This window comes from Arthrobacter sp. 9MFCol3.1 (genome assembly GCF_000620385.1).
Taxonomy (GTDB): Bacteria; Actinomycetota; Actinomycetes; order Actinomycetales; family Micrococcaceae; genus Arthrobacter.
Genome location: NZ_KK211131.1, coordinates 72,967 through 130,118, shown reverse-complemented (window position 1 = coordinate 130,118; position 57,152 = coordinate 72,967). Strand labels below are relative to the sequence as shown.

At 68.2% G+C, this 57,152-nt stretch carries 52 protein-coding genes, 2 tRNA genes and 1 riboswitch (1 of these 55 running past the window's edge); of the genes, 30 read left to right on the top strand and 24 right to left on the bottom strand.

What is annotated here, in order from left to right; genetic code table 11:
* Both C560_RS22360 and C560_RS0118010 read right to left on the bottom strand, forming a co-directional pair.
* On the bottom strand, nt 1-371 hold the 5' portion of the coding sequence (locus tag C560_RS22360; RefSeq protein ID WP_043423399.1) for an SRPBCC family protein. 229 nt of this gene lie to the left of the window's left edge; only the first 371 of its 600 coding nucleotides appear in the window; its start codon is at nt 369-371; its stop codon lies off the left edge, out of view.
* 25 nt (nt 372-396) lie between these two features.
* Nucleotides 397-1,407: a LacI family DNA-binding transcriptional regulator gene (locus C560_RS0118010; RefSeq protein ID WP_026539238.1), complete on the bottom strand. Its 1,011-nt coding sequence runs from the start codon at nt 1,405-1,407 to the stop codon at nt 397-399.
* 256 nt (nt 1,408-1,663) lie between these two features.
* On the opposite strand from C560_RS0118010, the gene C560_RS0118005 reads away from it, so the two are divergent.
* The 13 genes from C560_RS0118005 to C560_RS0117945 all read left to right on the top strand — a co-directional run bounded on the left by C560_RS0118005 (nt 1,664) and on the right by C560_RS0117945 (nt 16,636).
* Nucleotides 1,664-3,208: a sugar ABC transporter ATP-binding protein gene (locus C560_RS0118005; protein ID WP_026539237.1), complete on the top strand. Its 1,545-nt coding sequence runs from the start codon at nt 1,664-1,666 to the stop codon at nt 3,206-3,208.
* A complete protein-coding gene (locus tag C560_RS0118000) occupies nt 3,205-4,251 on the top strand; it encodes an ABC transporter permease (RefSeq protein WP_018774295.1) in 1,047 nt (348 codons plus the stop codon). The genes C560_RS0118005 and C560_RS0118000 overlap by 4 nt, the downstream gene beginning before the upstream one ends.
* On the top strand, nt 4,244-5,326 hold the full coding sequence (locus tag C560_RS0117995) for an ABC transporter permease (protein ID WP_026539236.1): 1,083 nt from the start codon (nt 4,244-4,246) through the stop codon (nt 5,324-5,326). Before C560_RS0118000 ends, C560_RS0117995 begins: the two co-directional genes overlap by 8 nt.
* Nucleotides 5,327-5,406: 80 nt before the next feature.
* Nucleotides 5,407-6,474: a rhamnose ABC transporter substrate-binding protein gene (rhaS, locus tag C560_RS0117990; RefSeq protein ID WP_081801757.1), complete on the top strand. Its 1,068-nt coding sequence runs from the start codon at nt 5,407-5,409 to the stop codon at nt 6,472-6,474.
* A gap of 189 nt (nt 6,475-6,663) precedes the next feature.
* Complete coding sequence (locus tag C560_RS0117985; RefSeq protein WP_026539234.1) at nt 6,664-8,112, top strand: L-fucose/L-arabinose isomerase family protein; 1,449 nt, start codon at nt 6,664-6,666, stop codon at nt 8,110-8,112.
* Complete coding sequence (locus C560_RS0117980; RefSeq protein ID WP_026539233.1) at nt 8,109-8,492, top strand: L-rhamnose mutarotase; 384 nt, start codon at nt 8,109-8,111, stop codon at nt 8,490-8,492. Before C560_RS0117985 ends, C560_RS0117980 begins: the two co-directional genes overlap by 4 nt.
* Complete coding sequence (gene rhaI, locus C560_RS0117975) at nt 8,489-9,655, top strand: L-rhamnose isomerase (protein WP_026539232.1); 1,167 nt, start codon at nt 8,489-8,491, stop codon at nt 9,653-9,655. The genes C560_RS0117980 and rhaI overlap by 4 nt, the downstream gene beginning before the upstream one ends.
* A gap of 8 nt (nt 9,656-9,663) precedes the next feature.
* Entirely contained in the window at nt 9,664-11,709 is a 2,046-nt protein-coding gene (locus tag C560_RS0117970) for a bifunctional aldolase/short-chain dehydrogenase (protein WP_231494389.1), read from the top strand.
* Nucleotides 11,706-13,256 carry a rhamnulokinase gene (locus tag C560_RS0117965; protein WP_026539230.1) on the top strand — a complete coding sequence of 517 codons (1,551 nt, stop codon included), beginning with the start codon at nt 11,706-11,708 and terminating at the stop codon, nt 13,254-13,256. The genes C560_RS0117970 and C560_RS0117965 overlap by 4 nt, the downstream gene beginning before the upstream one ends.
* Nucleotides 13,253-14,056, top strand: coding sequence for a (Fe-S)-binding protein (locus tag C560_RS0117960; RefSeq protein ID WP_026539229.1), 804 nt, complete (start codon nt 13,253-13,255; stop codon nt 14,054-14,056). Before C560_RS0117965 ends, C560_RS0117960 begins: the two co-directional genes overlap by 4 nt.
* On the top strand, nt 14,053-15,594 hold the full coding sequence (locus C560_RS0117955) for a LutB/LldF family L-lactate oxidation iron-sulfur protein (protein WP_026539228.1): 1,542 nt from the start codon (nt 14,053-14,055) through the stop codon (nt 15,592-15,594). The genes C560_RS0117960 and C560_RS0117955 overlap by 4 nt, the downstream gene beginning before the upstream one ends.
* Entirely contained in the window at nt 15,591-16,232 is a 642-nt protein-coding gene (locus C560_RS0117950) for a LutC/YkgG family protein (protein WP_026539227.1), read from the top strand. Before C560_RS0117955 ends, C560_RS0117950 begins: the two co-directional genes overlap by 4 nt.
* A 176-nt stretch (nt 16,233-16,408) precedes the next feature.
* Nucleotides 16,409-16,636, top strand: coding sequence for a hypothetical protein (locus C560_RS0117945; RefSeq protein WP_155855827.1), 228 nt, complete (start codon nt 16,409-16,411; stop codon nt 16,634-16,636).
* 151 nt (nt 16,637-16,787) lie between these two features.
* Here the strand turns inward: C560_RS0117945 and C560_RS0117940 are convergent, their stop codons facing one another.
* The 5 genes from C560_RS0117940 to C560_RS0117920 form a co-directional block, all read right to left on the bottom strand.
* Nucleotides 16,788-17,372, bottom strand: a complete 585-nt coding sequence (locus tag C560_RS0117940) for a dihydrofolate reductase family protein (RefSeq protein ID WP_197026187.1) — start codon at nt 17,370-17,372, stop codon at nt 16,788-16,790.
* A gap of 755 nt (nt 17,373-18,127) precedes the next feature.
* Nucleotides 18,128-18,361: a hypothetical protein gene (locus tag C560_RS0117930; RefSeq protein WP_026539224.1), complete on the bottom strand. Its 234-nt coding sequence runs from the start codon at nt 18,359-18,361 to the stop codon at nt 18,128-18,130.
* 913 nt (nt 18,362-19,274) lie between these two features.
* A complete protein-coding gene (locus C560_RS23485) occupies nt 19,275-19,529 on the bottom strand; it encodes a hypothetical protein (protein WP_155855826.1) in 255 nt (84 codons plus the stop codon).
* Between the two features lie 750 nt (nt 19,530-20,279).
* Entirely contained in the window at nt 20,280-20,465 is a 186-nt protein-coding gene (locus C560_RS23480) for a hypothetical protein (RefSeq protein ID WP_155855825.1), read from the bottom strand.
* A gap of 13 nt (nt 20,466-20,478) precedes the next feature.
* Nucleotides 20,479-21,030: a hypothetical protein gene (locus tag C560_RS0117920; RefSeq protein ID WP_026539223.1), complete on the bottom strand. Its 552-nt coding sequence runs from the start codon at nt 21,028-21,030 to the stop codon at nt 20,479-20,481.
* A 128-nt stretch (nt 21,031-21,158) separates the two neighbouring features.
* Here C560_RS0117920 and C560_RS23475 point away from each other — a divergent pair, with 128 nt between their 5' ends.
* Nucleotides 21,159-21,377, top strand: coding sequence for a hypothetical protein (locus C560_RS23475; RefSeq protein WP_155855824.1), 219 nt, complete (start codon nt 21,159-21,161; stop codon nt 21,375-21,377).
* A 28-nt stretch (nt 21,378-21,405) separates the two neighbouring features.
* Here the strand turns inward: C560_RS23475 and C560_RS23470 are convergent, their stop codons facing one another.
* Nucleotides 21,406-21,681: a hypothetical protein gene (locus C560_RS23470; protein ID WP_155855823.1), complete on the bottom strand. Its 276-nt coding sequence runs from the start codon at nt 21,679-21,681 to the stop codon at nt 21,406-21,408.
* A 724-nt stretch (nt 21,682-22,405) separates the two neighbouring features.
* Nucleotides 22,406-22,495: transfer RNA gene (locus tag C560_RS0117905), tRNA-Ser, on the bottom strand.
* Between the two features lie 127 nt (nt 22,496-22,622).
* Here C560_RS0117905 and C560_RS0117900 point away from each other — a divergent pair.
* From C560_RS0117900 to C560_RS0117885, 4 genes are read left to right on the top strand one after another with little or no spacing between them, the layout of a single operon-like run.
* Nucleotides 22,623-23,699 carry a dehydrogenase gene (locus C560_RS0117900; protein WP_026539221.1) on the top strand — a complete coding sequence of 359 codons (1,077 nt, stop codon included), beginning with the start codon at nt 22,623-22,625 and terminating at the stop codon, nt 23,697-23,699.
* A 3-nt stretch (nt 23,700-23,702) separates the two neighbouring features.
* Complete coding sequence (locus C560_RS0117895) at nt 23,703-24,101, top strand: 6-pyruvoyl trahydropterin synthase family protein (RefSeq protein WP_018774279.1); 399 nt, start codon at nt 23,703-23,705, stop codon at nt 24,099-24,101.
* 9 nt (nt 24,102-24,110) lie between these two features.
* Nucleotides 24,111-25,361 carry a glycosyltransferase gene (locus C560_RS22355; RefSeq protein ID WP_026539220.1) on the top strand — a complete coding sequence of 417 codons (1,251 nt, stop codon included), beginning with the start codon at nt 24,111-24,113 and terminating at the stop codon, nt 25,359-25,361.
* A 35-nt stretch (nt 25,362-25,396) separates the two neighbouring features.
* On the top strand, nt 25,397-26,710 hold the full coding sequence (locus C560_RS0117885) for a DNA glycosylase AlkZ-like family protein (RefSeq protein ID WP_026539219.1): 1,314 nt from the start codon (nt 25,397-25,399) through the stop codon (nt 26,708-26,710).
* 10 nt (nt 26,711-26,720) lie between these two features.
* Here the strand turns inward: C560_RS0117885 and C560_RS0117880 are convergent, their stop codons facing one another.
* On the bottom strand, nt 26,721-27,221 hold the full coding sequence (locus tag C560_RS0117880) for a nucleoside deaminase (protein ID WP_026539218.1): 501 nt from the start codon (nt 27,219-27,221) through the stop codon (nt 26,721-26,723).
* Between the two features lie 122 nt (nt 27,222-27,343).
* On the opposite strand from C560_RS0117880, the gene C560_RS0117875 reads away from it, so the two are divergent.
* The 4 genes from C560_RS0117875 to C560_RS0117860 all read left to right on the top strand — a co-directional run bounded on the left by C560_RS0117875 (nt 27,344) and on the right by C560_RS0117860 (nt 30,057).
* Nucleotides 27,344-28,210 carry a phosphatase PAP2 family protein gene (locus C560_RS0117875; protein ID WP_026539217.1) on the top strand — a complete coding sequence of 289 codons (867 nt, stop codon included), beginning with the start codon at nt 27,344-27,346 and terminating at the stop codon, nt 28,208-28,210.
* Nucleotides 28,211-28,222: 12 nt separating this feature from the next.
* Nucleotides 28,223-28,858 carry a uracil phosphoribosyltransferase gene (gene upp, locus C560_RS0117870; RefSeq protein WP_018774274.1) on the top strand — a complete coding sequence of 212 codons (636 nt, stop codon included), beginning with the start codon at nt 28,223-28,225 and terminating at the stop codon, nt 28,856-28,858.
* 71 nt (nt 28,859-28,929) lie between these two features.
* Nucleotides 28,930-29,307, top strand: a complete 378-nt coding sequence (locus C560_RS0117865; RefSeq protein WP_026266579.1) for a glyoxalase superfamily protein — start codon at nt 28,930-28,932, stop codon at nt 29,305-29,307.
* A 69-nt stretch (nt 29,308-29,376) separates the two neighbouring features.
* Nucleotides 29,377-30,057, top strand: coding sequence for an HAD-IA family hydrolase (locus C560_RS0117860; RefSeq protein WP_026539216.1), 681 nt, complete (start codon nt 29,377-29,379; stop codon nt 30,055-30,057).
* A 63-nt stretch (nt 30,058-30,120) separates the two neighbouring features.
* On the opposite strand, the gene C560_RS0117855 is transcribed toward C560_RS0117860, so the two are convergent.
* The 6 genes from C560_RS0117855 to C560_RS0117830 all read right to left on the bottom strand — a co-directional run bounded on the left by C560_RS0117855 (nt 30,121) and on the right by C560_RS0117830 (nt 39,408).
* Complete coding sequence (locus C560_RS0117855; RefSeq protein ID WP_026539215.1) at nt 30,121-32,208, bottom strand: ArnT family glycosyltransferase; 2,088 nt, start codon at nt 32,206-32,208, stop codon at nt 30,121-30,123.
* A gap of 6 nt (nt 32,209-32,214) precedes the next feature.
* On the bottom strand, nt 32,215-34,266 hold the full coding sequence (locus tag C560_RS0117850; protein ID WP_026539214.1) for a glycosyltransferase family 39 protein: 2,052 nt from the start codon (nt 34,264-34,266) through the stop codon (nt 32,215-32,217).
* A complete protein-coding gene (locus C560_RS0117845) occupies nt 34,267-35,700 on the bottom strand; it encodes a bifunctional glycosyltransferase family 2/GtrA family protein (protein ID WP_026539213.1) in 1,434 nt (477 codons plus the stop codon).
* 149 nt (nt 35,701-35,849) lie between these two features.
* On the bottom strand, nt 35,850-36,695 hold the full coding sequence (locus C560_RS0117840; protein ID WP_026539212.1) for a hypothetical protein: 846 nt from the start codon (nt 36,693-36,695) through the stop codon (nt 35,850-35,852).
* A riboswitch (cyclic di-AMP (ydaO/yuaA leader) is annotated at nt 36,695-36,854 on the bottom strand. It overlaps the preceding gene by 1 nt.
* A 181-nt stretch (nt 36,855-37,035) precedes the next feature.
* Nucleotides 37,036-38,646: a sensor histidine kinase gene (locus C560_RS0117835; RefSeq protein ID WP_026539211.1), complete on the bottom strand. Its 1,611-nt coding sequence runs from the start codon at nt 38,644-38,646 to the stop codon at nt 37,036-37,038.
* A 21-nt stretch (nt 38,647-38,667) separates the two neighbouring features.
* The gene (locus tag C560_RS0117830; protein ID WP_026539210.1) at nt 38,668-39,408 is read right to left on the bottom strand and encodes a response regulator transcription factor; all 741 of its coding nucleotides are present in this window, start codon (nt 39,406-39,408) and stop codon (nt 38,668-38,670) included.
* 242 nt (nt 39,409-39,650) lie between these two features.
* Here C560_RS0117830 and C560_RS23465 point away from each other — a divergent pair, with 242 nt between their 5' ends.
* From C560_RS23465 to C560_RS22790, 5 genes are all read left to right on the top strand, one after another.
* Nucleotides 39,651-40,640: a hypothetical protein gene (locus C560_RS23465; RefSeq protein WP_231494388.1), complete on the top strand. Its 990-nt coding sequence runs from the start codon at nt 39,651-39,653 to the stop codon at nt 40,638-40,640.
* Between the two features lie 546 nt (nt 40,641-41,186).
* Nucleotides 41,187-42,050, top strand: coding sequence for a winged helix-turn-helix domain-containing protein (locus tag C560_RS0117815; RefSeq protein ID WP_018774264.1), 864 nt, complete (start codon nt 41,187-41,189; stop codon nt 42,048-42,050).
* Between the two features lie 445 nt (nt 42,051-42,495).
* Nucleotides 42,496-42,699 (top strand): dodecin family protein, encoded by a 204-nt coding sequence (locus C560_RS0117810; RefSeq protein ID WP_018774263.1) that lies wholly within the window; start codon nt 42,496-42,498, stop codon nt 42,697-42,699.
* Nucleotides 42,700-42,754: 55 nt separating this feature from the next.
* Nucleotides 42,755-43,282 (top strand): SixA phosphatase family protein, encoded by a 528-nt coding sequence (locus C560_RS0117805; RefSeq protein ID WP_018774262.1) that lies wholly within the window; start codon nt 42,755-42,757, stop codon nt 43,280-43,282.
* 137 nt (nt 43,283-43,419) lie between these two features.
* A complete protein-coding gene (locus C560_RS22790; protein ID WP_155855822.1) occupies nt 43,420-43,986 on the top strand; it encodes a hypothetical protein in 567 nt (188 codons plus the stop codon).
* 91 nt (nt 43,987-44,077) lie between these two features.
* Here the strand turns inward: C560_RS22790 and C560_RS22345 are convergent, their stop codons facing one another.
* The 5 genes from C560_RS22345 to C560_RS0117775 form a co-directional block, all read right to left on the bottom strand.
* Nucleotides 44,078-44,731, bottom strand: a complete 654-nt coding sequence (locus C560_RS22345) for a hypothetical protein (RefSeq protein ID WP_051533265.1) — start codon at nt 44,729-44,731, stop codon at nt 44,078-44,080.
* Between the two features lie 17 nt (nt 44,732-44,748).
* Nucleotides 44,749-45,411, bottom strand: coding sequence for a TetR/AcrR family transcriptional regulator (locus tag C560_RS0117790; RefSeq protein ID WP_026539208.1), 663 nt, complete (start codon nt 45,409-45,411; stop codon nt 44,749-44,751).
* Complete coding sequence (locus tag C560_RS0117785) at nt 45,408-47,501, bottom strand: YhgE/Pip family protein (protein WP_026539207.1); 2,094 nt, start codon at nt 47,499-47,501, stop codon at nt 45,408-45,410. Before C560_RS0117785 ends, C560_RS0117790 begins: the two co-directional genes overlap by 4 nt.
* Entirely contained in the window at nt 47,498-48,205 is a 708-nt protein-coding gene (locus C560_RS0117780) for an ABC transporter ATP-binding protein (RefSeq protein ID WP_026539206.1), read from the bottom strand. The genes C560_RS0117785 and C560_RS0117780 overlap by 4 nt, the downstream gene beginning before the upstream one ends.
* Nucleotides 48,206-48,368: 163 nt before the next feature.
* Nucleotides 48,369-49,880, bottom strand: a complete 1,512-nt coding sequence (locus tag C560_RS0117775; RefSeq protein ID WP_026539205.1) for a dihydrolipoyl dehydrogenase family protein — start codon at nt 49,878-49,880, stop codon at nt 48,369-48,371.
* Between the two features lie 165 nt (nt 49,881-50,045).
* Between C560_RS0117775 and C560_RS0117770 the strand changes: the two genes are divergently transcribed.
* Nucleotides 50,046-50,774, top strand: a complete 729-nt coding sequence (locus C560_RS0117770; RefSeq protein ID WP_026266578.1) for a FadR/GntR family transcriptional regulator — start codon at nt 50,046-50,048, stop codon at nt 50,772-50,774.
* 124 nt (nt 50,775-50,898) lie between these two features.
* Here the strand turns inward: C560_RS0117770 and C560_RS0117765 are convergent.
* A tRNA-Arg gene (locus C560_RS0117765) sits at nt 50,899-50,972 on the bottom strand.
* Nucleotides 50,973-51,249: 277 nt separating this feature from the next.
* Here C560_RS0117765 and C560_RS0117760 point away from each other — a divergent pair.
* On the top strand, nt 51,250-53,085 hold the full coding sequence (locus C560_RS0117760; RefSeq protein ID WP_026539204.1) for a phosphoenolpyruvate carboxykinase (GTP): 1,836 nt from the start codon (nt 51,250-51,252) through the stop codon (nt 53,083-53,085).
* A gap of 248 nt (nt 53,086-53,333) precedes the next feature.
* Complete coding sequence (locus C560_RS0117755; protein WP_026539203.1) at nt 53,334-54,731, top strand: FAD-binding oxidoreductase; 1,398 nt, start codon at nt 53,334-53,336, stop codon at nt 54,729-54,731.
* Between the two features lie 100 nt (nt 54,732-54,831).
* Here the strand turns inward: C560_RS0117755 and C560_RS0117750 are convergent, their stop codons facing one another.
* Entirely contained in the window at nt 54,832-55,992 is a 1,161-nt protein-coding gene (locus C560_RS0117750; RefSeq protein ID WP_026539202.1) for a globin domain-containing protein, read from the bottom strand.
* A 156-nt stretch (nt 55,993-56,148) separates the two neighbouring features.
* Nucleotides 56,149-57,152 (bottom strand): metallophosphoesterase family protein (locus C560_RS22340; protein ID WP_051533264.1); only part of this gene is annotated, 1,004 nt, incomplete at its 5' end.

Below are 57,152 nucleotides of genomic sequence, written 5' to 3'. Positions count from 1 at the left end.
AGCAGGGGCTTCGCGGCACGGACGTGCCAGTCGTAGGTGATGACCGTTTCCGGTCCGTCCGCTTCAAAGGTCCAGCGGCCGGTGCCGTGGAGGTCGCCGGCCGCGGTGAGGGCGAAGCCGCGGGGCGTGATTGGCTCCGTGACCGTCAGGGTCCAGCGGAGCGTATAGGGCAGCCAGCCTTTCGTGTGCAGACGCGTGGGGCGCGGAATGCCGGGCAGGGGTTCGGGGCCGCCGGCCACCGGCTCGGCGCTGAGGTAGACGGACGGCCACCACCGGGGCAGGGTGGTGGCGTCGCCCAGGGCGGCCGCGACCACTTCCGGCGTTCCCGCCACCCGCCAGACGGTCCGGAACTCGTAATCTGTGCTGCCCATCGGGGCCTCCTTTCAGCCCTGCTTGTCAACCCTGCGTGGAGGCCCTCACTATCAATTCGGGCGGGAAGACCACCTGGCTGGGTGCAAAGCCATCCTCGGACTCCGCTTCCCGGAGCAGCAGTTCCAGGGCGGTGGAGCCGATGAGGGCGCTGGGCTGCCGGATCGAGGACAGCGGTACGACGGCGGCGGCGGCGAACTCGATGTCGTCGTAGCCGATCAGCGCAATCTCCTGCGGCACTTTGACGCCGCCCATGAGCATCAGCCCCTGCAGGGCACCCACGGCAAGGAGGTCGTTGGCCGCAAATATCGCATCCGGGCGTTCGGCTTCCGGGCGGGACCGGATGGACTCGCCGGCCGCCCGGCCCGAAAGCACGGTCAGGGATTCGGTGGCGATGACCTCGAGGGTTGCACCCGCAACGGCATCGATGGCCTTCCGCGCCCCTGCCAAACGGTCCGCGACCTGACGGATGCTGGCCGGGCCGCCGACGAACGCGATCCGCCGCCGGCCCAGCGACAACAGGTGGGTCGCAGCCATCTCCCCGCCCGCCAGGTCATCCACGGCCACGGAGGAGAAGCTCTTGTTCTCGGTCTGCCGGTCTACGAGCACCGTCGGGATGCCCCGGCGCCGGAGCTGCTCCAGCCGGGGAATCACATTGCCTACCGGGGACAGCAGCACGCCCCGCACGCGCTGCTGCTCGAAGAGATCCAGATAGGCCGATTCCCGGCCCTCGTCCTCGTTGCTGTTGCCGACGAGGACGGTGAAGTTCTCCGCGGCGGCGCGGTCCTCCGCGCCCCTGGCCAGATCCGAGAAGAAGGGGTTGGCGGCGTCCAGGACCACCAGGCCGATGCTGTGGCTCATGCCCGCGCGCAACTGGCGCGCGGCGTCGTTCCTGACGAAGCCGAGCTTGTCGATGGCGGACTGGACCCTGAGGGTGACTTCCGCGGAAACTTTCTGCGGCCGGTTCAGCACGTTGGAGACCGTCCCCACCGAGACGCCGGCCAGTGCCGCGACGTCTTTGACGCTCGCTGAAACCATTTTCCTGTGCTCCTGAAGTGGGCGCCGCAGCCTGTGGGGCAGGCGCCCGTTGGCGAACTACTGTCCTCAGGATACCCGTTCGGGCCTGATTTGAACCCTTTCATTGAAACGAATCAAAAACCGCGCCGGAAACGCCTGACGCCAGTTGACGTGTTGATTTGAAGACCCTATGATTCAAATCACAACTCGTTATGAAACGATTCATTTCGTGTTCACTAGGCACAGTTCACTAAGCCCCAAAGGTGCGGTTAATTTTATGCAGCAGACACACAGTTCCCGGTCCGGCCCCTCCGAGGGGGAGCAGGTTCCGGTTCTCTCGCTCTCCCACGCAGCCAAGACCTTTGGCCCGGTGGTCGCCTTGGCCGACGGCACCATCCACATCGAGGCGGGCGAGATCCACGCACTGGTCGGGGAGAACGGCGCCGGCAAGTCCACGCTCGTGAAAATCCTCGCCGGCCTGCACCACCCCGATTCCGGCGATTTCCAGGTGGCTGGCCACACCGTCCAGTTCCGCAACGTTGCCGAGAGCAAGGACGCCGGAATCTCCGTCATCTACCAGGAGCCGACGCTCTTCCCGGACCTGAGCGTCGCGGAGAACATTTTCATCGGCCGCCAGCCCAAGGGCCGCTTCGGGCTCATCAGCAAGGCGACCATGGTCAGGGAGGCGCACAGGCTGTTCGAGCGGCTTGGGGTGCCGATCGACCCGACCCGCATCGCCGAGGGCCTGTCCATCGCGGACCAGCAGATCATTGAAATCGCCAAAGCCATTTCGCTGGACGCCAAAGTCCTGGTGATGGACGAGCCCACGGCAGCCCTTAGCGGCGTCGAGGTGGACCGGCTCTTTGCCGTGGCCCGGAGCCTCCGGGACCGCGGGACCGGCATCCTCTTTATTTCGCACCGTTTCGACGAGGTCTTTGATCTGTGCGACCGCATTACCGTCATGCGGGACGGCCGGTACATCTCCACCCACCGCACGGCCGACGTCACCGTCGAGCAGATCGTCCGCGAGATGGTGGGCCGCGACATTGGCGCCCTGTTCCCCAAGACCCCGGCCGAGATCGGCGGCGTCGTCCTGAAAGTGGACGGCCTCAGCCGCGCCGGAGTGTTCCGCGATATCAGCTTCGAGGTCCGCGCCGGGGAGATCGTTGCCCTGGCCGGCCTCGTCGGCGCCGGCCGCACCGAGGTGGCCCGCGCCGTGTTCGGAATCGACCCCTACGACGCAGGCGCCATCACCTTCGACGGACGCACGCTCAAGCCGCGCAATCCCCAGATGGCCATCACCGCCGGCATGGGCTTCGTCCCGGAGGACCGCCGCAAGCAGGGCCTGGTGATGGACCTGTCCGTGGCCCGGAACGTCACGCTCACGCTGCGCAACAAATACACGACGGCGGGGCTGATCAACGGGGCGGCCGAGCGGCGCGCCGCCCAGGAGTGGAGCAAACGGCTCCAGGTGAAGACCGGCTCGCAGGAATACGCCGTCTCCACGCTCTCCGGCGGCAACCAGCAAAAAGTGGTGCTCGCGAAATGGCTGGCCACGGACCCCCGGCTGCTGATCATCGACGAGCCCACCCGCGGCATCGACGTCGGCACCAAGAGCGAGGTCCACCGGCTCATTTCGGACCTCGCCGGGCGTGGGATCGCGATCCTGATGATCTCCTCCGAACTGCCCGAGGTCCTGGGCATGGCGGACCGCGTCCTGGTCATGCGCGAAGGCCGGATCACCGCCGAACTCGACCGCGCCGACGCGAACCCCGAATCGGTCATGCACGCCGCCACGTCTTCCGCAGGAGGAACCCTGTGAGCTCAGCTCTGGACCACAAGAACGCACCGGCGCCGGCACCCGCCGCCGGCGCCCGGAGCGCCGTCGCCTCGGTTCTGCGGATGCGCGAACTCCCTGTGCTGATCGCACTGGCGCTTCTGGTGCTCGTCACATACCTGATCAACCCGCTGTTCCTCACCGCGCAGGGCGTGAAGGACCTGCTGCTCAACGCCACCATCATCATGATTCTGGCGGTGGGGCAGACCCTGCTGATCATCACCAGGAACATCGACCTCTCCGTCGGCTCCATGCTGGGGCTGGTCGCCTTCGGCACCGGCTCCATCTTCGCGGCCGTGCCCGACGTGCCGATCATCGCCGTCTTTGCGATCGGCATGGCCTTCGGGGCGTTGCTGGGCGCCATCAACGGCGCCCTGGTCACCCTGGCCAAAGTGCCCGCCCTGGTCATCACCCTCGGGACGCTCTACGTGTACCGCGGCCTGAACAACGCCTGGGCCGGCGGCAAACAGTTCTTCGCCGGCGACCGCCCGGAGGAGTTCGGCGCCCTCTCGGTGAACACCTTCCTGGGGTTCCCCGTCATCACCCTGCTGGCCATCGTCGTCGTGATCGCCGTCGCCATCTACATGTCCGGCACCCGCCCGGGCCGTGACCTGTACGCCATCGGCTCGGACCCGGACGCGGCCACCGCCTTCGGCATCAAGGTCTCCAAGCGCGTGTTCCTGGCCTTCCTGGCCAACGGCGCGCTCGCAGGCCTGGCCGGCGTGCTCTACGCCAGCCGCTTCAACTCCGTGGGCGCCACCACCGGCACCGGCATGGAACTGACCGTCGTGGCGGCCGCCGTCGTCGGTGGCGTGGCCATCTTCGGCGGCAGCGGATCGGTGACCGGGGCCGCCCTCGGCGCCGTCCTCCTGACCACCATCACCAGCTCCCTGACCGCCCTGCGGGTGGACAAATTCTGGCAGCAGGCGATCGTGGGCGTGCTGATCCTCACCGCCATCATCATCGACCGCGTGGCCAGCCTGCGCACAGCCAAGAAACTGCGGATTAGCGAGGCTCGCAATGTCTGAAACCACGTCCACCACCAGCACGGCGCCGGCTCCCGTGGCCGACAGCACCAAGCCGCTGGCCAGCGAGCCGAAGGGCCGGACCGGCGCCGCACGGATCCTGACCGGCCGGGACGCGATCACCATCTACGCCCTGGTTGCATTCCTGATCTACGCGGCCATCGCCATCCCGCGCTTCGCCTCGCCGGTCACCACCGGCTTCCTGCTCCTGGACGTCATCCCTGTCCTGCTGATTGCCATGCCGATGACGCTGATCATCATCACGGGCGAAATCGACCTGTCCGTGGCCAGCACCGCCGGCCTGACCAGCGCCCTGATGGGCGTCCTCTGGGCCGGAGGGATGGACATCTGGCTGGTCCTGGCAATCAGCCTGCTGGCCGGAATTACCGCCGGCATGTTCAACGGCTTCCTGATCGCCGTCTTGGGCCTGCCCTCCCTGGCCGTGACCATCGGCACCCTGGCGCTGTTCCGCGGCCTGGCCCTGGTCATCATCGGCGACAACGCCGTGGCCAACTTCCCGAAGGCGCTGACCGCATTCTTCACCTCCAAACTCGGCGGCACCGGCATCCCCACGGTGATGATCGGCGTCGTCGTGGTGATGGTCTTCTTCGGCGTGCTGCTGCACCTCACGCCGTTCGGACGCGGCCTCTACGCGATGGGCTACAGCAAGGAAGCCGCCAGCTTCGTCGGGATCAACGTGGCCCGCAGCAAGTTCTGGCTCTACGTCGGATCCGGCGCCGTCTCGGCCCTGGCCGGCATCTACTGGACGCTGCGCTACACGAGCGCCCGCAGCGACAACGCCTCCGGCCTGGAACTGGCCGTCATCGCAGCCGTCCTGCTCGGCGGCGTGTCGATCTTCGGCGGCAAGGGCTCCATCCCCGGCGTCATCGCCGGCGTCCTGCTGATCGGGACGCTCAACTACGCCCTTCGCCTGGCCCGGGTGTCCGACGTCGTCCTCATCACGGTGACCGGCCTGCTGCTGATCCTCTCCGTGGTGGCGCCGAGCATCGGCTCCGCCATCAAGCAATGGCGGCACACCCGTCGCGTCCGCCGAAGTTTCACCCGCAAGGCCACCTGAAATTTGCCCACCAACACCACCACAAACCGCGCCCGAATGGGACCGGCTGTACCGACCGCACGAAGGAAAAGGGAAGAACAATGATGTTGAACCGCAAGAACAAGGGCCGGACCGGCCGACTGGGAAGCATGGTGGCCATCACCGCCGTGGCCGCACTGGCGCTGACAGCCTGTAACAGCGGCTCGGCATCCTCCACCGATACCAGCAGCCCCTCGGCAGGCGGCGGGGACCAGAAGATCACCTTCATCCCCAAGCAGCTGAACAACCCCTATACGGACGTTGTCCTCGGCGGCGGCAAGAAGGGCGCCACCGAGGCAGGATTCGCCTCCTCACAGGTCGTCGGACCGCTGGAAGCCTCCGCCTCCAGCCAGGTCTCGTTCATCAACGCCGAGACGCAGGCCGGCACGAATGTGATCGCGATTGCCGCCAATGACCCCGACGCCGTCTGCACGGCCCTCGGCGAAGCCCGCTCCGCCGGCGCCAAGATCGTCGCGTTCGACTCGGACACCAACCCCGACTGCCGCGACGTCTTCATCAGCCAGGTCGTCGCCAAGGACGTTGCCCTGATCCAGACCAAGCTGATTTCCGAGCAGATCGGCGGCAGCGGCGAGATCGCCATCCTGTCCGCCACCGCCAACGCCACCAACCAGAACGAATGGATCAAGTACATGGAGGAGGAACTCGCCTCCAATCCCGCGTACAAGGACATCAAGCTTGTGGCCAAGGTCTACGGCGATGACAACGACACCAAGTCCTTCCAGGAAGCCCAGGGCCTCATGCAGGCCCACCCGAACCTGAAGGGCATCATCTCCCCGACCACCGTGGGCATCGCCGCCACCGCCCGGTACCTCTCAACGTCCGCGTACAAGGGCAAGGTGGCCCTCACCGGGCTGGGGCTCCCGAATGAAATGCGGCCCTTCGTGAAGGACGGCACCGTCAAGGAGTTCGCCCTCTGGGATCCGGCACAGCTTGGCTACGTTGCCGCGTTCGCCGGCAAGGCCCTCCAGGACGGCAAGATCACCGGCGCCGAAGGGGATACCTTCACCGCCGGCGAGCTTGGCGAACGCAAAGTCGAAAAGGGCGGCCTGGTGATCGTCGGCCCGCCGACGGTCTTCAACGCCGAGAACATCGACAAGTACAACTTCTGATCCGTTCCTGACCCATCCCGAGCGGCCGGGCGGGCCGCCGACAGCCCGCCCGGCACCTCGTCCCTTCCACCCACCCCGTTCCACTTCACCGGTGCCGCAGCACCGGGCCCACGGCGCCTTCTCCACAGCCGTGCCCGGAAACCGCATTCCGGAGCCCCCGATCCCCATTTCATGCCCGGAAGGCCCCCCATGAACCAGAAACAACAGGCAGACCGGCTGCTGCAGCCGCACCGGCGCCGCCCCACCCGCATCGGGCTGGTCTCCGGCGGTCTCGGCGCCTACTGGCCCCAGTTCCCGGAGCTGCTGCCGCAGCTGCGGGAGTCCGTTAGCTATGTCACCGGCCGCTTCCAGGAGCTCGACGCCGACGTCGTCGACACCGGCTTCATCTCCGATGCGCAGGAAGCCGCAGCGGCCGGCGAAAAGCTCCGCGTCGCCGACTGCGACCTCATCGTCATCTTCCTCACCACGTACCTGACGTCCTCCATGGTCCTGCCCATCGCCCAGCGCGCGAAGACCCCCGTCCTGGTGATCGACCTGCAGCCAACCGAAGCGATGGACCACGCCAACTTTGACACCGGCAAGTGGCTGGCCTACTGCGGCCAGTGCCCGGTGCCGGAGGTCGCCAACGTCTTCCGCCGGGCCGGGATCGACTTCCGCTCAGTCTCGGGGCACCTCAAGCAGGAGTCCGCCTGGGAGCGGATCACCGCGTGGGTCCACGCCGCAGGCGTCCGCGCCCGGCTCCGCAACGCCCGGCACGGGCTCATGGGCCACCTCTATCCGGGCATGCTGGACGTCGCCACCGACCTCACCACCGTGTCCACCACCTTCGGCTCCCACGTGGAGGTGCTGGAATTCGACGACCTCCGCGAACGGGTCAACGCCGTCACGGACGCAGAGGTGACCGAACGGCTGGGGCTCGCCCGCGAACTTTTCGTTGTGGATGACTCCGTGAACGACGACGACTTCGCGTGGGGCGCGAAGGTGTCCGTCGGCCTGGACCGCCTGGTGGAGGACTTCGACCTCGACTCCGTGGCCTACTATCACCGCGGACTGGCGGGCGAACAGCACGAACGGCTCGGCGCCGGGATGATACTGGGCTCCTCCATCCTGACGGCCCGGGGCATCCCGATGGCAGGCGAGTTCGAGCTGCGGACCTCCATTGCCATGTTGGCGGCCCAGGCGATCGGCGCCGGGGGGTCATTTACCGAGATCCAGGCCCTGAACTTTTTGGACAACGTGGTCGAAATGGGACACGACGGCCCGGCCCACCTCGCCGTGTCCGCCCAGGACCCGCTCCTGCGCGGACTCGGCATCTACCACGGCAAACGCGGCTGGGGCGTCTCGGTCGAATTCGATGTTCGCCACGGTCCCGTCACCACCTTCGGCCTCGGCCAGGATCCGGACGGAAGCTACGTGTTCGTCACGTCCGAAGGCGAGGTGGTTCCCGGCCCGCTCCTGCAGATCGGCAACACGACCTCCCGGGTGGACTTCGGCGGGGACCCCGGGCTCTGGGTGGACGTCTGGAGCCAGACCGGAATCGGCCACCACTGGGCCCTGTGCGTCGGCCACCGCGCCGCCGACATCAAGGCCGCAGCATCCCTGCTGGGCATCGAACACCGCCACGTGGTGCTCTCATGAGCACGCAACGCGTCTGCTTCCAGCTCCAGGTCAAGCCCGCGCTGATCGGGGAGTACACCCGCCGGCACGCCGCCGTCTGGCCGGAGATGCTCCGGGCCCTCAAGGCCTCGGGCTGGAACAACTACTCGCTCTTCCTCCGGCCCGACGGGCTCCTGATCGGCTATTTCGAAACGGACAGCCTGACCGAAGCCCAGGCCCGGATGGCAGCCACTGACGTCAACGCCCGCTGGCAGGCCGACATGGGCGGCTTCTTCGACGACCTCGCCGGAGCGCCGGACCAGGGCTTCCTCCAGCTCACCGAAATCTTCAATCTCGAGGACCAGTTGTCCGCAGCCAACGCCGCCGGGGACAACCACCAACCGCAAAAGGAACAATCATGAACACCACAGAAACGGCCCTCGGCCGCCTCGGGGAACTCGCCATCGAGGTCCCGTCCTGGGCCTACGGCAACTCCGGCACCCGCTTCAAGGTGTTCGGCACCCCCGGCACCCCGCGCACGGTCCACGAGAAGCTGGCCGACGCCGCGAAAGTCCACGAACTCACCGGCCTGGCGCCCACTGTGGCGCTGCACATCCCCTGGGACAAGGTGGATGACTACGCGGCCCTGAAGGAGTACGCGGCGGAGCTCGGCGTGGGACTCGGCACCATCAACTCCAACACCTTCCAGGACGACGAGTACAAGTTCGGCTCCCTGACGTCCTCGAACCCCGCCGTCCGCCGCCGCGCGATCGACCACCACCTTGAGTGCCTTGAGATCATGAACGCCACGGGCTCGCGGGATCTGAAGATCTGGCTCGCGGACGGCACCAATTACCCGGGCCAGGACGACATGCGCGGCCGGCAGGACCGCCTGGCCGAGTCGCTGCAGGAAATCTACGCAGCCCTGGGCGAAAAGCAGCGCCTGGTGCTGGAGTACAAGTTCTTCGAGCCGGCGTTCTATCACACAGATGTTCCGGACTGGGGTACCTCCTACGCCCAGACCCTGGCCTTGGGCGAGAAGGCCTTTGTCTGCCTGGACACCGGCCACCACGCCCCCGGTACCAACATCGAATTCATCGTCATGCAGTTGCTGCGCCTGGGCAAGCTCGGCTCCTTCGACTTCAACTCCCGCTTCTACGCGGATGATGACCTGATCGTCGGTGCGGCGGATCCCTTCCAGCTCTTCCGGATCATGCACGAGGTCATCCGCGGCGGCGGCTTCGGTGACGGGTCCGGCGTCGCACTGATGCTGGACCAGTGCCACAACCTGGAGGAAAAGATCCCGGGCCAGATCCGGTCCGTGCTCAATGTCCAGGAAATGACCGCCCGCGCCCTGCTGATCGACACCGACGCGCTGGCCGAGGCCCAGCGCAGCGGCGACGTCCTGGCCGCCAACGGCATCTTTAACGATGCCTTTTACACCGATGTCCGCCCCGCCCTGGCGCAGTGGCGTGAATCCCGCGGCCTGCCCGCGGACCCGATGGCCGCCTTCAAGGCCAGCGGGTACCAGAAGAAGATCAACGAGGACCGCGTCGGCGGCCACCAGGCCGGATGGGGCGCTTAGGCATGAACATGCAGAACACAACCAACAAGACTGTTGAAGAACTGATCTCCCGCTCCAACCGCCTCGGCGCGGACAAGCGGAACACCAACTTCGCCGGCGGCAACACCTCCGCCAAGGGCGCCGAGAAGGACCCCGTGACCGGCGAGGACGTCGAGCTCCTGTGGGTCAAGGGTTCCGGCGGGGACCTGGGCACGCTGAACGCCGAAGGCCTTGCCGTCCTGCGGCTGGACCGGCTGCAGGCACTCAAGAACGTGTACCCCGGCGTCGAGCGTGAAGACGAGATGGTGGCCGCGTTCGATTACTGCCTGCATGGCAAGGGCGGCGCCGCGCCGTCGATCGATACCGCCATGCACGGCCTGGTCGACGCCGCGCACGTGGACCACCTGCACCCGGACTCCGGGATCGCCATCGCCACGGCCGCCGACGGCGAGGCACTGACCAAAGAGATCTTCGGCGAGAAAGTTGCCTGGGTGCCGTGGCGGCGCCCCGGCTTCCAGCTCGGCCTGGACATCGCCGCGATCAAGGACGCGAACCCGCACGCGGTCGGCACCATCCTGGGCGGCCACGGCATCACCGCCTGGGGCGCCACCAGCGGGGAAGCCGAAGCGAACTCGCTGTGGATCATCGAACAGGCCGAGCAGTACATCAAGGACCATGGCAAGAACGAACCGTTCGGTCCCAAGCTGCCCGGCTACTCCGCCCTCCCGGAGGCCGAGCGGCGCGCGAAGGCCGCCGCCCTGGCTCCTGTGATCCGCGGACTCGCCTCCACGGACAAGCCGCAGCTGGGGCACTTCAGCGACGACCCCGCCGTCCTGGAATTCCTGGAAAGCGCCGAGCACCCGCGGCTCGGGGCCCTGGGCACGTCCTGCCCGGACCATTTCCTGCGCACCAAGGTCAAGCCGCTGGTCCTGGACCTGCCCGCCGACGCCCCGGTTGAAGACTCCGTGGCCCGGCTGAAGGAACTTCACGCCGCCTACCGGGAGGACTACCAGGGGTATTACGGCCGGCACGCAACCCCGGACAGCCCTGCCCTGCGCGGCGCGGACCCGGCGATCGTGCTGGTGCCCGGCGTCGGCATGTTCTCCTTCGGCGCGAACAAGCAGACCGCCCGGGTGGCCGGGGAGTTCTACCTCAACGCCATCAACGTCATGCGCGGCGCCGAAGCCGTCTCCACCTATGCCCCGATCGAGGAATCCGAGAAGTTCCGGATCGAATACTGGGCCCTGGAGGAAGCCAAGCTGGCCCGGATGCCCAAGCCGAAATCCCATGTTGGCCGGATCGCCCTGGTGACCGGGGCGGCGTCGGGCATCGGCAAGGCGATCGCCACCCGCTTCGCCGCCGACGGCGCGTGCGTGGTCATCGCGGACCTGAACCTGGACAACGCCCGGGCCGTGGCCGCGGAACTCGGCGGCGCCGACGTCGCAATCGGGGTCCAGGCCGACGTCACCGACGAAGCCCAGATCGCCGCCGCCATCCAGGAAGCCGTCCTGGCCTTCGGCGGACTGGACCTGGTGGTCAACAACGCCGGGCTCTCCATCTCCAAGCCGCTCCTGGAAACCACGGAAAAGGACTGGGATCTGCAGCACAACGTCATGGCCAAGGGTTCGTTCCTGGTAGCCAAGGCCGCCGCGCAGGTGATGATCGGCCAGGAGATGGGCGGGGACATTATTTACATCTCCTCCAAGAACTCCGTCTTCGCCGGCCCGAACAACATCGCCTACTCCGCCACCAAGGCAGACCAGGCCCACCAGGTCCGGCTCCTCGCCGCGGAACTGGGCGAGTACGGGATCCGGGTCAACGGCATCAACCCCGACGGCGTGGTCCGCGGCTCCGGGATCTTCGCCGGCGGCTGGGGCGCCAAGCGCGCCGCCGTCTACGGGGTGCAGGAAGAGGAGCTGGGCAAGTACTACGCCCAGCGCACCCTGCTCAAGCGCGAGGTCCTGCCCGAAAACGTGGCCAACGCCGCCGCCGTGCTCACTGGCAGCGAGCTCTCCCACACCACCGGGCTCCACATCCCCGTGGACGCCGGCGTGGCCGCGGCCTTCCTGCGATGAGCGCCGTGCCACCAGCGGATACCGGTGTCGACGGCGGCAGTGTCGTTGCCCGCAGCGCGTTTGTCGCAATCGACATTGGCGCGTCCTCCGGCCGGGTCATCCTGGGCCGGGTCGCGGGCAGCCCCGGTGGGGCGAGCGCCGAGCTGGAGACCGTGCACCGGTTCCCCAACGGCGTCAAGGAGCTCGACGGCGGCCTCCGCTGGGACTTCGACGCGCTGTTCGCCGAGGTCCTCGCAGGGCTCGCGGCCGCCGCCACGGCGGCCGCGGCCCGCGGCGAGAGCATCGCCAGCATCGGAATCGACACCTGGGCGGTGGACTACGGGCTGGTCAACGACGCCGGTGAACTCATCGCGGCGCCGTTCAGCTACCGCGACGACCGGTCCCGTGCCGCCATCTCCCGGGTCCACGAAAAACTCGATCCGGCCCGGCTCTACGCCACCACCGGGCTGCAGTTCCTGCCCTTCAACACCATCTACCAGCTCGCCACGGAGCCGGTCCTAAAGGGGCTGCAGGCGCTGCTCATCCCGGACCTCATTGGGTTCCTGCTGACCGGCCAGCGCCGCACCGAGGCCACCAACGCCTCCACCACCGGGCTCTTCGACGCCGTCGCGGGGGAATGGGCCACGGAGTTCCTCAGCGCCCTGGATTTGCCCACGAACCTGTTCCCGCCGCTGATCCAGCCCGGCGAGATCCTCGGCACCCTCACCAAGGACATCGCGGCACGCCTGGGACTTCCCGAAACCACCGCAGTGGTGGCCGTCGGCTCCCACGACACCGCCTCTGCCGTCGCCGCCGTACCCGCTGGCGACGGAGGTGCTGGCGCCGGAGGCACTAACGAGAACTTCGCCTACGTCTCCTCCGGCACGTGGTCCCTGGTCGGCGTCGAACTGACCCATCCGGTCCTGACCGAGGCCAGCCGGACCGCGAACTTCACCAACGAACGCGGCGTGGACGGCACCATCCGCTACCTGCGCAACGTCGGCGGCCTCTGGCTGCTCAGCGAATGCCAGCGCACCTGGGCCGCCGAAGGCTACCGGCCGGGGCTCGAGGAACTGCTCGACGCGGCCGCGACTCTTCCGCCCGGCGGACCGGTCATCAACGCCGACGACCCCTATTTCATCGCCCCGGACAACATGCCCGAACGGATCCGGGCCGCGGTCCGCAACACCGGGGCGGTCCTGCCGGAGCATCCCGCGCACATCGTGCGGTGCATCCTGGACAGCCTCGCCGCCGGCTACGCCCGGACCATCGCCGACGCCGAACGGCTCGCGGACGTGCACGCCGGCGTCGTGCACATTGTGGGCGGCGGATCCCAGAACCAGCTCCTGTGCCAGCTCACCGCCGACGCCACCGGCAAACCCGTGCTGGCCGGACCCGTGGAAGCCACGGCGCTGGGCAACGTCCTGGTCCAGGCCCGCGCCGCCGGCGTGCTCAGCGGCGGGCTGGGGGAGTTGCGCGCAGTGGTGCGTGCCTCCCAGCAGCCGGCGGAGTATGTGCCCTCAGCCCGGGCCGCCGCCAGCCCTGTCACCAGCGGAGGTGCCCTGTGAGGATCGCACTCTTCGCCACGTGCATCGTGGACGCCATGTACCCGGCCACTGCGCGCGCCACGGTGTCCATCCTCGAACGCCTCGGCCACGAGGTGATCTTCCCCGCGGGGCAGGCCTGCTGCGGGCAGATGCACGTCAACAGCGGCTACTTCAAGGAGGCGCTGCCCGTCGTCGCCAACCATGTGAAGGCGTTCGAAGAAGATGAGTACGACGTCGCCGTCGCACCTTCCGGCTCCTGCGTCGCCTCCGTGAAACACCAGCACCCCATGGTCGCCCGCCGCTGCGGGGACGCCGGGCTGGAAGCCCGGGCCGCCGCCGTCGGAGCCAAAACCTACGAGCTCTCCCAGCTCCTGGTGGATGTCCTCGGAGTAACGGACGCCGCGGCGCAGCTGGGCTCGTACTTCCCGCACCGGATCACCTACCACCCCAGCTGCCACGGCATGCGCCTGCTCCGGCTCGGCGACCGCCAACTGGACCTGCTGCGCTCGGTCGGCGGCATCGAGCTGGCCGAACTGCCCGAGGCCGACCAGTGCTGCGGCTTCGGCGGCACTTTCTCGATGAAGAACGCGGATGTGTCCTCGGCGATGCTGGCGGACAAGACTGCCAACATCTGCGGCACGGGCGTCGAACTTTGCGCTGGCGGCGACGCGTCCTGCCTGATGCACATCGGCGGCGGACTGTCCCGGCAGGGCAGCGGCGTCACCACGATGCACTTCGCCGAGATCCTGGCCAGCACCCTCGAGAATCCCGTCGCCGTCTCCGGCGACGTCCGCCTCACCACCGGAAGGACCGCACGATGAGCGGCACATTCCTGGGGATGCCGTCCCTGCCGGTCTTCGGCATCGGCAACCTGCACGAACACGAGCCCTTCCCGAAAGCCGCCCGCCGCGAGCTCGGCAACCCCCAGTTGCGGGCCAACCTCGGCCACGCCACCCGGACCATCCGGGACAAGCGGCTGGCCGTCGTGTCCGAACTCCCCGACTGGGAGGAGTTGCGCGAGGCCGGCCGGGCGATCAAGGAATCCGTCATGGCCCGGCTGCCGGAGCTGCTCGAAGAGTTCGAGGCGAACTTCACCGCCCGCGGCGGGACCATCCACTGGGCCCGCGACGCCGGCGAAGCCAACCGGGTTGTCGCCGCCCTCATCCGGGACCAGGGCGCCACCGAAGTGGTCAAGGTCAAGTCCATGGCCACCCAGGAAATCGGCCTCAACGAGTACCTCGAAGAACAGGGCATCGCGGCTTACGAGACCGACCTCGCCGAGCTCATCGTCCAGCTGGACCACGACAAGCCCAGCCACATCCTGGTCCCGGCCATCCACAAGAACCGCAGCCAGGTCCGGGACATCTTCCTGCGCGAAATGGAGGGCGTGGACCCGGAGCTGACCAACGAGCCGGCCCGCCTCGCCGCGGCCGCCCGGGCACACCTGCGCCGCAAGTTCCTCAGCGCCAGGGTGGCCGTGTCCGGCGCGAACTTCGCCCTCGCAGACTCCGGGACCCTCGCCGTCGTCGAATCCGAAGGCAACGGGCGCATGTGCCTGACGCTGCCGGAAACGCTCATCACCGTCATGGGTGTCGAAAAACTGCTGCCGGGGTGGGAGGACCTCGAAGTCTTCATGCAGCTGCTCCCGCGGTCCTCCACGGGCGAGCGGATGAACCCCTACACCTCGCTGTGGACCGGCGTCACGCCCGACGACGGGCCGCAGAACGTCCACCTGGTCCTGCTGGATAACGGACGCAGCGCCGCCCTGGCCGACGAGATGGGCCGCTCGGCCCTGCACTGCATCCGCTGCAGCGCCTGCATGAACGTCTGCCCCGTCTACGAACGCACCGGCGGGCACGCCTACGGATCCACCTACCCGGGACCGATCGGCGCGATCCTGTCCCCGCTGCTGACCGGGATCACGGCCGAGGAGAATAACTCCCTGCCCTATGCCTCCTCCCTGTGCGGGGCGTGCTACGACGCCTGCCCGGTGAAGATCAACATCCCGGACATCCTGGTGCACCTGCGCGGCGAGGACGTGGACAGCAAGCGCGGCAAGAAGCGTGTGCCGAGCCAGATGGACCTTGGCATGAAGGCAGCCTCCTGGGCGCTGTCCTCCGGCAAGAACCTTGGCCTCGTGGAGAAGGCACTGCCCCTGGGCCGGCTTGCCGCCGGACCGGACCGGAAAATCACCAAACTGCCCGGCATCGCCGCCGGCTGGACCCAGAGCCGGGACATCCCGGCACCGCCGGCTCAGTCCTTCCGGCAATGGTGGGACAAGGAACACCAGGCCCCGGCCGCCGCAACCGGCACCGAGGCAGCCGGTCCAGGATCAGCCGGAGCAGAGGAGAACCCGTGAACGCGCGCGCAGACATACTGGACCGGATCCGCTCGGCCCTTCGGGACGCCCCGGCGGTACCGGAGGTGCCCCGCGACTACCGCCGCACCTCCGGGCTGGGCGAGGAGGAGCTCATCGAACTGCTGACGGACCGGCTCCTGGATTACAAGGCGAACGTCTCCGTCGAGGAAGCGGCCGCGGTGCCGCAGCGGCTCGCGGTCCTCCTCGAGGGAACCGGCCGCTACGCCGTGCCCCACGGTCTGGACGAGGCGCTGTTCGCGGAGGCGGACGCGCACGACGGCGGTTCCAGCCGCCGCGTCACCGACGCACCCGGGCACCGGCTCAGCGTCGGGGAACTCGACGGGATTGACGCCGTCGTCACAGGCAGCGCCGTCGCGGTTGCCGAAACCGGCACCATCATCCTCGACGCGGGCCCTGACCAGGGGCGCCGGGTCATCAGCCTCGTCCCGGACCGCCACATCTGCATCGTCCGGGCCGGGGACATTACCGCCATCCTGCCGGAGGCCCTCCGCCGGCTCGACGGCACCCGCCCGCAGACCTGGATCAGCGGCCCCAGCGCCACGAGCGACATCGAACTCGAACGCGTCGAAGGCGTCCATGGCCCGCGGACCCTGGACGTGGTGATTGTTCGCGGGTAGGCGCGAGACTGGCCCTGCGTCCCTTGTGCCTAGGGAAAGCAGGGCCTCCTGTTTGTCTGTTACTGTCCCGGGAAGTCGTTTGCCCAGATCACCCAGAAGAAACTCATGGTCTTCTCAGCGGGGAGTTGAACCATGGAGGCATGTACTTAGTCGATCCCAGAGCCTACGCATATCGCGTGATGCACCCTGGCGTTTGGTTCCGCACTGCGATCTGCAGGCACCTGGTCACCCAAGGCCACCGGCCCACGCACGCGCGCCTGGACTATCTGGCCGGCATCACGGGCAGGCTGGGCTCGGCCTCTTCACGCAGCAGGGCCAAGGAACTCGAGCAGGCATTCCGCAACGGCGAGGTGTCCTACGAGGACGCGTGCCTGGAGATGGAGCAGCTCGACGAGGAGACCTGAGCGCCTGTCCGCGCTCGCCGGAACCTCGAACTGGACGTCCACCCGCCACAGCACCGGGCTGGTCCACCAACCGTCTCGCCGTCGCCACTTGCTACCCCAAGCCGGGTGAATGACCGTCCTGCTGCGCGGGAGACCGGCAGCGCGAACAGAGTTAGCTGACGCGGCGATAGCGGATGTGGGTGGCCAGCGGCGAGTGAAGCACCTCGACCGGTTCGAAGCCGAAGGATTCAACCCCATCGAAGATGCGCTCGCCCGAACCAAGCAGGACCGGTGCGATATCGAGGGTGAGCTCGTCGATCACGCCGGCGATCAGTGCCTGTCGGACGGTCGAGGCCCCACCGGCGATGTCCACGCCGTTGTCCCCGGCGGCCTGGCGCGCTGCGGAGTAGGCCGCGTCGAAGCCCTCGGTGACAAAGTAGAAGGTGGTCCCGCCGTCCATCTGGATCGGGTCATGTCCATGATGGGTCAGCACGAACACCGGCGCGTGGTACGGCGGTTCGGCTCCCCACCACCCGGTCCATTCCTCATCCCAGTCCCCGCGGATCGGGCCGAACATGTTCCGACCCATCACATACGCGCCCCGCGGGCGCATGAGCCAGCCGTTCGCGACCTTGTCGGCATCGTTGGCCCGCGGGTCGCCGATGTGCCAGCCGTGCAGCTCCAGCCCCCGCTTGCCCAGAGGGTTCTCGCGGCTCTGGTCCGGCCCGGCGACGAAGCCGTCCAGCGAGATCGACATGTGGCAGGTGGTGTCCGGCACCGCGAACCTCCAGAGTGATTGCGACGTGCTTGCGGTCGTGTGGGGATTCTGGGGAGCCTAGCAGGTGATGGCATCCTCGCCAATGCCTCCGACGGCGGGTCCCCGACGGTCTCCTCACCGGAGCGCATAGGCCGGATTGTGGGTCTCAATGTCGGTCTAGGCCTGGTTGACCAGAATCTCAGCCGCCTCGGTGAGGGTGTCGATCGCAAACTGCGCGTTGCCCCGGCCTTGCTGCGCCCAGAGGGCCCCACATGCGGTTGCCCACACCCGTTCACTAATGTTCTGTGACTGCTGCGTTACCGCGGGGGCCCTTTTCCAGGAAAAGCAAAAGCCCCCGCTTCCCTTTGTAAACAAAGGGAAGCAGGGCCTTTCTCATTCGCGGTGACGGTGGGATTTGAAACCTCTCCGGCGCCAATAGTGGCAGGGCGAACCGCTAGATTGCGGGTATTTACATCACTCGACATCACACCATTTCGCGGCATGTGCCCAGAATGTGCCAAGAATGTGCCCACGGTCAGGTTGATGGCGGGCTATAGGCGAGTCACTGTATCCAGGAATTCGTAATCGGGCTCCAGTTCCTCGAATGGCGAGCGGCTGGGGACTGCCAGCATCTCATCGAGCATCGCGCCTACCGCTTCAACATCTATCTTCACCACGGACCGGACAGTAGCCCCTAGGAACGACAAAACCCCCGCCAGTCGTGGTGACTGACGGGGGTTCTCTGGGCGTGGTGGTTAGCGGACGGTGTACGTCCTGCTGAACCGGTAGCTGACCTTGCCGTTCAATGTGCCCTTGACGCGGACGACGTACTTATCGCCTTTGCCTGGCCAGACCTTGGTGGTTTCATGCCAACCGCCCGCGAAGACTTCGCCGTTCCTGAACCAGCGGTATTCCAGTTTGGTGCCCTTGGGCCAGCCGTACTTGTTCGCCCCCAGGATTGTTCCTGGGGTGACGTACACGGTGGACACGCCGGCTGTGCAAGGCGCGGTAGTGTCGGGACATGAGGCGGGACAGCGATTGAATTCCGTTGGACAGGTCGCGGCGTTCGCCGGGGCCGCCGCGGTGAGCGCTCCGGCTCCCAGGGCAACGGATAGGGCGGCAGCGGCTGCCGCTTTACGGAAGATCGATCGTTCAATGCTGGCACGGTTCCCCGCACCTCCTGTCGGTGGTTGGCAGATAGTTTTTGGCTGCTGAACGCTTCCGACATACACCGTCTAAGGCGCCCCCAAGCCATGAGTATAACCTCACGGGTCACACTGGCATCAAGGGCGCCCGGCCTAGGCGGGCAGGAATCCCGGCAGCCGGTTTCTCCAGCGGATTCCGCGCAGATGTTCTGGGCACCGCCGACACCAGGGGCAGGTTCGCTAGGCAAGATTGGTATGCGCCCACACGCTGACCGTGTTGCTGCTGGCTATGGCTGTCCGACCCATTCCGCGTCAGGAGCGCGCCGCAACCGCCTTCATGATGGGTGTTATCTTGCCACGGCGCCGGCTCGAAAAGGTCCACCGTCCGGGGCAATGTCCTGATGCCGACGGAGCGTGACATTGACACTGAGCAGGTTGTTCAGCATCCACCCCCGTCCGACAGGGACATCCAAACCAGTCATCGTCAACCAAATCAGCGCCGCCCTGAGACACTCCCTGTCCCCAAATTATTGCCACTTATACCGAGTACTTGGCGGTTCTAGGGAAAAACCTAGAACCGCCAAGTACTCGGTATAACTGCGGGGTTGAACCCGGCGGAACCCCTGCGGCTCAAGCCAGGTGAATATGGCAGTTTGATTCAGAACCGGTGTGACGGCTGGAAAGACCGATGCCACCCCTTCGTCTGGACCAAAACCCAGGAACGCGACACCAGATCCGAAGGACACCTACTGTCGGCCTAATGTAGATCATCTGGTACGCCGAATCGCCTTCCAATGAGTACGCGAATGGCCGCGAGTAGAGGCTGATCTTCCAGCGCAACGCCCTCGCCCCCGTAATGCACACCCGTTTCGTCACCCACTGCTTCTATGTCAAAAAGGTTGAGGACCTCGGCCACGCGCACCTGATAATCGGTGGCGGTCATTTGGCGAGACACGCGAACTGGAATTGTGCTGAGTTTGCGCGCGACCTTAGCATCGATGGATTGAGTCATGGGCGCACTGTTGCATGACGTTCGCCATTGCACAAGGGGGCTCGTCGGGCCTAGTCCGGGAGTATGAGGCGACGTTAGGCTCGCGGGAGGTGAGCCCGTCCTCCCGCGGCACCCGCCGGCAAAACCCTGTCGGCGCAGGTTCCTATACCGGCGGATCGTAGTGCAAACACCCACCAGGCTGCTGGCCGCTTCTTCGCCCGAGAGTGCGCAGTCAATCCACAACATAATGACCGTCATGTTGTGGGCGCTGAAGTCATGGGTCTCGGCGCAGAAGGAAAAGGTCGGCCGATTTCAGAACACGGCTTGTAGCCAGCCCGCCGGGTCTTACCGCATGGACTGGTCCGGATTAGGCTGGGCGGCATGACCGGACCGGAAGACTTTGAAGCTATGGTGGCCCGTGCTGCCGGTCAGGAAGGGCGCACGGTTGTGTCACGGTTGCTGTCCATGATGGCGCCCGAGTCCGCGCTTCTCTGGCTTGAAGGATCTGAGCCGCTCTTTGGTGGGGCACGCCCCTATTGACGTGCTGACAATTGACGGGCCTGGCCCGGTTCTTGAGGCCCTGGACGCCCTCGAACAAGGGGGATTCGCGTGAACGCCGGGGAGGCGCGCCCGGAGCGAACGAAGGCGAAAGCCGGCGCTCCCTGGCGCCGCGACGCGCAGCGTCTAGCATGTGGAGCAGAGGGTTCGACCGGGAGCTAACCAATCGGCCGCTGGAATGTGGCGGTGGCGGCGTCGTCAACGCCGGCGTCGTTAGTTCCAGTCCTTGCGCTTCCCGGTGTAGTACCCGCCGAACATCAAGATGAGGCCGCTGAGGGCGAGGACGTATGGCGAGATACCGATGCGCTCTGGTGGGATCTGAATGGCCATGATGGTGCCGATGAGGGCATTCAAGGCGCCCGCGCACAGAAGAAACATGCCCAGCTGTCGAGGTTTCAAAGGATCGCTCCTGTTATCGCCGCAATGACTCCTCCTCCGGGAACTGGTCGAGAAGCCGCTGGATCCGTGGCCGGCGGTGCCGGACCCACAGCGGGAAGCCGACAGCCAAGCTGAGGAAAACAACACTGCAAACCACTCCCAGCCAGGGGTTCTCGCCGGGGTCGAAAATGATGAAGACTCCCAGCACGGTCGCAGGGCCAAAAAACACGGACACGATCCACGCCCCGCGCCGATCCTGGATGAGCAAGTTGATCAGCTCCGGTTCCCACAGTTCCGCGGACGCGTGCTCCGGCAGCTGTCCGGTGGAGATGGCCTTCTTGAGATTCGTTGCGGTGGGCGAGTCGGGAGGTAGGGCACGGTCCTTGCGTGCGGCGCGGACAGCCATCCACACCGTGAAGATGCCGATTGCCACGCCGAAGACGCCGTATGCGGCGACGTCATCTGCGCCGACCTCCTTGCCCCGAAGGAGGCGCATGCCCAGTTGCAGGGCAGCATATGCGGTGGCAATGACCAGCACGAGTATCCACAGAGGCGTGCGCCGCACGATCGAACGCCTGAACTCCATGGCCCCCCATCCGATAGCCGACTATTGCCGCCACCCTAACCCGTTCCGGCCCGGGGATCTAGGCAATGCCCGGCCTGACGTGGCTCGCTGCGCGGTGAGCCCCTTGGGCCAGCCGCTAGTATCAGGGCATGGGCGTCAGGAAGTGGAAGCAACCGACGAAGGTCCAGGCCATCTATATGAGCATCCTGGGCTTGATGCTGCTGGCCAACACGGCATGGTCCGTGCTGATGGAGGGCCGCTCCGCAACAGTCTTCGTCTGGTTTGTCATGGCGTTGGACCTGGCCTTCCTGATGCTGGGCCTGTGGCTGTACCGTCGAGCTGTGAAAAACCCGCCCGCGCGCGAGTAGGCCCGTCCGGCGGCCCAGAGCCCCAGCGTTACAGGGAGGTTGACCAGAAGATCAGCAGTATCGAGACGGCGGCAAAGGCATACACGAGGGTCAGCCCCTTCCCCGCAAGCGAGTATTTGGGATCCCGCGCCAGCTTCCCCATGCTTTGGTAGAGGACCACGAAGATGCCCGCCATGCAGGCTATGGCGGCGATCATTGCCGTCAGCGCAGCCGGACTCAGGTGGTTCGCAGCGACGAGGGCAATGACGGCACCCGCCATGAAAACCCAGCACACGACGATGGCCGCCTTCATGAACCTGGCCACGGGCTAGCGGGCGCGCGCGGCGAGGCTGGTTTTGGGCTCCATCAGCCTCACGCTACACATTTGCTTTCCCAAAAACGATGGGAATACGAGGGGCAGTTACAGCTCCCGATGCCTGGTACTGGGCGCGGTTCTCGCCTGGGTGTATGCGGAGCCTTGGCGGGTGTTGCGCTCTCTGGAATGATGAACGCAACGTGCAGAGAGGGCGAGCCAATGTCCGCTGTAAATGAGGAAGCCCGAGCGTCAAGGGCAGAAACCATTCCGCGTATAAGGAGAGGAATCCGGGCGGCCCAACTTCGGATTACCCTGGACGAGGTCCAGGGTAATCCGACGCCGGAGGTGGTAGTACGACTTGCACAGCTAACGCACCCGAAGTTGCCGTCACCTTCGTCACTCTGAGGTCGCCGGACGGGAAGCTTCGACCCGATCCGGCGTCACGGAGAGTCTTGGCTATGCATTTACGCCGTAACATTCTGGCCGCGCAGTTGAGGGTCGCCCTGGACGAGGCACACGGCCGGCCGACGCCCGAAGCCGTGAAACGACTGGCCCAGATGGAGCTTCCATCTCTAAGGTGAAGGATCTTGGCGCCGCCGCGGGGACAGGCGCCACGGCTCATGGGCATGCATTGGCATCCCGTCGCGGCCGCAATTCCTCGAAATATGCACCAAAAATGCACCACGAAGTTCCGCAGGATGCAGAAAACCCCCGGTTTCCCGGGGGTTTTCTTTGGCGGTGACGGTGGGATTTGAACCCACGTTGGCTTTTACACCAAACAACATTTCGAGTGTTGCACCTTCGGCCGCTCGGACACGTCACCAACCTGACTAGGGTACCGGAGCAAGGCGCCCATCCACAAAACGAGCCCCAACGGCACCCGCACGCCGACTCGCCGAAACCCTGCACCCTTCCCGGCGAACTGTGCGGGCACTAGATTCGTAAGCACAATGACTACTTCTGAACGGCACACCACCGCCACCGCCTATTGGACCGTCGGCCCGGAACAGGGCGAGCTCCGGGGCGAGGACCTGCCCGCCCCCGGGCCCGGCGAGGCGCTGGTCCGGACCCTGTATTCGGGGATCAGCAAGGGCACCGAGCTGGTGGTCCACCACGCGAGTGTCCCGGAGTGCGTCGCCGGTGCCATGGCCGCCCCCAACCAGGCGGGGGAGTTCCCGTACCCCGTGAAGTTCGGTTACCTCACCGTGGGGGTGGTCGACGCCGGGCCGGAGGGCTGGGCAGGTAAGACCGTCTTCTGCCTTTACCCGCACCAGGACCGTTTCATCGTCCCGGTCGAATCCCTGACGGTGATCCCCGACGGCGTCCCGGCCCGCCGCGCGGTGCTCACCGGCACCGTGGAAACCGCGATCAACGGACTCTGGGAGGCCGGGCCCCGCCTGGGCGACCGCGTCGCCGTGATCGGGGCCGGACTGGTCGGCGGCATGGTGGCCAGGCTCCTGGCCGGCTTTCCGCTCGCACGGCTGCAGCTGATCGACGTCGACCCTGCCAAGCGCGCTTTCGCCGACGCCCTCGGCGTCGACTTCAGCCACCCCGATGACGCCCTCCCGGACTGCGACATCGTGATCCACTGCTCCGCGTCCCAGGAAGGCCTGCAACGGGGCCTGCAGCTGGTGGGCGACGAAGGCGACATCATCGAAATGTCCTGGTACGCCGACCGGCTGGTCACCCTCCCGCTGGGGGAGGACTTCCATGCCCGCCGCCTGTCCATCCGGGCCAGCCAGGTGGGGATGGTGGCCCGCGCCCGCAGGCACCGCCGCACCAGCGCCGAGCGCCTCGCGCTCGCAGCGTCCCTGCTGCAGGACCCGGTCTTTGACGTCTTCCTGACCGGATCCTCGCCGTTCGCGCAGCTCCCCGGCACCGTCCAGCGGCTCGCCGACGGGACCCTGGATGCCCTCTGCCACGTGATTGAGTACCCGTCCGCCGAAGCCCAATCCAGCGTCGCTCAATCCGCCGACGAGCCCACTGAGTTCAAATCCACCGACCAGCCCACCGAAGCCACGAGGTAGCCCGTGTTTAGTCTGACCGTCCGCCGCAACTTCATGATTGCCCACAGCCTTCCGCGCGAGGTCTTCGGCCCGGCCCAGGGCCTGCACGGGGCCACGTTCGTCACGGAGGTGACGTTCCGCCGTCGTGAACTCAATGACGACGCGATCGTGCTGGACATCGGCGCGGCGGGGGACGCAGTGGACGAGGTCCTGGACGAGCTGAACTACAAGAACCTCGACGAGCACCCGGACTTCTCCGGCAAGCTGAGCACCACCGAAGCCCTCGCCCGGTACATCGCCGACGCCGTCGCCGCCCAGATCCGCGTCGGCACGGACGGGCGCGACCTCGCCGGGCTGGACGTCACCCTGCGCGAGACCCCCGATGCCTGGGCCAGCTACTCGCTGGACTTCGACGCCCGCTAGGCGCCGCAGATGCCGCCGGCCAGCCTTCGCATCCGTCTTGTGGTGCCCGGCAACGTCCGGCACAACTCCGGTGGCAACGTCTATAACGCGGCGCTCGCCGCCGAACTGGCGGCCCTCGGTGCCGCGGTGGAAACCTGCCCGCTCGACGGCGACTGGCCGGGAGGCAGCGCGGAGGACCGGCGGCGCCTGGCCAGGCTGCTGCACGCGGAGCCCGACGGCGGCCCGGCTAGGACCGGCGGCCCCGCAACTGCCGGTGCCGCCACTGCCGGTTCCGCAACCCTGGGCACAGTGACGGTGGTCGACAGCCTCCTGGCCTGCGGCGCGCCCGACGAATTGGAAGCGGCCGCTGCGGCCGGGGCCAGGGTCTGGATCCTGCTGCACATGCCCCTGCCAGACCACCCGGAGCGCGAACGCAGGGCCCTGCGGGCCGCCGCCGGCGTCATCTGCACGAGCGGTTCAGCCGCGGCGGACATCCGCGCCCGCCACGGGCTCGGCGGCATACGGGTCGCCCTGCCCGGGACCGCGCCGGCACCGCTCGCGGCCGGCAGCCTGTCCGCCGGCCCCGGCGCCCCGCACCTTATCGCCGTGGCGGCGCTGCTGCCGAACAAGGACCAGTCGCTCCTGCTGGACGCGCTCGGCCGGCTCGCGGATGTGCCCTGGACGGCGTCCCTCATCGGCTCGGACACCGCCGATACTGCCTACGCCGCGCAGCTCCGGACCTCTCTGGAACGACTCGGCCTGGCCGGGAGGGTCCGCATCCCGGGCGAGCTCCAGGGCCCGGCACTGGATGCTGAATGGGATGCGGCCGACCTCAGCCTGCTGATTTCCCGGGCCGAAACCTACGGGCTGGTGGTCACCGAATCGCTGGCCCGCGGCATTCCCGTGGTGGTGCGCGAGGGCACCGGAGCCGTCGAGGCGCTCGCCGCCGGCGCCCTGACCGGCACTGCCGCGCCGGCCTTCCCGACGCCAGACTTCCCGGCGCCGGGGTTGCCGGGCGCCGCCGTCGTGCTCGGAACGGACCCCGCCCCGCTGGCGGACCTGCTCCGCCGCTGGCTGGACGATCCCGGTCTCAGGGACCGCTGGCGGGAGGCGGCAGCGGCCGCCCGGGGCCGGCTGCCCGGCTGGGATGCCACCGCGCGGACCGTTTTGGGCTTCCTGTCGACGGGAACCGCGGAACCCGCGGAAACCACTGAAACCACTGAAACCGGTGAAGCGGGGCCACCGGGAAAGCAGACGGCGCGGGTTGATACGGCTTCTTGATACCGCTCACAGAGAAGCTGTTGGAGAATGAGCCCATGAGCACCCACCCTGTCGCCACGCCATCGCCGTCGGTAGAGGAGCCCGTCAATCTGCCGGAGCCGCAGAGCCTGACCCCGGAGCAGCTCCGGGCATGGTCCTGGCACCGTCAGGGCCTGGACGGCTCGCTCGCCGGCTGCACGGCGGAGCAGGTCCTGGCCCGGGCAGGCTGGGCTCGGTCCGTGGGCGGCGCCAACCCCTACCTCACGCTCTTCGCCCGCGCCGGCATCCGCCGCGAACAGGTGGACGCCGACGTCCTCGCCCACCGGATCCTTGAACTTCCCGTCGCCCGCGGCTGCACGTACGTCCTGGGCCGCGAGGACTTTGCCTGGGCGCTTCAGCTGGGCCGGGATGCGGCCGAGTCGGCATTCAAGGTGGTCGGCCGGCTCGGCGTGGACCGCGGTGAGATCACGCTTCTGGAAGAGCAGGTGCTGCACACCCTCGCCGAAGCGGATGGGCCCATGGATCCGCGGCAGCTCAAGGACGAGCTGGGCGATTCAGTGCGCAACCTGGGGGAGGAAGGCAAGAAGAAGGGCGCCACCACCACGCTGCCTACCGCCCTGGGGATCCTGCAGTCGGACGGTCGGATCCGCCGGGTCCCGGCGAACGGGCGCCTGGACCAGCAGCGTTACGCCTACCAGCCTTGGGGCCTGCCGCCCAGCGATCTTGACGACGACGACGCGCGCACCGAGCTGATCCGCCGCTACCTGGGCTGGACCGGCGGAGCCACCTTCAAACAGTCGCAGTGGTTCACGGGATTCACCGTGGCGCAAAGCAAGGCGGCGCTCGCCGCCGTCGGCGCCGTCGAGGTGCCCACCGCACTGGCCACCGCCGGCGGCGACCCGCTGTGGATGCTGCCGGAGGACCTCGGCAGCCTCGCAGCCTTCGAGGAGCCGGCGGGGGAACAGATCCAGCTGCTGGCCGGAACGGACTCCCTGTTCCTGCTGCGCCGCAACGCGGCGGACCTGCTGGCCGGGGAGGACCTGCACAAGCCGGCGCTGGGGTCGCTCGCGCTGCAGGCCGATCTCCCGGACCACCCGATCCTGGACCGCGGCCGGATCATCGGACTCTGGCAGTACGATCCCGCCAAGGAGAGGATCGTGCCCTGGCTGTTCCACGGCCCCACGCCCGCCGTGACGCAGCGGATCGCCGAGGTGGAAGCCTGGATCCGCGAGGACCTCGGTGATTTCCGGGCCTTCAGCCTGGACTCGCCGGCCTCCCGGCAGAAGCGGATCGATGGGCTCGCGGCAGCTGCAGAAGCCGCCGCGGCAGGGTCACCGGCCGCCGCGTCATCTGACGGCGGCGTGAGTTAGCCGGAACGGATCAGGCGCGGTGCCCGGCGAAGAACTCCCGCAGCAGCGCGGCACACTCCTGCTCCCGGACGCCCGCAACGACTTCCACCCAGTGGTTGAGCCGGCGCTCGCGGAGGATGTCGAACACGGAACCGGCGGCGCCGGCCTTCTCATCCCAGGCCCCGAACACCACCCGCGGAATCCTGGCGAGGACGACCGCTCCCGCGCACATCGCGCAGGGTTCCAGCGTCACCACCAGGGTGCAGTCCTCCAGCCGCCAGCCGTCGTCGCCCTTGCCCTCCAACGCCCGGTGCGCCCGCAACCGCGCGGCGGCCTCCCGGATGGCGACCATCTCGGCGTGCGCCGTCGGGTCCCCCAGGGCCTCGCGTTCGTTTCGCCCGGCGCCCAACACGGAACCGTCCGGTCCGATCACGACGGCGCCGATCGGCACGTCCGCGGTGGCCAGGGCCTTCCGGGCCTCCGCCAGGGCAAGGCTCATCCATTCGGCATGGCGCGGCTCAGGGGCAGTCATGGGTCAATGATAGTTTCGACCCTAAGCATGCTGTGCAGCTCGGCTGTGCGGCCACGTAGTTAATGTAGACACGTAGTTAATGTAGACAGCAGTTAATGTAGACAAGTAGTCGGGAGACGGCCGTGACCACCGGAACAGAGAACTGGTTGGCGCATCGCTGGGGCAAATGGGTGGTGCCGTACGCGGCCCTCTGGATCACCATGCTGGTGGGCGGCGTGGTGGTGGTGATCCTGGCGCTGGTGAGTGCCGAGGTCTACGACAACGTGGTGGACGACGCCGGCCTCGCGAACCTGGACAAGCCGGCCCTGGCGTTCATGGAACAGTTGCGCAGCCCCGGCCTGGACGCCTTTATCACCGGGTTCACCAACATCGGCGGCGGCATCGGGATGCCCATCCTGGGCAGCATCCTGACGGCGCTGCTGATCTTCACCTCCCGGAGCTGGCGCCCGCTGATCCTGATCGGCGGCGCGGCCGCCGTGTCGGTGACTGCCACAACCCTGGGCAAGAAAATGATCGGCCGGGTCCGCCCGGACCACGCCGACGCCGTGCCGCCCTACGAGACCTCGCCGTCGTTCCCGAGCGGCCACACGCTGAACACCACGGTGGTGATCGCCCTCGTGGTGTACCTGGCCTGCCTGCAGATCAAACGGACCGGTGCCCGGATCGGCCTGATCGCCGCGGGTGTGATCTTCATCGTCGCGATGGGCCTCAGCCGGGTCTATCTGGGCCATCACTGGCTGACCGACGTGATCGTCGGCTGGGTCATCGGGCTGGCCTGGGTGGGGATTGTGATCATGGCGCACCGGTTCTTCCATGCGCTGCGGCGCCGGGAGCACGCGGGCGACGCGCCGACTTTCGAGCATCCCGCGCACCTCCATGACGGCGCCGTCAGCGCCACTGCTGGTGGCATTGCCGGCGGCACGGTACAGACCGACGCGAACGACGCCGATACCCCCGGCCCAGCGGGACGGTCCTCAGCATCCGGGTGATAGTTTTGACCCATGCGCACTCTCGTTGTGGACCACCCGCTGGTCGCCCATAAGCTCACCGTTCTGCGGGACAAGAACACCCCGTCCCCGGTCTTCCGCCAGCTCACCGAGGAGCTTGTCACGCTCCTGGCCTACGAAGCCACGCGTGACGTCCGCACCGAACCGGTGACCATCGAGACGCCCGTCAGCACCACCGTCGGCACCGCCTTCACCAAGCCGACCCCGCTGGTGGTCCCGATTCTCCGGGCCGGGCTCGGCATGCTCGAGGGCATGACCAAGCTGGTCCCCACCGCCGAGGTCGGCTTCCTTGGCATGGCCCGCGACGAAGAGACCCTGGACATCATCACCTACGCCGAGCGCCTCCCGGAGGACCTCACGGACCGGCAGATCTTCGTCCTCGATCCCATGCTGGCCACCGGCGGAACCCTGCGCGAGGCCATCAAGTTCCTCTTCAAGCGCGGCGCCTCCGACGTCACCTGCATCTGCCTCCTCGCCGCCCCGGAGGGCCTGGCCAAGCTGGAGGAAGAACTGTCAGAAGCCAACGTGACGATCGTCCTGGCCTCGATCGACGAGAAGCTCAACGAGAAGTCCTACATCGTGCCCGGCCTGGGCGACGCCGGAGACCGCCTGTACGGCATCGCCGGCTAGCGGCGGCGACGCCGAGGCGCAACACGGAGAATCCCTTCCGCCTCGCCGCGGACCGCGCTAGCCTGTGCGCCATGGATTGGAAACTTGAACTCGTGTTTGTGCCGGTGTCCGATGTGGACCGGGCCAAGGATTTCTACGTCAACAAGGTGGGCTTCAACGCCGACTACGACGAACGGCCCATGGAGGGCCTCCGGTTCGTCCAGCTGACCCCGCCGGGCTCCGGCTGCTCGATTGCGATCGGCGAGGGCCTCAACGACGCCCCGCCCGGGACCGCCCCCAGCCTGCAGCTAGTGGTCAGCGACATCCAGGCCGCGCACAAGCAGCTCAAGGACAACGGCGTGGACGTCAGCGACGTCGACGTCCAGGACTGGGGGCACTTTGTCCACTTCGCCGACCCCGACGGCAATAAATGGGCGGTGCAGTACATCCCCCACCGGCCCAACGGCTGATCCCGGCAGGCTGCGCGCGGCAGGCCGCCGGCTAACGGGTTGGGCGGGGCCATGCGGCAGGATGGAGGCATGAGCTTTCCATCCCGTTCCAGCACCACCACCCTGACCGCGCGCGCCGTCCTGTTCGACATGGACGGCACGCTGGTGGATTCCACCAGCATCGTGGAGCAGGTTTGGACCACGTTCGCGGCCCGCTACAGCCTGGACATCGGCGAGATCCTGCGCTCCTCCCACGGCGTCCAGGCCATGGACACGGTCCGCAGGTTCGCCCCGGCCGGTTCCGACATCCAGGCCCTCGCGGCCGAGCTCGGCCGGATGGAGCTGGCCGAGACCCGGGGCATTGTTCCGGTGCCGGGCGCCCCGGAGCTGCTGGCGAGCCTGCCGCCGGACGCCGTGGCGCTGGTGACAAGCGCGTCACGGGACCTGGCCGAGGTCCGGATGGCGGCCGCGGGGATCGCCGTCCCGGCCGTCTCGGTCACATCGGAGGATGTCATGCGGGGCAAACCCCACCCCGAGGGATACCTCCGGGCGGCCTCCCTGCTGGGTGTCGCCCCGGCCGACGCGGTGGTGTTCGAGGACGCCCCGGCCGGCATCGCCGCGGGAGTCGCCGCCGGGGTCCGGACCGTGGCGGTGGGACCCAACGCCGGCGAATTGCCGGACGGTGTCCTCCACATTCCCGACTACTCCGCGGTTACCGTGACCATCCACGTCACCGGCGCCGGCTTGCGCACCCTGTCCTTCACCTTCTGACGATGGCGACGCCGTCCTAGCGACGACGACGACGCCGCCCGGCCCGACGACGGCGCCGCCTGCCTAACCGGCCAGCAGGTACACGCTGGTCCCACCCACCGTCTGGGCCGTGAAATTGGCCTGCACCCAGGCGGCAATCTGTGCGGCATCGTTGGCTCCGCTTTCGCCCGGCATGAGGCGCCCGGCAATGAAGTAGTGGATCTTGCCGTCGGCCACGTACTGCTGGAACTGCGCCAGGGTCGGCGCGGGGTCCGTACCGTTGAACCCGCCCACGGCCATCACCGGGAGCTGCGTCGCCAGCTGGTAGCCGGCGGCGTTGTTGGATCCGACGACGGCGGCGGCCCACGTATGAGCCCCGGCGTCTGTCTGCAGCGCGGTCACGAGCGCCGCCGACGGCGTGCTGGCCCCGAGCAGGCCGCCCATTCCGCCCGCCCCTTGGCCGCGGCCGATGCCCGCGCCGGCGCCAGTCCCGTTGCCCGTGCCGTTGCCGTTTGCCGCCGTGGCACCGCCAAAGCCGCCTCCCGCCGCACCGCCGAGGGCCGGCGGCATCCCGGCCCCGCCCCGTCCGGACACGGCCGGTCCGGCGCTGACAATCGAGCCGCTGTGGGCCGTGGACGCGGTGGACAGCGAGTAGGCCAGCGGCCCGGCGAGGGCGGCGGCGACGGCGAGCGCCGCCGTCGTCCGCGCCATGGTCCTGGACGCGATCATCCCCGTCCCCTTGGCCCCCGGGGCCGCGGCGGCCAGCACCAGGCCGGCAGCGGCGAGCGCGCCCAGGAGCGCCACCCAGCGCAGCCACGGCATGTACGCCGCCGTGCGGACCAGGAGTTCGGCGGCCATGGCCCCGGCCGCCACGATCGCCACCGCGAGGACGGCCGCCGCCACGGGCCGGTTCCGCCGCTGCCAGAGCAGGACGCCGCCGAGCCCGGCGAGCCCGGCGATCCCGGGCGCCAGCGCCACCATGTAGTACGGGTGGATGATCCCGGCCATGAAACTGAACGTCAGCCCGGTGACGGCAACCCAGGAGCCCCAGATGATCACTGAAGCCCGTACCGGGTCGGTGCGCGGCGCGCGGCGGCCCAGCCAGAGCAGCCCCGCTCCGAGCAGCAGCGCCGAGGGCAGCAGCCAGGCGATCTGGCCGCCGAACTCGCTGTTGAAGAGCCGGAACAGCCCGGGCGTGCCCCAGCCGTTGCTGCCCCCCACACTCCCGGTTTCATCCCCGTTCAGCCGGCCCAGGCCGTTGTAGCCAAGCGTCAGCTCCAGGATGGAGTTACTCTGCGAGCCGCCGATGTACGGGCGGTCCGCCGACGGAATGAGTTCGACGGCGGCCAGCCACCAACCGGCGGCAACGGCCATCGCCGCCCCGGCGCCGAGCAGGTGAAGAACGCGCCTGCCCGCCGCTGCCGGCGCCGCGAGCAGGTAGGCCACGGCAAAGCCGGGGACAACCAGCAGGACCTGCAGCTGCTTGGTGAGGAACCCGAAGCCCAGCAGCACCCCGGCGAACAGCAGCCAGCGCACGCGCGCGTCCTGGATGGACCGCAACACGGCGTAGGCGGCCGCGGTCATCACAAGCACCAGCAGGGCGTCGGGGTTGTTAAACCGGAACATCAGCACGGCCACTGGCGTCAGCGCCATGACCGCACCGGAGAGGAGCCCCGCGCGGTGGGCCAGGCCGGCGTCGGCCGTGGCAGGGGCCGCGGCCCGGCGGACGGCCAGATAAACCAGCCAGACCGTGCCGATCCCCATGAGCGCCTGCGGCACCAGGACGCTCCAGGAGCTCAGCCCGAAGATCCGCACCGACAGCCCCATCACCCACAGCGACGCCGGCGGCTTGTCCACGGTGATGGCGTTGGCGGCGTCGGACGAGCCAAAGAACCAGGCCGTCCAATCCTGGGACCCGGCCTGGGCCGCCGCGGAGTAGAACGCGTTCGCCCAGCCGGAGGCGCCGAGGTTCCACAGGTACAGCACGGCCGTGGCCAGCAGCAGCGCCGCCAGTTCCAGCCGCTGCCGCAGCCCCCGGGCGCCAGGGACGGCGCGGGTGCCGCCGGCGGCCGGGCGCTCCAGGCGCCGACGGCCTTCCGGGACTTGCGGCTGCGGCGGCCCCGGCGTGCCGGCCGGCGCCGTGCCGGGGCCCGGGCTCAGGGTGTCAGTCATGGCGGCCTACGCTCCCAGTTTGTAGACCGTGGCGTTGCCCACGGTCTGGGCCTGGTAGTTGGCCGCGACCCAGGTGGCGACCTCGGAGTTGCCACCGCGGCCCCCGCCCATGCCGCCCATGCCGCCGGAAATGAAGTAACCGATCTCGCCGCGGTCCACCATCGCCTGGAACTGTGCGAGCGTCGGGTAGGGGTCGCCGCCGTTCCAGCCGCCGAGCGCGATCACGCTGGTGCCGGTGGCGAGTTCCAGGCTCGCGGCCTGGGTGGCGCCGGAGACAATCGCGGACCACTTGGCGCCGGAGGACTGCAGCAGCACGGTCAGCTCCGCCGAGGACGTTTCCCCGCCGGGGCCGCCGCCCATGCCGTCACTTCCTGGGCCGTCACTGCCGGCCCGGCCGGCCCCGAAGCCGCCGCCCATCGCGGACGCGGTGGGGCCGGAGGTCGGGATCGAACCGGAATGCGGCTGGGCGACGGTCGCCAGCGTCCACGCGGTGCTTCCGAGCCCGCCGGCGAGCAGGCAGAGGATCACGACGCCGGCCGTGGCGGCCTTGCGGAACCGTGCCGGGAGAGCCGCCATGCCGTCCGCCCGCAGGAGCAGGGCCGCGGCGGCGAGGACGCCCAGGACCACGATGATCACCCGGAGCCCCGGCAACCAGGCCGGATCGCGGCCCAGAAGCACGGCGGACCAGATCGAGGTGGCCAGCACCGTCACGGCCAGGACAACCCGGGCGGGCCAGTAGGCCCGGCCCCGCCACAGTTCCAGGGAACCGATGCCGGCCAGCGCCGCGATGGCGGGGGCCAGCGCCACGGCATAGTACGGGTGCACGGTGCCGCTCATGAAGCTGAAGATTCCGGCCGTGATGACCAGCCAGCCGCCCCACAGCAGGAGCGCCGCACGGGTTTTTGAGGTCCGGGCCTCGCGCCGGGTGAACCACAGCCCCGCCACCAGCAGGGTCAGGGCCGCCGGCAGCAGCCAAGACACCTCGCCGCCGAAGCTGGTCCCGAACATCCGGGTGATCCCGGCGGCGCCGCCGAAGCCGACGTTGCCGCTGCCGCCCGGGCCGCCCGCGTTGCCGCCCGGCATCCCGCCCGGCATCCCGCCGCCGGATCCGGTGATCCGGCCCAGGCCGTTGTAGCCGAACGTCAGTTCCAGGAAGCTGTTGGACTCCGACCCCGCCATGTACGGCCGGACCGAGGCCGGGGTCAGCTGGAAGAGCACAATGTAGCTTCCGGCCACGACGGCGATCCCGGCGGCGGCGGCCAGCAGGTGCACGAGCCGGCGGCCAAGGGTGGTGGGCGCCGCCCACAGGTAGGCCAGGGCCAGCCCGGGAACAATCAGGAAGCCCTGCAGCATCTTGCTCAGGAACGCCAGGCCGATCACCGCGCCGGCCGCGGCGAGCCACTTCCAGCCGGCCTTCTCGATGGCGCGCGTGGTGAGGTAAGCCGCCAGCACCAGGCACAGGGTGAGCATCGCGTCCGGGTTGTTGAACCGGAACATGAGGGCGGCCACCGGGGTCAGCGCCAGGGCGCCGCCGGCGAGCAGGCCAGCGGCCGGCCCGGACACCCGCTTGACGGTCAGGTAGAGAAGCCCGACGGCGGCGACTCCCATGAGCGCCTGGGGAATGAGCATGCTCAGGGCCGAGAAACCAAAGATCCGTCCCGCGAGGGCGGGGATCCAGAGGGCGGCCGGCGGTTTGTCCACCGTGATGGCGTTGCCGGCGTCGAGGGAGCCGAAGAGCAGCGCGGTCCAGTCCTTGGTCCCGGCCTGGATCGCCGCGGCATAGAAGGAGTTGGCGTAGCCGCTGGCCTCCAGATTCCACAGGTACAACGCCGCCGTGACCACCAGGAGCAGCGCTGCCGAGGGCCGCACCCAGCGGGGCTGCCGTCCGAACAGCAGCCGGTCCCGGCGGCCCTGCGCTGCCGGGGCCTGGGATGCGGGCAGCTGGGGCGCCGGTTCGCCGTCTCCGGGAACCGGGCGGAGCCTTTCCTGGGCGGCTGGGGTGCTGCCGGCCGGGGAACCGCTCTCGGCTCCGGCGGTGGGGCTGATGGTTGCCGTCATTTACTTGGCCTTTTCTGTGCGGGGGAGGGAAGGATCGGGGGCGCCGGGCGCAGGAACGGCGTCGGTGGGCCGGTGGCGGAAAACCACCAGCCGGAACAGCAGGAACTTCACGGCTGTGGCGGCCAGGTTGGCGGCGGTGACCGTGAGCAGTTCCAGCCAGCGGTCCGGTGCTGCTCCCGACGCGGCGTGAACGAGGGCGAGTGCGCCCGAGGTCAGGGCCAGCCCGATGCCGAAGACCAGCAGTCCCTCGAAGTGGTGGCGTGCGGCCTGGCTGCTGCCCTGGATGCCGAACGTGAAGCGCCGGTTGGCCGCGGTGTTGGCCACGGCGGTGGTGAGCAACGCCAGGAAATTTGCCAGCTGCGGGTCCATGAACCCGCGGCAGAGCAGGAAAATCGCCAGGTAGGCCAGGGTGGAGGCCACCCCGATGCTGCCGAAGCGGACGAGTTGTCCGAAGAGGCTTCCGCCGGGGCTTTGTTCCTGGGCCCGGGCGGCGGCCGGCAGCGGTCCGCGGGCCAGGGCGGCGCGCAGGTCGGGAACCGGGATCCGGCCCGAGACCAGGTCCCGGCTCAACCGTGCCATGCCGCGCAAGTCCGCGAGGGCCGTCTGGACGATGTCCACGCTGGAATCCGGGTCGTCGGTCCAGTCCACCGGGACTTCGTGGACGCGCAGGCCGCACTTTTCTGCCAGGACCAGCAGCTCGGTGTCGAAGAACCAGGCGTTGTCCAGCGTGTGGGGGAGCAGTTGCCGGGCCACGTCTGCCCGGATTGCCTTGAAGCCGCACTGTGCATCGCTGAAGTGGGCGCCCATGAGGGCCTGGAGCAGGAAGTTGTAGCTGCGCGAGATGAATTCCCGCTTGGGACCGCGGACCACGCGGGAGTTGCGGGTCAGCCGCGTCCCGATCGCCAGGTCGGAGTGCCCCGAAATGAGCGGGGCAAGGAGCGGGCCGAGGGCCGCCAGATCAGTGGAAAGATCCACATCCATGTACGCCAGGACCGGCGACGGCGAGGCCAGCCACACCTTGCGAAGTGCGTTTCCACGGCCCTTTTCGGCCATATGGACCACCTTCACTTCGCGTAGCTCGCGGGCTACGCGTTCCGCGGCCTTGAGCGTTCCGTCGGTGCTGGCGTTGTCCGCCACGGTGATCCGGAAGGAGTGCGGGAAGGCGGCGAGCAGGTAGGCGTGGAGCCGGCGCAGGCAGGCTTCGAGGTCCCGTTCCTCGTTGAAGACCGGGATGGTGACGTCCAGCAGGGGCGTGCTTGCGCGCGTATCGATGGCTGTGCGCCGGGCGCCGGGGCCGGTAAGCGCCCCGGCGAACGGGCCCGGAGCGGGCGCGTCGGCCAGCGCAAGCCCCGGGGGTGTCTTGGGTGCCGCCGGGCCGGCCGGCGTCGCCGCGGTGCGGGGCAGGGTTCCTGTGGCCTGGTCTGTGAATGTCATGGCTCAACTTTCCCGGCGGCCCTTATGAGGGCTTTAGGGTCAAGCTGTGCTGGGGCTGTGGAAGTCTGGGTTGTCGGGCTGCTCCGGCCGTGGAGACGCAAGGAGGCCCCGGATCCGTGTGGATCAGGGGCCTCCTTGGCGGGGCCGGTTTAGTACCAGTTGTGTGCGTAGTGGAAGTTCAGGGCGCCGCAGGGGGAGCCGTAGCGCGACTTGACGTAGTTCAGGCCCCAGTTGATCTGGGTCCGGTAGTTGGTCATGTAGTCGGCGCCGGCGCTCGCCATCTTCGTGGCGGGCAGGGACTGGACCACGCCGTAGGCGCCGCTGCTGGCGTTCGTCGCGGTGGTCTTCCAGTCAGATTCCTTGGTCCACAGCTTGTGCAGGCACTGCATCTGGCCAGGTGCCCAGCCATAGCGGCCCAGCTGGGACGCGGCGTAGGCCTGCGCCCCGGCAGGATCGTCGATTGCGACCGGCGCCGGTGCGGGGGCAGGAGCGGCTGCCGGTACCGGTGCGGGTGCCGGTGCGGGAGCGGGGGCTGCCGCGGGAGCCGGGGCTGCCGCCGGCGCAGGAGCAGGTGCGGGGGCGGCTGCCGGAGCGGGGGCGGGAGCAGCGGGGGCGGGGATCAGCGCTTCGGCTGCCTTGACCTCCGAGATCTCGGGAGCCACGTTCTTTTCCGCCGGAGCGGTCGGCCCAGCCACCTGGACCCGCTCGAAGTTGAGCTTGGCCAGCGGGTCCGCGATCGTGGCCGTCTGGCTCGCAACGTTCGCCGTGTGGGCGCCCGGCTCTGCCGCCTGGCTGGCGGCGCCGCCACCCAGCAGCAGCGCGCACGCGGCGGTGACGACGCCGGCACGGCGGCCGGTTGTACCGAGTCCGGCGGCGAACCGCGACAGGGCGGATGCCCGTTTGGCCGGTTCGGCGCGGTGGCGCGACTTAGCTGCGCCAACTGAGCGGGAATGCGAACCGCCGTCAGGGCGCGTTTGTACCTGGAATTCAGTCATGGTGGCCTCTCAACGCCGGCGGAGTTAGCTGTCGGGTTCGGATGAGGTCATCCGGCCGCACGGAATATCACGTGTCGGCTTCACCCCGAGGGCGCATGAATGCAGAATGCCCGGGAACTCTGGGTCCCCCGCCTCTGCCTGGTCCAGCGGAATCCGGGAAGCGGCAGAGTTTGGCGTCCGTCCGGATATGCGGCACCGATGGCGGCGCACTCTTAAGACGCTACAGGACCCAGCCGCTTAAGTCACATTTTGGTAACAGGAGTCACAGTGCCGGGGTGTCGCGTTGCGCCGGGTTCGCCGATCGACCACCCAAGAGTCCCGGTGGCGCCGGCCGCGCCGTCTATGCCGACGGCGGCGCGGCGGGCAGGCGCACGGCGAACTCCGTGCGGCCCGGCCGGGACGTAACCTCGACGGTTCCTCCGTGGGCCTCCACGATCGACTGGACAATGGACAGGCCCAACCCGCTGGTGCCCTCGGAAGTCGGCGCGGCGGTCGCCGTGCCCTGGCCTCCGCGGCTGCCGGAAACGGCGCCGGAGGACGGGCGGGCGGCGGCCCCGGACCCGACCCCCGCCGTCGCGACCGCCGAATTGGCGGGGAGGGCTGCGGGACTCGACGCCGGATTGGTGCGTGAGGCGTCGGCCCGGGCGAAGCGGGCGAAGACCCGGCCGATAAATTCCGGGGCGATGCCGCTGCCATTGTCTGTCACGGTGACCACGGCACTGCCGTCAGCCGAACGCATGACGCCCGTGACCACCTTGGTCCCGGGTTCGGTGTGCTTGCGCGCATTGGACAGGAGGTTGGCGAGGACCTGGTGAAGCTGGGTCGCATCACCGCGCACCACCACGGGCTCGTCCGGAAGTTCGAGCTGCCAGATGCGGTCCGGGGCCATGACTTTCTCATCGCTGACCGTCTCGACGGCCAGTTGGGTGAGGTCGACGTCGGAGATCTTGAGCGGCTGGCCCTCGTCCAGGCGCGCCAGCAGCAGCAGGTCCTCCACGAGCGTGGTCATCCGCTCGGACTGGCTTTGCACACGGGCGAGGGACCTCTCGCCGTCGGGGGTGAAATGCTCGGTCATCCGCATCAGCTCCGTGTAGCCGCGGATGGCCGTGAGCGGGGTGCGGAGTTCGTGCGAGGCGTCGGCGACGAACTGCCGGACCTTCATCTCGCTCTCCTGCCGCGCTTCGAGGGCGTTGGAGACGTTGTCCAGCATCTTGTTCAGCGCGTAGCCCACGCTGCCCACTTCCGTTCCGGGATGGGCTGCCGACGTCGGGACGCGCACCCCGAGCGCCACCTCGCCGGCGTCCAGCGGGAGGCGGGAGACCTTGGTGGCCACCTCGGAGAGCTGTTCCAGCGGCTTCATGGTCCGCCGGATCAGGGCCGTGCCGGCGAGCCCGATCAGCACGAGCCCGCCTGCGGACACCACCACCATGGTCCAGACCAGGGAGGTCAGGGTGTTTTGCTTTTCTGCCAGCGGCAGTCCGGTCACAATCACGTCGCCGTACGGCGCACGCGCGGCCGTGAGCCGGTAGGCGCCGGCCGAAAGGGTCCGGTCCACGGGCACACCGTTTGGGGTGAGGGCCAGGAGAACCTTGTTGTCGGCGGGGGAGAGGCTCTTGACCGCGCCGTCCCCGGCCAGGAAGCCGGCCCTACTGACTTCGTCGTCCACTATCCGGGCGTTAAGCGTCCCGACGCCCTGTCCCCGGGCTTCGAGGGGGTCGGGGCGCCTGCCCGAATCGTCCGAGGAGGGCCGGCCGAACTCGCTCGAACGGTGGGAAGCCTGGTCCAGCTGGGTGTCGAGTTGCCGGGTGAGGAAGAGGTCCATGGAGGCGTAGCTGAACAAGCCCACAGCGCCGCAGATGGCCACGAGCAGTGCCATGGCAACCAGGACCAGCCTGGTGCGCAAATGCCACGTGGACGGGTTGCGCCAGTCGCGTCCGGGGACGCGGGTCATGCCGGAAAGTGAGGGCACGGATCAGTCCGCCGGTTTCAGGACGTACCCGGCTCCGCGCACCGTGTGGATCATGGGAGCGTGGTTGGCGTCGACCTTCTTGCGGAGGTAGGAAATGTACAGTTCCACGATGTTCGCCTGCCCGCCGAAGTCGTAGTCCCAGACGCGGTCCAGGATCTGGGCCTTGCTGATGACCCGTTTCGGGTTTTCCATAAGGTAGCGCAGCAGCTCGAACTGCGTGGCGGTCAGGTGCAGTTCCTCCCCGGCCCGGGTGACTTCGCGGGTGTCGACATTGAGCACGAGGTCTCCCACCACGAGTTCGGCGGTGTCCATGGCGGCCACCCCGGAGCGCTGGACCAGCCGGTGCAGGCGCAGCAGCACCTCTTCCATGCTGAACGGCTTGGTGACGTAGTCATCGCCGCCGGCTGCCAGCCCGGTGATGCGGTCCTGGACGGCATCCTTGGCCGTCAGGAACAGCGCCGGCACCTCCGGCGCGAACGCGCGGATCCTGCTCAGCAGTTCGACGCCGTCGAACCCGGGCAGCATCACGTCCAGCACCAGCACGTCGGGGCGGAACTCCTTGGCCAGCCGGACGGCGCCGGGCCCGTCCTCGGCCACGGCCACGGACCATCCGGCCATCCGCAGGCCCATGCTCATGAGTTCGGAGAGGCTGGGCTCGTCATCCACCACGAGGGCACGGATGGGGGAGCCGTCCGGATGCGTGAGCTGGGGAAGGTTGTTGGTCATGGAGTGCGAAGTGGCCATGGGACAACTCTCCGATCTGCCGGTTAGGCGCGGCTTTGGGGACCCTGTGCGGCACCTGTGAATCCCAGCCTAGCGAGCTGGACGCCGTTGCGGGACCGTACGGGCGGCGACGGCCGCGCTCAATCCGCCCTTTCCCGTCAGGCCCGAACGTCACAGGCCCGGCTGTCGGCCCGCACAGCCCAGGCACAGGATCGCTCACCACTCTGGGGTGAACACCGATCCGCACCCTAAGGAGAAACACCATGAGCGGTCAGCATCCCGGAGCCGGTTCCGGACCAGCCCCCGAGCCAGCCCCCGTACCCGCCCCCGCGCCCACAACCGGCGCAACAGCGGCGCCCGCGCCCGTGACCGCGCCCCGCGCTGCCTGGCAGCACGGCGCCGGGCACACCGACACCGGGCACACCGATACCGGACACACCGATGCCGGGCAGCACGACGCCGGGCAGCCGGCAGCGGGCCCCGCCGCCGGCTGGGGCGCGCCCCCGGTCTGGACGGTTCCGGCGTCGGAACCGGCCTGGGGCATGCACCGGCAGGAGCCTCCCGCGGCTGCGGCGGCCACAGGCTGGGGCGCGCCGGGAACTTCCGCCAAGACGACCTCGGCGGCGAAGCCCTGGACCCTCAAGCGGGGGCTCGCCGTCGCCGGGGCCGCGGCTGTCCTGGCTGTCGGCGCCGGAACAGGCGTCTATGCCCTGACCTCAAGTGCCACGGCAGCCACTGGTGCCGCCGGCGGGGCGGCGGCCGGGGGAGCCGGCGGCCAGGGTTTCGCCCCGGGCCTGCCCGGCACCGCACAAGACGGTTCCCCACAAGACGGTTCCGCGCAAGGCGGTTTCGGGGGAGGGGGCATGCCGGGGCAGGGCGGTCCCGGCGATTTCGCTGCCGGCGGGATGGGCAGCGGGCTTTCGGCGGCCGTGCATGCCGAATACGTGGTGCTGCAAGGAAGCACCTACACGACGATGGCCGAGCAGCTGGGCACAGTAAGCGAAGTCAGCTCTTCCTCCGTGACGGTCAAGAGCAGCGACGGTTTCACGCGCAGCTATGCGCTGGGCAGCGACGTGGTGGTGAGTAATCTGCAACAGCGGCGCCAGCAGGCCGGCGGCACGGGCACCCAGCTGAGCGTGGCGGACATCGTCGCGGGCGGGACGGTGCGGATCGTGGCGGCCAAGGAAGGTTCCGGCTATACGGCGGCCTCCGTCATGGTGATGGCGGCGACGGCCACCGGCCAGTCGAACTGACCCGCCGCTGCCGGCATCGCCGCCGTGCCGGCCGGCGGCAATGCCGGCTGCCCACTCCGTGGACCTCCGCGCAGGGAACGGTGGGCAGACCCGGTTTTGCCCAACTTGCCGTGCTGTGAATGATTTCGGCCGCATTGCGACTTGAGGGCGAATAATATTCGGCAAAAAACACTTTCTGACCTTTCGGTCAGTAAAACACTTGTTATTTTATTGCCGCTGCAGAATTGTGACTTGCGCTACATATCCCTGATCTGTCTCACTATGTGGAATCCGGGGTCCATTGTTACTTGCACGTTTACATTGTTACGTTGCACACTTCAATTGTGAACAAGAACTCAACAGCACCTGCAGCCGCAGCTTCCTGGATCAGCACACCCGCTGGTACCGAGATGCGCTGTTGTCGAATGCACGCCTAACTTTTACACCCCTAAAGGTTTCTAGGCATTCGCCCCCCAGCCCAGAGTCGGGCGCCCCTCCCCAATTTCATTGCGGGGAAAGAAGCATTCGAGCCGCGATGACGGCCATTCACATTGAGGTAAGCATTCCATGTCAGTTGCATCCGGATACGTCCACATCTCCGTCCGTAACGCCAGCAAGGCCGGCCAGGCCTCCGGGATCCGCCAGGGCTTTGGCGGCCGCTCCGCGTTCGCCCCCGCCGGATCCACGGGCAGCTTCCCCGCCCCCGGATATGCAGCTCAGGGCTACAACCCTGACTCCTACGGCCAGCTCCGTGCCGTTCCGCCCGCCCCCGCCACGGCGCCCACCCCCGTGATCGCCCCGGGCGCCGGCAGCCCGGTCCGTCCGGCCCCCAGTGACAACGTCGCCCGCGGCTTCGTGCTGTACATGGGCATCGACGAGGAAACCGCGGCTGCGGCCGGCACCTCCATCGCCAAGCTTGCCCAGGAAATCCGGGCCTACGCACAGTCGCTCGTGGCCGGCGCCGAAAGCTACGCCGCCGTCGCCGTCGCGCCGGCCAGTGCCCCGGGTTCCGCCCTCGACGTCGTCCGCTCGACCTTCGGCGACCCCACCGCAGGGGCCCGCCAGCGCACCGAGACCGCCCGCCTGCAGCAGCCGCAGGATCCGCGGCCTTCCGGCGTGCTGATCGACCTCGCCCGCCGTGAGGTGCACCTCGACGGCGAATCCCTGAACCTGACGTTCAAGGAATTCGAGCTCCTGAACTACCTCGTGGAGAACGGCACCCGCACCGTTGGCCGCGACGAGCTCCTCGAAGGCCTGTGGCGGAACGCCGAAGAGGTCCCGAACGAGCGGACCATCGACGTCCACATCCGCCGCCTGCGTTCCAAGCTCGGCCGCCTCGCCAACACCGTGCGCACCGTGCGCGGCCAGGGCTACCGGTTCTACGAGCACCCCGAAGTGGTTGTCTGGGCCGCTCCGGAATATTCGATCTAGCTTTCTAGCCCACGCAAAGCGTCCGTCCCTAAACTGGGGCGGGCGCTTTCGCTTTCGTGGTGCCCGTTTGACGCGCGCAGCACGGCATTTGCCGTGCCTTAGACACCTCCTTCGTTCCTCAGTCGGCGATGCGGCACTACGCAAAACACCGTCCTGCGCGCTTTCGGGTTGTGCCGCTGCGCTACAGCACCCTCACTCTCCGGAACGGGGCTTCGGGTGGGCTCGCTGACGGGCATGTGCCTCCGCGGCTGGGTTGTCTTGTACGTGCCTCAGAAGCTGAGGCGGCGAGGCCGGATTTTGGGGCCGCGGCGTGGCGGGCACCGCGAAGCGGGCACGGCCCCAAATCCGGCGAAGTCGCCGCTGGGGGTGGTTTCGGTTGGGCTCTGTTGCCTTTCGGGGGGCCGGCGTAGTCTCGGACCGTTGAGCCGACTATTGGGAGGAAGACATGTCTGTTGCACGGATTACTACCCTGAGCGCGAACTCCAAGACCTCGTTTGATGCTGCCATCAAGGAGGGCATTGACCGGGCTAACAAGACCCTTCGCAATGTCACGGGGGCATGGGTGAAGGAACAAAAGGTCGAAATCAGCGACGGCGCCGTCGTTGCCTGGCACGTGGTGCTGGAAGTGACCTTTGTCCTTGAAGACTGAGCGAACGCTGGTGGGGTGCGCGCCCGTGGGCCAGCCACCGCACTAGGATTGGGGCATGAGCGCGCATCACATCAAACGGCTGGTGATCATGCGGCACGCCAAGTCCGATTGGCCCGGCGGGGTTGCCGACCACGAAAGGCCGCTCGAAGAACGCGGCCACAAGGACGCCCCCGTCGCCGGAAAGTGGCTGCTCAAGCACGGCGTGGTCCCTGATTTCATCCTCTGCTCCAGCGCTTTGCGGACCCGCCAGACCTGCACGTGGGTGTGCCACGCCCTCGGGGACAAGGCGCCGACGCCCAAGCTCGAGGACGGCCTGTACGCCGCCTCCGCCTTGCGCATGCTGGCCGTCATCAACCATGTCCCGGACACGGTGACCACCCTCATGGTGATTTCACACATGCCCGGTGTGCAGGACCTTGCCATGCATCTGGCGTCGCGAGACTCCGACCACGATGCCTATATGGACGCCGCCACGCGCTATCCGACCAGCGGGCTGACCATCCTGGAAACGGAAAAGTCCTGGGCCGAACTGGACGGACAGGACGCCAAGCTGACCCACTTCAAGGTCCCCCGCGCCAAATAACCGCAGGTCCGCCCGGTGAGGGCTGCGGAATCCATAGCAACCGGCGCCGATCTGCGCTTTACTGATGCTGTTTAGTCATGTGGTTTTTTCCAGTGGTTTTGGGGCATCTGTTGCAACCCGGAGAAAAGGTGATCAACGTGGATTCAGGGCAGCTCATAGGAATTATTGGCGGCATCGTCGTGGTGCTCGCGATCGTGGCGGTGGCGGTCATGGTCAGCCGCAAGCGCAAGGTGGCCGCGGACCGGAACCGCGCCGCCGAGATGCGTGAACAGGCCAAGGCCGACGAATTCGCTGCGCGGGAACGCGAGGCCAAGGCGGCCCGTGCCGAGGCCGACGCCCAAGAGGCCGACCTCGAGGCCGAGCGGCTGCGGCAGGAGGCCCGCAACCGCAAGGAGGAGGCCGAAAGCGTCCGCTCCGGCGCGCAGGAGCAACTGCGCAAAGCCGACGAAGTGGACCCTGACGTGGTCACCTCCGAACGCGAAGCCGAAAGCGCGCAAATGCCGACCCGTGGGGATTTGCGCGCCGAGCGGGCCACCGCCGAGCCAGCAGCGGGCACCCCCGTCCCCGGCCAGCAAGCGTCCGGCGAGCAAGCCATGGGCCAGCAAGCGTCAGCCGACCAGCGCAGCCGCGAGGAAGTCACCCGGACCGACACCACCCCGGGCCCGGATGCGGCCCCCCGGGAAGACCGGCCGCGAAACCTCTGAGCCTAACTCTCTGAGCCGAACACTTGAGCTGCTTCCGGGCGGAAACTCCTGAGCTGAGCCGCTCCGCGGTCAGGGTGGCGGTGCGCGGAACTCAGCGGCGGGCGGAGGCCCGGGCCGGTGATTTGGGGGCAGGTGCCTTGGCCGGAGTCTTCGCCGCGGGCTTGACTGGCGCCTTCGCCGCGGGCTTGGCCGGCGACTTGGCCGCGGGCCGGGCAGCCGCCCGCGGAACCGCCGGGCGGGCGGCGGTGCCTCTCGGCGTCGGGCGCGGCGCGGAAGGCCGCGGGTTCGCGGATCTGGATCCCGCGCCTCGCGCGACGTTCGCCGGGCGGCGCCGCGGAGCCCGGCCCGGGGAACGCCGGCCGTGGCTCCTGCCGGGCAGGACAGTGCCGGCGAACAGCAACAGTAAGGTGACGGCTCCGGCGGCCGCGGCCAGATAGAAGTACAAATCTGGATGCTCGGAATCGACGCGCGTGGACAGGGCGTCGGGATCGGGGTTGAAGGCCAGCCCCCACTGGCGCAGGAAGGCGACCCCGAACGCGATGAAGAGGATGCTGCCGACCCCGCTCGCGGCCAAAGTCTTGTGCCGGCGCCGGACCACCACCTCCGCCACGCAGGCCACATAGGCCGTGGCGGCGGCCCCGACGAACCACACCAGCACCCACTCGTGCAGGGTGATTCCGGTCAGGACCAGAAGTGCCAGGGCAGTGAGGAACGCTCCGATGGCGACTTTCCCACTGGTACCCATGTGACGCATGTGAACAATCATGCCTGAGCGGGCGGCTGCTTCACGACGTAGCCGCGCATGGAGGCCATGATTGCGGCCACACTTTGCTCCCTGGTCCGCTCCGGGTTGTACGTCTGGCGGTCCAGGCCCACCACGAAGCAGGCCCCAAAGATTGCTGTTTCCAGGCTGCCCCGGGATACGCCGGAATCCACGGGATAGACGGCGGCGACGCTGTCGATGGCTGAGCCGATCACCGCGAGCAGGCGCCCGCGGAGCTCGGCGAAGGTGTCCTGCCATTCGCTGGGGGTGCGCCAGTTTTCGCTGACCCAAAGCCGGGCGAAGGACGGGTACTCGGCCATGAAGTCCATGGCCTGGCCGATCATCTCCTCCATGGCGGCGAGGGGATCGGCGGAGTCGTCGCGGACGCTCAAGAGCCGTGCCAGGAGGATGTCCACGCCGTGGCGCAGCAGCTGGGCGATCAGGTCCGACTTGCTGCCAAAGTTGTAATACACCGTGCCCTTGGACACCCCGGCGGCCGTGGCGATCTCGTCCACTGTGACGCCCGCCGCGCCGCGCTCGCCGATCAGTTCCATGGACGCCTCGAACAGTTTCTGTTTCGTGGCGTTCGTGCGGGCGGGGCGGAGCTTTTTCCCGGCGTCCCCGGAACCTGCCCGGCTGCCGCCGCTGGGGCTGGTGGTCATACGGCGATCTCCGGTTTCAGCGTCTTGAGCGTCCAGTACTTGTTCTTTCGGACGGCAACGGTCGACATTGCCAGTCCCAGCAAAGTGTAGCCAACCAGACCCAGCATGGTGGGCAGGATCAGTGCCAGGTCAGCACCGTAAATCAGGTGCCGCATGCCGCTTACCACGTAGCCCATCGGCAGGATCTGGTGCACCACGTGCAGCGGTTCGGGCGTGGTCTGCCACGGGAAAGTGCCGCCGGAGGACACCAGCTGCAGCACCAGCAGGATGAGCACCACGAGCTTGCCGGGCGAGCCCAAAAGCGCCACCACGCCCTGGATGATTGCGCTGAACGCCATCGCGGCCGCCAGCATGAGGAACCACATGAGCACCGGGTGGGCGGGGTCCAGTCCCAGCCCCACGTCCACCACCAGGGTCAGCAGGCTCGCCTGTACGGCGGAGACCGCCAGGAACGGGAGCCAGCCGCCTGCGGCAATCTTCCAGGCCGGTGCATTGGAGGCCAGCGCCCGCTGGGTGACCGGGCGCATCGCCTGCACCAGCATGAAGATGCCGATCCACAGGGCCAGCGTCAGGAAGAACGGTGCCAGCCCGGCGCCGTAGGACCCGGCCTTGGCCTGCGAGACATTGCTGACGGCCACCGGATCGGCCATGACCTTGGAGAGGCTGTTCTTCTGGGCATCGTCGGGGTTGGGGACCTTGCCAGCGCCCTTGGCGAGTTCCGCGGCGAGTGTTCCCGCGCCGTCGGAGGCGGTCGCCGCGCCGCTCTCCAGCTGCGCCGCGCCGTCGTCGAGTTTCTGCGCACCCTGCACGAGCCTGCCCGCGCCGTCGACGGCGTTCTGCTGGCCGGCGGCGAGGGCCGCAGAACCGCCGGCGAGCTGGTCCGCCCCGGCGGAGGCCTTGGCGACGGCGTCGCTGAGGGCGGGCGCGGCGCCCGCCAGCTGAGCCGCGCCGGCGCTGACGGCGGCGGAACCGTCGGCCAGCTTCTGGACCTGCGCCGCGGCGGCCTGCAGCTTGGCGCCGGAGGCAGCCGCCGCAGCTGAAGCCGCGGAAGCCGCGGGCGGCGCGGGGGTGGCGTCGACGTCGGCCACTACCTTGTCCGCCTGCTCCTGGGTGAGGACGCCGGCGGCGACCAGACGGGAGGTGGAGGCCACCACCCTGCTGCGCTGGGCCTGCGCGGCGGCTTGCTGCGCGGACTCTTGCGCGGCGGCAAGCTGCCCGGGGATGGCCTGCACTGTGTTGTTAAATGCGGTGTTGAGCGCGGCGTTGCCGGCCGCCACCTGCGCGGCGCCGTCGGCCAGCCGCTGTGCGTCGGCGGGCAGGGCCGCGGTCTTGTCCTTGAGTTGGGTGAGGCCGGTGCTGAGCTGGCCGGCCCCGGCGCTGAGCGAAGCGGCGCCGTCGCGGAGCTTGAGCTCGCCGTTGTAGAGCTCGGTGGCACCGGTTTTGAGCTCGCCGGTGCCCTGGTGCAGGGTCACGGTGCCCTCGTGGAGCCGGGCGACGCCGTCGGCGAGCTGGCCCGCGCCGTCGGAGGCCTTGAGCATCTGCGTGTGGATGGTGCCGAATCCGGTGAGGAGCTGGTTGGCGGTCTCCTCGCCCACCTCCTTGGCGACCGTGGTGTGCACCGCAGTGGTCAGCTTGTCCACGATGGTGCTCAGGAGATAGTTGTTGGCATCGTTGGTGGTGACGTTGAGCATGGCCTGGTTGGCGGCGTCGAAGCTGCCGGGGGAGACCAGGTTCGCGGAGAAGTCCTGCGGGATTTTCAGGGCGAACGCGTACGTTCCGTTACTGACACCCTGGTCCGCTTCCTCGGTGCTGGCGACCGTCTTCCAGTTGAAGACGTGGCCATCCACCAGGGACTCGGCGACCTTCCGGCCGGCCTCCAGCCGCGTGCCGTCGGCGGCCGTGGCACCGGAGTCCTGGACCACCAGGGCGGCATCGATCTGGTTCAGCTTGCCGTACGGATCCCAGTTGGCGTAGAGGTACACGGCGCCGTAAAGCAGCGGGACCAGGGCCAGGGCCAGGATGGTCAGCTTGGGCAGCAGCCCGCCGGTCATTCGTTTGAGCTCGGAGCGGGCCAGCCGCAGCACAGTCACTTTGCGTCCTCGGTTTCGGGGGAGAGGGGTTCTGTTGGGAGGGTTTCGGATGCGACCTTTTCGTGCGCGAGCTTTTCGTGCTCGAGTGCATTGCCGATCATGGCGGCGGGCCCGGACCAGCGCTCCGGGATCCGGGTGACGGTGGCGACGACGGCGAGCGGCCGCCCGGCGTCGTGCGCCAGTTCCTGCAGCCGCGGCAGCCAGTCGGCAGTGTCGCCGCTGTGCCGATCGGGGGAGTCGACCACGAGGAGGCCGGTGTCCGGATTGGCGAGGGCAAGCGCCGTGAGCAGCTCGATCCGCCGGCCCGCCGGCAGCTGCTCGGTCCACAGCGAGGCGATGTCTTCGAACCCGTTGAGCCTGAGCCAGGGGGTGCTGCGCGCGGCGCCGCGGTGGCGGCGCGGCACCAGGGCCAGGTCCTCGGTGACGAGGTCGCGGACGCTCAGGTGCTGTTCGGGCTCGTTGACGCCAGGGGAGTCGACCACGTTGCTCGCCTGCCGGAGGTCCTTGATCCGGGCACTTCCGTCCCAGCCCACGGTTCCGGCGGACGGCTTCATGCGCCCGCTCAGGGCCAGGGCCAGGGCGGTGCGCTGGTCCTGGCGGACGCCCTCGACGAGCAGGAGGCCACCGCGTGCGGCCTCCAGCGAGGTGGGCGGTAGGAGGTCATCCCGCCGGCCGGTCACGGAGAGCTGGTGTACGCAGAGCAAAGCGGGCCTTTCGCAGAAACGATGTCCACTCAAGGCTAACTAAACTGACCGGTCAGTTCAAATAGAATGCGGGTGGTGTGATGAAGGAGACGTGCCGCCGCCAGCGGCCGCAGCCTCAGCCGGTGCCGCGGGGCCGCGGCGCCGGCGGCTCATCCCCGGCCGGTCAAAGGCCGTACTCTTCCAGCAGGCGGAGCCAGACCTCGCTGATGGTCGGATAGGAGGGCACGGCGTGCCACAGCCGGTTCAGCGGCACTTCCCCCACCACCGCAATGGTGGCTGCGTGCAGGAGTTCAGCCACATCCGGGCCGGCGAACGTGGCGCCCAGCAGCACCTTGCGGTCCTCGTCGATGACCAGCTGCGCCCACCCCTCGTAGTGTTCGGCGTGCAGGGAGGAGCCGGCCACCTGGATGGGGAGTTCCACGGCGGAGGCCCGGAAGCCGTCCTTCTCCGCCTGCGCCATGGTCCGGCCCACGTTCGCCAGTTCCGGATCCGTAAACACCACGTTCGGCACCGCGTGCTCGTAGGCCGTCTGGGCAAAGCGGCTCCACGGTGCCGGCTCGCCGCTGAGTTCTCCCTTGGCCCGGGCGGCAATGGCGTCTCCGGTGGCCCGCGCCCCGTACTTGCCCTGGTGCGTCAGCATCGCCCTTCCGGCGGCGTCGCCCGCAGCATAGAGCCACGGGGAACCGGACACATCGTTCCCGGTGGCGTGGTGGACTAGTCCGGTGGAATCGGTGGTGAGCCGCAGGGTCCCGCCCTCCGGTGCCGTGAGGCCGACGCTGTCCAGGCCGAGCCCCTCAAGGGCGGGGTGCCGGCCCGTGGAGACAAGCAGCTTGTCCGCCGTGATCGTCGCGCCGGGGGCCGCGCCGGCAGCGGGGCCGGCGCCCGGGCCGCCCTTGGGGCTGCCGTCGAGCACGACGGTGAGGGAGCCGTCGTCGTTCTCATGCACACTCCGCGTACCCGTGTGCAGACGGAGGTCGACGCCATCGGCGCGCAGGCCGGCAGCGACCAGGTCTGCGGCCTGCTCCGGGAAAACGCCCAGGAGCCCGCCGCGGGCCACGAGAGTCACGGACGAGCCAAGGCGGGCATAGGCCTGGGCGAGTTCGACACCGGCAACGCCGCCGCCGAGGACCGCAAGCCGCGCGGGGACCGCGCGGGCCGAGGTCGCCTCCCTGGTGGTCCAGTACTCGACGTCGTGAAGCCCCTCGACCGGCGGCTGGTTGGGGGCGGAGCCCGTGGCGACCACCACGGCGTGCCGGGCCGTGAGCGCGTAGCCGTTGCCGTCCAGCCCGGCCACCTCGACCTGCCGCGGAGCGGTGATCCAGCCGTGGCCGCGGATCAGTTCGATGCCTGTGTCCTCCACCCACTTGACCTGGCTGTCGTCCTGCCAGTTCGAGGTGAAGTAGTCCCGCCGCTTCAGCACGGCTGCCGGATCCAGGGTGCGGGTGACTGCTTCCTGGGCGCCGGGGACCGTTTGCGCGCCATGCAGCGCAGTGCCCGGCCGCAGGAGCGCCTTCGAAGGCATGCAGGCCCAGTAGGAGCACTCGCCGCCGACCAGTTCCGCCTCGATGAGCACTGCTGTCAGGCCGCCGCGGACCACGCGGTCCGCCACATTCTCGCCCACAGCCCCGGCGCCGATCACAATGACATCGAATTCCCGCTCAATCTGTGCCGTCATGGCACCAGCCTACGCCGGGGCCATGGCCGGATCCGGGGGAACTCCGGGCTCCGGCGGTGCGGGGTTCCGGCGTAATGTGCCGGGCCGAACCCTTTGCAGGACGGGGGACGGTCGATACTGTTGGGACCATACTTGGGGGAGGAGGCGGCCATGGCCGCACGCAACATGACAACAGGCCCGGCCATACCGCTGGCGAGGTTCAGCGCCCAGGCCCGGCTCCGGGCGCTGCAGTCGGACATCCTGGAGCTGATCCTGGAACGCGACCTGGTTCCCGGCGACCCGTTGCCGACCGAGAACGAGCTTACGGCGGCACTCGGCGTCGGCCGCAACACCCTGCGCGAGTCCTTGAAGGCGCTCCAGGCGCTGGGTGTCATTGAGATCCGCCACGGGTTCGGCATGTTCGTGGCGCCGAGCAATTTCGAGGCCCTGACCGACGGGCTCACCTTCCGGGCCCGGCTGTCTCTGCGCCATCAGGGCGAGGAAGCCCTGCAGCTCGTGGAGGTCCGGCAAGCACTTGAATCGGGCCTGGTCGGCGCCGCCATGGACCGGATCAGCGCCGAACAGCTGGCCGCCGTGGAGGAGTCCGTGAACCGGATGGAAGCCCTGGCTGCCGCGGGGGAGCCCTTCATAGAGGCCGACGCGGAGTTCCACCGCAGGCTTTTCGAGCCGTTGAACAACGACCTGCTGATCAGCCTGATGGACGTCTTCTGGAAGGTCTACCGCCGGATCCACCTCGAACTCGGCGGACCGTACGCCGTCGACCTGCAGGCAACGGCCGCAGTGCACCGCGGGATCTATGAGGCTGTCGCAACGGCGGACAAGGCCCTCGCCTCCGAGCGGCTCAGCACGCATTTCGATGACATCCGCAACATCATCGTCCGGACCACGTCCTGATCCCTGACGCTGGGCCGCTCCGGCCCAGCATCAGGCGGAGCCTAACCCGGTGCCCTGGCGCCTAACGCACCCGGCGGTTAAAGCAGAAGATCCGCCCCGGCGAACCGGGGCGGATCTTTATCTGTGCGCCCAAAGGGATTCGAACCCCTGACCTTCTGTTCCGTAGACAGACGCTCTATCCAGCTGAGCTATGGGCGCATTCTCGGCTCTTGGAGAACTTCTTGCTCCCCGAACCTCGAATTACTTTACGCGAGCCCGGGCCCAGTTACAAATCGAAGCGGGTGTAATTTAGCCGACTAGACCGGTCTACGTGACCTTAGTCACAAAAAGGAGGGATGGTGGCCGGCCAGTTCCTTGAATTTCCGCGGTTTTTGATTTATTCCGCCCTGGTCATCCCATGTCCGGGCCCGGAATGGGTCCCCTGCCGAGCCCTAGCATTTAGGACACACCACTGAACCCGAGGAAGGGAACCGTAATGGGAGATCTGGCGCGACTGCCGTTGCTTGAAAAGGCACCCACCACACATGCCGGTCTGCTGGCATGGGTAGAAGAGGTGGCTGAACTGACACAGCCGGACCGGATCTACTGGGTTGACGGGTCGGAAGCGGAGAACACGCGACTCACCGACGAGCTCGTTGCCGCAGGCACCCTGACCCGGCTGAACGAGGAACTCTTCCCCAAGTCCTTCGCGGCGTTCTCCGACCCCGCCGATGTGGCCCGCGTCGAAGAGCAGACCTTCATCTGCTCGGAGAAGGAACACGACGCCGGCTTCACCAACAACTGGATGGCCCCGGCGCAGATGAAGGAAAAGCTGCGCGGCCTGTTTTCCGGTTGCATGCGCGGCCGCACTATGTACGTGATCCCCTTCGTGATGGGCCACCTGGACGCCGAGGACCCGAAGTTCGGCGTCGAGATCACCGACAGCGCCTACGTGGTCGCCTCCATGCGCATCATGGCCACCATCGGCACCAAGGTCCTGGACAAGATCACCGCGACCAACGCGTTCTTTGTCCCCGCACTGCACTCCCTGGGCGCCCCGCTGGCCCCCGGCCAGGCCGATGTCCCGTGGCCCTGCAACCCGGACAAGTGGATTGTCCACTTCCCGGAGGAGCGCTCCATCTGGTCCTTCGGCTCCGGCTACGGCGGCAACGCCCTGCTCGGCAAGAAGTGCTACGCCCTGCGCATCGCCTCGGTGATGGCACGCGACGAAGGCTGGCTGGCCGAGCACATGCTCATCCTCAAGCTGACCTCGCCGGAGCAGAAGAACTACTACATCTCCGCCGCCTTCCCGTCGGCCTGCGGCAAGACCAACCTCGCCCTGCTGGATCCGACAATCGAGGGCTGGAAGGTCGAAACCCTCGGCGACGACATCACCTGGATGCGGTTCGGCAAGGAAGGCGAGCTCCGCGCCGTCAACCCCGAGGCCGGCCTCTTCGGCGTGGCGCCGGGCACCGGCTGGGGCACCAACCCCAACGCGATGCGCGCCATCGCCAAGGGCCACAGCATCTTCACCAACGTCGCCCTGACGGACGACGGCGGCGTGTGGTGGGAGGGCATGACCGACGAGGTGCCCGCGCACCTGACCGACTGGCAGGGTAACTCCTGGACCCCGGAATCGGACACGCCCGCCGCCCACCCGAACTCCCGCTTCTGCACGCCGATCGACCAGATCGACATGCTGGCCGAGGAGTACTACAACCCGGACGGCGTGGAGCTTTCCGCGATCCTGTTCGGCGGCCGCCGCAAGACCACCATCCCGCTGGTCACCGAGGCGCGCAGCTGGTCCAACGGCATCTTCATGGGCTCCACCCTGTCCTCGGAGACCACTGCCGCGGCAGCCGGTGCCGTCGGCGTCGTCCGCCGGGATCCGATGGCCATGCTGCCCTTTATCGGTTACGACGCAGGCGATTACCTGAACCACTGGGTGAACCTGTCCGCGAAGGCCGACCCGGAGCGGCTGCCCAAGATCTTCCTGGTCAACTGGTTCCGCCGCAATTCCGAGGGCGGATTCGCCTGGCCCGGATTCGGTGACAACGCCCGGGTCCTGAAGTGGGCCATCGAACGCCTCGAGGGCAAGGCCGACGCCGTGGAGACCCCCATCGGGTTCGTCCCCACCGCTGACGCGATCGACCTCAAGGGCCTGGACATGACCCCGGCCCAGGTTGAAGAGGCCGTCCGTGTCGACCCCGCGGAGTGGACCACCGAGCTGGCCTCGATCGAGGAATGGTTCGCCAACTTCGGCAGCTCGCTGCCCGAGGCACTGCGCGCCGAACTCGCAGGACTTAAGGAGCGCATGGCCGCCGAGCAGTAGCAGCCGGCCCAACAGCACCCTAACGAAGGCGGCCCCGCATCTTCCCGGAAGATGCGGGGCCGCCGTTTTCGTTGCCGTCCGCGACGCCGGGACTTAGGTCCCTAGGCCGCGTCCGGCCAGATCCCTAGGCTTGTCCGCATTCCATCAGCCGGGCCGGCCGCCGGTTGGAGCGTGCGCTGGGGGCATTCCGGGCGGGTGCGGCCGCGCCCCCGACCTGCTCGCGGTCAGCGAGATTTCAGGAGTTCCTCATGCTTGTCAATGACGACATCGATGCTTTGTCTAGGGCTGTCAGCGGTCCGGTCGCGTTGCCGGACAGCCCCGCATTCGCGGAGGAGACGTTCGCCTTCAACGTCGCGACGGTGCACCGGCCCGACGTCGTTCTGGGTGCCGCAGATGCCCGGGACGTCGCGGCCGCGGTGAAATGGGCGGCGGAGCGCCGGCTTCCCGTGTCCGTCCAGTCCACCGGGCACGGCGCCGAATCGGCGATCGATGGCGGCCTGCTCATCAACACGCGCCGGCTGCAGGACCTGCAGATCAATCCGGGTGAACGCACCGCACGCGTCGGCGCGGGGGTGAAGTGGCGCACCGTCCTGGAGGCCAGCGTGCCGCACGGGCTCCTCGGCTTGCATGGCTCCAGCACCGACGTCGGCGTCGTCGGCTACACGCTCGGCGGCGGGCTGCCCGTGCTCGGCCGCGCCCACGGCTTCGCGGCGGACCACGTCCGCAGCATGGAAATTGTCACCGCCGACGGCGCGCTGCGGCGGATCGACGCCGACGCCGAGGCCGAGCTGTTTGCACTGATGCGTGGCGGCAAGGGCAACCTCGGGATCGTGACCGCCCTTGAGTTCAGCCTCTTTCCCTTCAGTGACTTCTACGGCGGCGGCATCATTTATCCCGGGGCGGATGCGGCCACCATCCTGGCTGCCTTCCGTCACTGGCTGCCCACGCTGCCCGAAGATGCCTCACCCTCGGTCTCCCTGCTGCGGCTTCCGGACATGGACTTCGTTCCCGAGCCGCTGCGCAACCAGTTCGTCGTGCACCTGCGCTTTGCCTTCCTGGGGAACCGCGAGGCCGGCGACGCGCTGCTTGCCCCGATGCGGGCGGTCTCGACCCCGCTGATGGACACGGCCGGGCCCATGAGCTACCTCGACGTCGACCAGATCCACATGGACCCGGCGGACCCGCTGCCCTTCATGGACGGCGGAGCGCTCCTGAAGGACTTCGGCGAAGAGACTGTGGCTGACTTGCTCGAGCTCACCGGGGAAGGCTCGGACTGCCCGCTGCTGCTGGTGGAGGTCCGGCCGCTGGGCGGCGCGCTGGCCCGGACTGCTGCCGTGCCGGATGCGTTGCCGGATGCGGTGTCGGGGCGGGACGCGGCTTTCCTGCTCTTCCTCGTCGGGTTCAACATCCCGCCCCTTGCCGAGGCCGTATCGGCCTCCATCGGCGGGATCCTGGCCGCGATGGCTCCCCACTCCACCGGCTATACCCTAGTCAACTTCCATGGCGCGCCGGGCGACGAGGCCGACCGTGCCCGGGCCTGGTCCCCTGCGGTCTATGAGCGGATGCGGTCCGCGAAGTCCACGTACGACCCCGGGAACCTCCTGCGCTTCGGCCACGCGATCACCGGGGCGCCCGCCGCGGGGTGACGCGCCCTGCGAGGGCTGCGCGGGCACCGCTTGACGACGGCGGCCCCCCACCTTCACGAAGAGGTGCGGGGCCGCCGTCGAACTCCAGCCGATGAGTGTTTTAGCTGGCGAGCCAGATGTCCGGGCCGAAGACCTCGTAGTGGATCTTCGTGGCCGGGATGCCGGCGCTGATGGCCTCGTTGCGGATGTTCTTCATGAACGGCAGCGGGCCGCACAGGTACAGCGAGGCGTTGGCCGGGAGGTCCACCTCGCGCAGGGTCATGAAGCCCGCGTTGGAACCGGCTTCGGGCTGCTCGAGCCAGAGCTGCAGATCGGCGCCGTCCAGGCGTTCGACGTCGTCAGTCATCTGGGAGCGCAGCGCCCAGCTGTCCAGGGTGCTTTCGGCGTGCAGGACCAGGACCTGGCGGTCCGAGCCGGACTCGGCCAGGGAGCGCAGGATGGAGGCCGTGGGCGTGCAGCCGATGCCGGCCGAGGCCAGGACCACGGGGCCGTCGCCCTCCTTGAGCGTGATTTCGCCGTAGGGGTTGGAGATTTCGATGACGTCGCCCACGGCCACGCTGTTGTGCAGCACGGGGGAGACCTCGCCGCCGTCGTCGAGCTTGGTGGTGAAGCTGCGGCTGGTGCCGGCGTCGCCGGAGAGGGAGTACTGGCGGACCTGGCGGAGCCCGTCCGGAAGCGTGACCTTGACGCTGACGTACTGGCCCGGCAGCGCCGCGGTGATGGGGGTGTCGTCGGCCGGTTCCAGGGTGAAGGTCATGGAGCCGGTGCCGGCCGGGGTCTTGGCGGCAACCTTCCAGGGGGTCCACATCTTGGCGTTCGCCTGGGCCGCGTAGAGGCCCTTCTCGAGCTTGATGAGGGCGTCCGCCATGAGCCAGTAGACCTCGGTCCAGGCCTCGGCGATTTCCGGGGTGATGACCTCGGCCAGGTCCTCGGCGATGGCGGCGAAGAGGTGCTCGTAGACCACCTGGTACTGCGGTTCGGTGATGCCGAGGGAAGCGTGGCGGTGCGCGATCCGGGACAGCACGGTCTCCGGCAGGGTGTCCGGGTTGTTCACCAGGTGGCTGGCGAAGGCGGCGATGCTTCCGGCCAGGGCCTGCTGCTGATTGCCCGAGCGCTGGTTGGAGCGGCTGAACAGGCCGTCCAGCAGTTCGGGGTGGGCGGCGAAGAGGCGGGCATAGAACTTGGGGGTGATGTCCCCGATCCGGGAACCGACCAGCGGCAGGGTGGCCTCGATGACGGGGAAGGACTTGTCCGAGAGCATGTTGACTCCTGAGGTAGTGGCCCGGCGTCTTCAGCCGGGTCCGATGCGATACTTGCATTTGAAATACAAATATCAATGCCTCAGTTCTACACTGCGTAGAAATCTATGCCAAATCGGCGGGATCCCGGGCGTGGCGGCCGGTGTGAATGGGCGGTGTCAGTGGCACGTGTCGCTGCCGGAGAAGGAACCGGCTGTGCCCATGTTCGTAAACGTCATGCCGGGAAGCGGGAGGAACTGCCAGGAGTACGACGTCTCGTTCAGGGTCAATTTGAGCGGCCCGAAGGCGCTACGGCTCCGGGCCACCATGGCGGTCAGGAGGGGATCGGTGTTGGCCGACAACGCCTGGAGATCCGCCCCGCCGGCACCTGCGGTAAAGGACCGGATCCCGGTCGGGGAGAGCGCCGGAACCGCACCTGAGCCGGACGCGCCGATCGGCTTGAAGATCTCACTGACGTGGTTGTGCCCGGAGATCATGACGTCGACACCATGGCTGGCCATGAGGTCCCACATCGGTCCCAGTTCCGGGTAGGAGCCGTGGTTCACGCCCGTTGACCAGCGCGGATGGTGGGCCGCCACCAAGGTGCACGCGGTCGGGGAATTCGTGAGACGGTCCTGCAACCACAAATATTGCGGGCTGCCGACCCCGCATCCACCCGCCACCCCGCCGGGCCCGCATTCACTGTTCAGGGCGATGAAGGTCCAGGCCCCGATCGTCGTCGAGTAGTAGCCGTCCGGCCGGGACCCGAAGTCGCCCGTGGAGACGCCGGGGCCATAGAAGTAGTCGAAATAGCCGCGGGTGTTGTCAAGATATTCATGGTTGCCGAGCACCGGAGAAGTGATGCCCTTAAGGGCGCCGAACGAGTCGTTGTAGCCGCCGGCCCCCATGAACTCGGCAAGAGTGGCGTTCTGGTACTGCAGGTCCCCAAGGGCGATGAACCTGTCGGGCGACTGGGCCGCGACCACCGCGGCCACGTCGCCATGGCGGCACGCCGACGTGGTGACAACTGCGCCGGGGGCACAGGCGATGTCGCCGACAGCCAGCACGGTCGCAGTCCCAGCGGCACCGGGTTGGATGGTGGCGGTGGCTTCGTTGGAGCCGGTGCCGGTGTTTCCGGCGGCGTCGGTGGCGGTGACGCGGTAGTACCAGGTTCCTACGGGCC

Bases quoted from the DNA above. Each gene is read 5' to 3' on its own strand.
- C560_RS0117885 (WP_026539219.1), top strand. From the start codon at position 25,397: ATGAGCACCCACCCTGTCGCCACGCCATCGCCGTCGGTAGAGGAGCCC.
- C560_RS0117995 (WP_026539236.1), top strand. From the start codon at position 4,244: ATGTCTGAAACCACGTCCACCACCAGCACGGCGCCGGCTCCCGTGGCC.
- C560_RS0117810 (WP_018774263.1), top strand. From the start codon at position 42,496: ATGTCTGTTGCACGGATTACTACCCTGAGCGCGAACTCCAAGACCTCG.
- C560_RS0117815 (WP_018774264.1), top strand. From the start codon at position 41,187: ATGTCAGTTGCATCCGGATACGTCCACATCTCCGTCCGTAACGCCAGC.
- C560_RS0117900 (WP_026539221.1), top strand. From the start codon at position 22,623: ATGACTACTTCTGAACGGCACACCACCGCCACCGCCTATTGGACCGTC.
- C560_RS22345 (WP_051533265.1), bottom strand. From the start codon at position 44,731: ATGGGTACCAGTGGGAAAGTCGCCATCGGAGCGTTCCTCACTGCCCTG.
- C560_RS0117835 (WP_026539211.1), bottom strand. From the start codon at position 38,646: ATGACCCGCGTCCCCGGACGCGACTGGCGCAACCCGTCCACGTGGCAT.
- C560_RS0117760 (WP_026539204.1), top strand. From the start codon at position 51,250: ATGGGAGATCTGGCGCGACTGCCGTTGCTTGAAAAGGCACCCACCACA.
- C560_RS0117940 (WP_197026187.1), bottom strand. From the start codon at position 17,372: ATGTCGATCTCGCTGGACGGCTTCGTCGCCGGGCCGGACCAGAGCCGC.
- C560_RS0117850 (WP_026539214.1), bottom strand. From the start codon at position 34,266: ATGACGGCAACCATCAGCCCCACCGCCGGAGCCGAGAGCGGTTCCCCG.
- C560_RS0118005 (WP_026539237.1), top strand. From the start codon at position 1,664: ATGCAGCAGACACACAGTTCCCGGTCCGGCCCCTCCGAGGGGGAGCAG.
- C560_RS23485 (WP_155855826.1), bottom strand. From the start codon at position 19,529: ATGACTCAATCCATCGATGCTAAGGTCGCGCGCAAACTCAGCACAATT.
- C560_RS0117865 (WP_026266579.1), top strand. From the start codon at position 28,930: ATGGATTGGAAACTTGAACTCGTGTTTGTGCCGGTGTCCGATGTGGAC.
- C560_RS0118010 (WP_026539238.1), bottom strand. From the start codon at position 1,407: ATGGTTTCAGCGAGCGTCAAAGACGTCGCGGCACTGGCCGGCGTCTCG.
- C560_RS0117965 (WP_026539230.1), top strand. From the start codon at position 11,706: ATGAGCGCCGTGCCACCAGCGGATACCGGTGTCGACGGCGGCAGTGTC.
- C560_RS0117955 (WP_026539228.1), top strand. From the start codon at position 14,053: ATGAGCGGCACATTCCTGGGGATGCCGTCCCTGCCGGTCTTCGGCATC.
- C560_RS0117755 (WP_026539203.1), top strand. From the start codon at position 53,334: ATGCTTGTCAATGACGACATCGATGCTTTGTCTAGGGCTGTCAGCGGT.
- C560_RS0117770 (WP_026266578.1), top strand. From the start codon at position 50,046: ATGACAACAGGCCCGGCCATACCGCTGGCGAGGTTCAGCGCCCAGGCC.
- C560_RS0117775 (WP_026539205.1), bottom strand. From the start codon at position 49,880: ATGACGGCACAGATTGAGCGGGAATTCGATGTCATTGTGATCGGCGCC.
- C560_RS0117980 (WP_026539233.1), top strand. From the start codon at position 8,109: ATGAGCACGCAACGCGTCTGCTTCCAGCTCCAGGTCAAGCCCGCGCTG.
- C560_RS22355 (WP_026539220.1), top strand. From the start codon at position 24,111: ATGCCGCCGGCCAGCCTTCGCATCCGTCTTGTGGTGCCCGGCAACGTC.
- C560_RS0117920 (WP_026539223.1), bottom strand. From the start codon at position 21,030: ATGGAGTTCAGGCGTTCGATCGTGCGGCGCACGCCTCTGTGGATACTC.
- C560_RS0117855 (WP_026539215.1), bottom strand. From the start codon at position 32,208: ATGACTGACACCCTGAGCCCGGGCCCCGGCACGGCGCCGGCCGGCACG.
- C560_RS23475 (WP_155855824.1), top strand. From the start codon at position 21,159: ATGGGCGTCAGGAAGTGGAAGCAACCGACGAAGGTCCAGGCCATCTAT.
- C560_RS0117840 (WP_026539212.1), bottom strand. From the start codon at position 36,695: ATGACTGAATTCCAGGTACAAACGCGCCCTGACGGCGGTTCGCATTCC.
- rhaS (WP_081801757.1), top strand. From the start codon at position 5,407: ATGATGTTGAACCGCAAGAACAAGGGCCGGACCGGCCGACTGGGAAGC.
- C560_RS0117985 (WP_026539234.1), top strand. From the start codon at position 6,664: ATGAACCAGAAACAACAGGCAGACCGGCTGCTGCAGCCGCACCGGCGC.
- rhaI (WP_026539232.1), top strand. From the start codon at position 8,489: ATGAACACCACAGAAACGGCCCTCGGCCGCCTCGGGGAACTCGCCATC.
- C560_RS23465 (WP_231494388.1), top strand. From the start codon at position 39,651: ATGAGCGGTCAGCATCCCGGAGCCGGTTCCGGACCAGCCCCCGAGCCA.
- C560_RS0117845 (WP_026539213.1), bottom strand. From the start codon at position 35,700: ATGACATTCACAGACCAGGCCACAGGAACCCTGCCCCGCACCGCGGCG.
- upp (WP_018774274.1), top strand. From the start codon at position 28,223: ATGCGCACTCTCGTTGTGGACCACCCGCTGGTCGCCCATAAGCTCACC.
- C560_RS0117880 (WP_026539218.1), bottom strand. From the start codon at position 27,221: ATGACTGCCCCTGAGCCGCGCCATGCCGAATGGATGAGCCTTGCCCTG.
- C560_RS0117860 (WP_026539216.1), top strand. From the start codon at position 29,377: ATGAGCTTTCCATCCCGTTCCAGCACCACCACCCTGACCGCGCGCGCC.
- C560_RS0117805 (WP_018774262.1), top strand. From the start codon at position 42,755: ATGAGCGCGCATCACATCAAACGGCTGGTGATCATGCGGCACGCCAAG.
- C560_RS0117830 (WP_026539210.1), bottom strand. From the start codon at position 39,408: ATGGCCACTTCGCACTCCATGACCAACAACCTTCCCCAGCTCACGCAT.
- C560_RS0117970 (WP_231494389.1), top strand. From the start codon at position 9,664: ATGCAGAACACAACCAACAAGACTGTTGAAGAACTGATCTCCCGCTCC.
- C560_RS0117750 (WP_026539202.1), bottom strand. From the start codon at position 55,992: ATGCTCTCGGACAAGTCCTTCCCCGTCATCGAGGCCACCCTGCCGCTG.
- C560_RS0117790 (WP_026539208.1), bottom strand. From the start codon at position 45,411: ATGACCACCAGCCCCAGCGGCGGCAGCCGGGCAGGTTCCGGGGACGCC.